52 protein-coding genes (1 of these 52 only partly in view) are annotated in these 55668 nt (G+C 66.8%); 25 read left to right on the top strand and 27 right to left on the bottom strand.

The window, feature by feature from the left end; translation table 11 throughout:
* Positions 1–146: 146 nt before the first annotated feature.
* Genes AC3A6F_RS21505 through AC3A6F_RS21520 form a run of 4 tightly spaced genes read right to left on the bottom strand, consistent with a single transcriptional unit; the run spans position 147 to position 5683 of the window.
* Entirely contained in the window at positions 147–1247 is a 1101-nt protein-coding gene (locus tag AC3A6F_RS21505) for a diguanylate cyclase (RefSeq protein ID WP_487684711.1), read from the bottom strand.
* Positions 1244–3973: a bifunctional diguanylate cyclase/phosphodiesterase gene (locus AC3A6F_RS21510; protein WP_487684714.1), complete on the bottom strand. Its 2730-nt coding sequence runs from the start codon at positions 3971–3973 to the stop codon at positions 1244–1246. Before AC3A6F_RS21510 ends, AC3A6F_RS21505 begins: the two co-directional genes overlap by 4 nt.
* 7 nt (positions 3974–3980) lie before the next feature.
* Positions 3981–4388: a phosphate ABC transporter substrate-binding protein gene (locus AC3A6F_RS21515; protein ID WP_487684717.1), complete on the bottom strand. Its 408-nt coding sequence runs from the start codon at positions 4386–4388 to the stop codon at positions 3981–3983.
* A gap of 29 nt (positions 4389–4417) precedes the next feature.
* A complete protein-coding gene (locus tag AC3A6F_RS21520; protein WP_487684720.1) occupies positions 4418–5683 on the bottom strand; it encodes a hypothetical protein in 1266 nt (421 codons plus the stop codon).
* 250 nt (positions 5684–5933) lie between these two features.
* Between AC3A6F_RS21520 and AC3A6F_RS21525 the strand changes: the two genes are divergently transcribed.
* Complete coding sequence (locus AC3A6F_RS21525) at positions 5934–6338, top strand: hypothetical protein (protein ID WP_487684723.1); 405 nt, start codon at positions 5934–5936, stop codon at positions 6336–6338.
* Here the strand turns inward: AC3A6F_RS21525 and AC3A6F_RS21530 are convergent.
* The 4 genes from AC3A6F_RS21530 to AC3A6F_RS21545 form a co-directional block, all read right to left on the bottom strand.
* A complete protein-coding gene (locus tag AC3A6F_RS21530) occupies positions 6335–6850 on the bottom strand; it encodes a YgjP-like metallopeptidase domain-containing protein (RefSeq protein WP_487684726.1) in 516 nt (171 codons plus the stop codon). The genes AC3A6F_RS21525 and AC3A6F_RS21530 overlap by 4 nt on opposite strands.
* Positions 6851–6934: 84 nt before the next feature.
* Entirely contained in the window at positions 6935–7276 is a 342-nt protein-coding gene (locus AC3A6F_RS21535; RefSeq protein ID WP_487684728.1) for a KGG domain-containing protein, read from the bottom strand.
* A gap of 144 nt (positions 7277–7420) precedes the next feature.
* A complete protein-coding gene (locus AC3A6F_RS21540) occupies positions 7421–7825 on the bottom strand; it encodes a phasin family protein (RefSeq protein ID WP_487684731.1) in 405 nt (134 codons plus the stop codon).
* 64 nt (positions 7826–7889) lie between these two features.
* Positions 7890–8921: an NADP-dependent oxidoreductase gene (locus tag AC3A6F_RS21545; RefSeq protein ID WP_487684734.1), complete on the bottom strand. Its 1032-nt coding sequence runs from the start codon at positions 8919–8921 to the stop codon at positions 7890–7892.
* Between the two features lie 115 nt (positions 8922–9036).
* Here AC3A6F_RS21545 and AC3A6F_RS21550 point away from each other — a divergent pair, with 115 nt between their 5' ends.
* Positions 9037–9579 carry a YaeQ family protein gene (locus tag AC3A6F_RS21550; protein WP_487684736.1) on the top strand — a complete coding sequence of 181 codons (543 nt, stop codon included), beginning with the start codon at positions 9037–9039 and terminating at the stop codon, positions 9577–9579.
* Between the two features lie 17 nt (positions 9580–9596).
* Here the strand turns inward: AC3A6F_RS21550 and AC3A6F_RS21555 are convergent, their stop codons facing one another.
* Positions 9597–10367 (bottom strand): head GIN domain-containing protein, encoded by a 771-nt coding sequence (locus tag AC3A6F_RS21555; RefSeq protein ID WP_487684739.1) that lies wholly within the window; start codon positions 10365–10367, stop codon positions 9597–9599.
* A gap of 181 nt (positions 10368–10548) precedes the next feature.
* On the opposite strand from AC3A6F_RS21555, the gene AC3A6F_RS21560 reads away from it, so the two are divergent.
* The 3 genes from AC3A6F_RS21560 (at position 10549) to AC3A6F_RS21570 (ending at position 12728) form a co-directional block, all read left to right on the top strand.
* The gene (locus AC3A6F_RS21560; protein ID WP_487684742.1) at positions 10549–11031 is read left to right on the top strand and encodes a DMT family transporter; all 483 of its coding nucleotides are present in this window, start codon (positions 10549–10551) and stop codon (positions 11029–11031) included.
* Between the two features lie 69 nt (positions 11032–11100).
* On the top strand, positions 11101–12222 hold the full coding sequence (locus tag AC3A6F_RS21565; RefSeq protein WP_487684745.1) for a type IV pilus twitching motility protein PilT: 1122 nt from the start codon (positions 11101–11103) through the stop codon (positions 12220–12222).
* Positions 12223–12329: 107 nt separating this feature from the next.
* On the top strand, positions 12330–12728 hold the full coding sequence (locus AC3A6F_RS21570) for a VOC family protein (protein WP_487684747.1): 399 nt from the start codon (positions 12330–12332) through the stop codon (positions 12726–12728).
* 33 nt (positions 12729–12761) lie between these two features.
* Here the strand turns inward: AC3A6F_RS21570 and budC are convergent, their stop codons facing one another.
* From budC to AC3A6F_RS21595, 5 genes are all read right to left on the bottom strand, one after another.
* Entirely contained in the window at positions 12762–13523 is a 762-nt protein-coding gene (budC, locus tag AC3A6F_RS21575) for a meso-2,3-butanediol dehydrogenase (RefSeq protein ID WP_487684749.1), read from the bottom strand.
* 159 nt (positions 13524–13682) lie between these two features.
* Positions 13683–14951: a c-type cytochrome gene (locus AC3A6F_RS21580; RefSeq protein WP_487684752.1), complete on the bottom strand. Its 1269-nt coding sequence runs from the start codon at positions 14949–14951 to the stop codon at positions 13683–13685.
* Positions 14948–15667 (bottom strand): c-type cytochrome, encoded by a 720-nt coding sequence (locus AC3A6F_RS21585; protein ID WP_487684755.1) that lies wholly within the window; start codon positions 15665–15667, stop codon positions 14948–14950. The genes AC3A6F_RS21580 and AC3A6F_RS21585 overlap by 4 nt, the downstream gene beginning before the upstream one ends.
* 123 nt (positions 15668–15790) lie before the next feature.
* On the bottom strand, positions 15791–16399 hold the full coding sequence (locus AC3A6F_RS21590) for a 3'-5' exonuclease (RefSeq protein WP_487684758.1): 609 nt from the start codon (positions 16397–16399) through the stop codon (positions 15791–15793).
* Positions 16396–16905: a ProQ/FINO family protein gene (locus tag AC3A6F_RS21595; RefSeq protein WP_487684760.1), complete on the bottom strand. Its 510-nt coding sequence runs from the start codon at positions 16903–16905 to the stop codon at positions 16396–16398. Before AC3A6F_RS21595 ends, AC3A6F_RS21590 begins: the two co-directional genes overlap by 4 nt.
* Positions 16906–17467: 562 nt before the next feature.
* On the opposite strand from AC3A6F_RS21595, the gene rpoD reads away from it, so the two are divergent.
* On the top strand, positions 17468–20206 hold the full coding sequence (gene rpoD, locus AC3A6F_RS21600) for an RNA polymerase sigma factor RpoD (protein WP_487684763.1): 2739 nt from the start codon (positions 17468–17470) through the stop codon (positions 20204–20206).
* Between the two features lie 213 nt (positions 20207–20419).
* Here rpoD and ppc read toward each other — a convergent pair whose 3' ends face one another.
* Entirely contained in the window at positions 20420–23230 is a 2811-nt protein-coding gene (ppc, locus tag AC3A6F_RS21605) for a phosphoenolpyruvate carboxylase (protein WP_487684766.1), read from the bottom strand.
* Positions 23231–23397: 167 nt separating this feature from the next.
* Here ppc and hemC point away from each other — a divergent pair, with 167 nt between their 5' ends.
* From hemC to ppa, 5 genes are all read left to right on the top strand, one after another.
* Positions 23398–24363 (top strand): hydroxymethylbilane synthase, encoded by a 966-nt coding sequence (hemC, locus tag AC3A6F_RS21610; protein ID WP_487685143.1) that lies wholly within the window; start codon positions 23398–23400, stop codon positions 24361–24363.
* The gene (locus AC3A6F_RS21615; RefSeq protein WP_487684769.1) at positions 24356–25144 is read left to right on the top strand and encodes a uroporphyrinogen-III synthase; all 789 of its coding nucleotides are present in this window, start codon (positions 24356–24358) and stop codon (positions 25142–25144) included. Before hemC ends, AC3A6F_RS21615 begins: the two co-directional genes overlap by 8 nt.
* The gene (locus AC3A6F_RS21620) at positions 25144–26388 is read left to right on the top strand and encodes a uroporphyrinogen-III C-methyltransferase (protein ID WP_487684772.1); all 1245 of its coding nucleotides are present in this window, start codon (positions 25144–25146) and stop codon (positions 26386–26388) included. Before AC3A6F_RS21615 ends, AC3A6F_RS21620 begins: the two co-directional genes overlap by 1 nt.
* A 26-nt stretch (positions 26389–26414) precedes the next feature.
* A complete protein-coding gene (locus AC3A6F_RS21625; RefSeq protein WP_320475414.1) occupies positions 26415–27611 on the top strand; it encodes a heme biosynthesis protein HemY in 1197 nt (398 codons plus the stop codon).
* Between the two features lie 116 nt (positions 27612–27727).
* Positions 27728–28267, top strand: a complete 540-nt coding sequence (gene ppa / locus AC3A6F_RS21630) for an inorganic diphosphatase (RefSeq protein ID WP_487684775.1) — start codon at positions 27728–27730, stop codon at positions 28265–28267.
* A gap of 120 nt (positions 28268–28387) precedes the next feature.
* Here the strand turns inward: ppa and AC3A6F_RS21635 are convergent, their stop codons facing one another.
* The 11 genes from AC3A6F_RS21635 to AC3A6F_RS21685 all read right to left on the bottom strand — a co-directional run bounded on the left by AC3A6F_RS21635 (position 28388) and on the right by AC3A6F_RS21685 (position 40420).
* A complete protein-coding gene (locus AC3A6F_RS21635; protein ID WP_487684777.1) occupies positions 28388–29869 on the bottom strand; it encodes a PA domain-containing protein in 1482 nt (493 codons plus the stop codon).
* A complete protein-coding gene (locus AC3A6F_RS21640; protein WP_487684780.1) occupies positions 29856–30275 on the bottom strand; it encodes a post-PEP-CTERM-1 domain-containing protein in 420 nt (139 codons plus the stop codon). Before AC3A6F_RS21640 ends, AC3A6F_RS21635 begins: the two co-directional genes overlap by 14 nt.
* A 15-nt stretch (positions 30276–30290) precedes the next feature.
* The gene (locus AC3A6F_RS21645; RefSeq protein ID WP_487684783.1) at positions 30291–30713 is read right to left on the bottom strand and encodes a choice-of-anchor J domain-containing protein; all 423 of its coding nucleotides are present in this window, start codon (positions 30711–30713) and stop codon (positions 30291–30293) included.
* A gap of 321 nt (positions 30714–31034) precedes the next feature.
* On the bottom strand, positions 31035–32174 hold the full coding sequence (locus AC3A6F_RS21650; RefSeq protein ID WP_487684785.1) for an FAD-dependent monooxygenase: 1140 nt from the start codon (positions 32172–32174) through the stop codon (positions 31035–31037).
* Positions 32175–32274: 100 nt separating this feature from the next.
* Entirely contained in the window at positions 32275–33366 is a 1092-nt protein-coding gene (locus AC3A6F_RS21655; protein WP_487684788.1) for a branched-chain amino acid ABC transporter permease, read from the bottom strand.
* A gap of 4 nt (positions 33367–33370) precedes the next feature.
* Positions 33371–34405 carry a branched-chain amino acid ABC transporter permease gene (locus AC3A6F_RS21660; RefSeq protein WP_487684791.1) on the bottom strand — a complete coding sequence of 345 codons (1035 nt, stop codon included), beginning with the start codon at positions 34403–34405 and terminating at the stop codon, positions 33371–33373.
* Between the two features lie 8 nt (positions 34406–34413).
* Positions 34414–35160 carry an ABC transporter ATP-binding protein gene (locus AC3A6F_RS21665; RefSeq protein WP_487685146.1) on the bottom strand — a complete coding sequence of 249 codons (747 nt, stop codon included), beginning with the start codon at positions 35158–35160 and terminating at the stop codon, positions 34414–34416.
* Complete coding sequence (locus AC3A6F_RS21670; protein ID WP_487684794.1) at positions 35147–35944, bottom strand: ABC transporter ATP-binding protein; 798 nt, start codon at positions 35942–35944, stop codon at positions 35147–35149. The genes AC3A6F_RS21665 and AC3A6F_RS21670 overlap by 14 nt, the downstream gene beginning before the upstream one ends.
* 1 nt (position 35945) lies before the next feature.
* Positions 35946–37145, bottom strand: coding sequence for a substrate-binding domain-containing protein (locus tag AC3A6F_RS21675; protein WP_487684796.1), 1200 nt, complete (start codon positions 37143–37145; stop codon positions 35946–35948).
* Between the two features lie 20 nt (positions 37146–37165).
* On the bottom strand, positions 37166–38038 hold the full coding sequence (locus tag AC3A6F_RS21680; RefSeq protein WP_487684798.1) for an alpha/beta fold hydrolase: 873 nt from the start codon (positions 38036–38038) through the stop codon (positions 37166–37168).
* Positions 38039–38137: 99 nt separating this feature from the next.
* A complete protein-coding gene (locus AC3A6F_RS21685) occupies positions 38138–40420 on the bottom strand; it encodes a TonB-dependent receptor (RefSeq protein WP_487684801.1) in 2283 nt (760 codons plus the stop codon).
* Between the two features lie 283 nt (positions 40421–40703).
* On the opposite strand from AC3A6F_RS21685, the gene AC3A6F_RS21690 reads away from it, so the two are divergent.
* The 12 genes from AC3A6F_RS21690 to AC3A6F_RS21745 all read left to right on the top strand — a co-directional run bounded on the left by AC3A6F_RS21690 (position 40704) and on the right by AC3A6F_RS21745 (position 52151).
* Complete coding sequence (locus AC3A6F_RS21690) at positions 40704–41630, top strand: LysR family transcriptional regulator (RefSeq protein ID WP_487684804.1); 927 nt, start codon at positions 40704–40706, stop codon at positions 41628–41630.
* A 43-nt stretch (positions 41631–41673) separates the two neighbouring features.
* Positions 41674–42588: a LysR substrate-binding domain-containing protein gene (locus AC3A6F_RS21695; protein ID WP_487684808.1), complete on the top strand. Its 915-nt coding sequence runs from the start codon at positions 41674–41676 to the stop codon at positions 42586–42588.
* Positions 42589–42834: 246 nt separating this feature from the next.
* Positions 42835–44259, top strand: coding sequence for an SLC13 family permease (locus tag AC3A6F_RS21700; RefSeq protein WP_487684811.1), 1425 nt, complete (start codon positions 42835–42837; stop codon positions 44257–44259).
* Positions 44260–44293: 34 nt separating this feature from the next.
* Positions 44294–45961, top strand: a complete 1668-nt coding sequence (gene mdcA, locus AC3A6F_RS21705; protein ID WP_487684814.1) for a malonate decarboxylase subunit alpha — start codon at positions 44294–44296, stop codon at positions 45959–45961.
* A 10-nt stretch (positions 45962–45971) separates the two neighbouring features.
* On the top strand, positions 45972–46286 hold the full coding sequence (gene mdcC / locus AC3A6F_RS21710; protein WP_005669552.1) for a malonate decarboxylase acyl carrier protein: 315 nt from the start codon (positions 45972–45974) through the stop codon (positions 46284–46286).
* Positions 46283–47182 carry a biotin-independent malonate decarboxylase subunit beta gene (locus tag AC3A6F_RS21715; RefSeq protein ID WP_487684817.1) on the top strand — a complete coding sequence of 300 codons (900 nt, stop codon included), beginning with the start codon at positions 46283–46285 and terminating at the stop codon, positions 47180–47182. Before mdcC ends, AC3A6F_RS21715 begins: the two co-directional genes overlap by 4 nt.
* 2 nt (positions 47183–47184) lie before the next feature.
* Positions 47185–47901, top strand: coding sequence for a biotin-independent malonate decarboxylase subunit gamma (locus AC3A6F_RS21720; RefSeq protein WP_487684820.1), 717 nt, complete (start codon positions 47185–47187; stop codon positions 47899–47901).
* Complete coding sequence (gene mdcG, locus AC3A6F_RS21725) at positions 47885–48565, top strand: malonate decarboxylase holo-[acyl-carrier-protein] synthase (protein WP_487684823.1); 681 nt, start codon at positions 47885–47887, stop codon at positions 48563–48565. The genes AC3A6F_RS21720 and mdcG overlap by 17 nt, the downstream gene beginning before the upstream one ends.
* Entirely contained in the window at positions 48553–49440 is an 888-nt protein-coding gene (mdcB, locus tag AC3A6F_RS21730; RefSeq protein WP_487684826.1) for a triphosphoribosyl-dephospho-CoA synthase MdcB, read from the top strand. The genes mdcG and mdcB overlap by 13 nt, the downstream gene beginning before the upstream one ends.
* A gap of 1 nt (position 49441) precedes the next feature.
* Positions 49442–50371 (top strand): ACP S-malonyltransferase, encoded by a 930-nt coding sequence (locus tag AC3A6F_RS21735; protein ID WP_487684829.1) that lies wholly within the window; start codon positions 49442–49444, stop codon positions 50369–50371.
* Between the two features lie 130 nt (positions 50372–50501).
* Positions 50502–50630 carry a hypothetical protein gene (locus AC3A6F_RS21740; RefSeq protein ID WP_320475436.1) on the top strand — a complete coding sequence of 43 codons (129 nt, stop codon included), beginning with the start codon at positions 50502–50504 and terminating at the stop codon, positions 50628–50630.
* Between the two features lie 363 nt (positions 50631–50993).
* Positions 50994–52151 (top strand): acetamidase/formamidase family protein, encoded by a 1158-nt coding sequence (locus AC3A6F_RS21745; RefSeq protein WP_487684833.1) that lies wholly within the window; start codon positions 50994–50996, stop codon positions 52149–52151.
* A gap of 46 nt (positions 52152–52197) precedes the next feature.
* On the opposite strand, the gene AC3A6F_RS21750 is transcribed toward AC3A6F_RS21745, so the two are convergent.
* Positions 52198–53352 (bottom strand): GNAT family N-acetyltransferase, encoded by a 1155-nt coding sequence (locus tag AC3A6F_RS21750; protein WP_487684836.1) that lies wholly within the window; start codon positions 53350–53352, stop codon positions 52198–52200.
* Between the two features lie 64 nt (positions 53353–53416).
* Here AC3A6F_RS21750 and AC3A6F_RS21755 point away from each other — a divergent pair, with 64 nt between their 5' ends.
* On the top strand, positions 53417–55465 hold the full coding sequence (locus AC3A6F_RS21755; protein ID WP_487684839.1) for an NAD(+) synthase: 2049 nt from the start codon (positions 53417–53419) through the stop codon (positions 55463–55465).
* A 26-nt stretch (positions 55466–55491) separates the two neighbouring features.
* Positions 55492–55668, top strand: partial view of a P-II family nitrogen regulator gene (locus AC3A6F_RS21760; protein WP_005669566.1) — the 5' portion only. It continues 162 nt past the right edge of the window; the window shows 177 of its 339 coding nt (coding positions 1–177); the start codon lies at positions 55492–55494; its stop codon lies off the right edge, out of view.

Consider the following 55668-nt stretch of genomic DNA (forward strand, 5'->3'; position numbering starts at 1 on the left):
TTTGAACTGCTTCGTGCGTTTAACCATCTACCCCTCGAAAGTGGACAATAGCTGTCCGACTTTCTTGTGGCAGTTCACTTCGCGGGAACGACGTGTCAGCTGAGCGGTGGCCTCGGGTGGACGGCGAGTTATCACCGAGACCGGTTTCAGGCCACCTCGACCCGGTCGCGTCCCGCAGCCTTGGCCCGGTACAGCGCCTTGTCGGCGCGGCTGATCGCCTCGGTGAACGGCTCGCCCGTGCGGCGTGCGGCCAGGCCGGCCGAAAAGCTGATGCGGCGCGCGGGATCGAGTCCCTCGACCCGCAGCGCGTGCACGTGGTTGGTCATGCGCTCGAGCACCTGGCGCGCGTCGTGCGGCGCGGCGTCCGGCAACAGCAGCAGGAATTCCTCGCCGCCCCAGCGCGCCAGCGTGTCGTTCGCGCGCAGCGCACCGCGCGCGGCGCTGGCGAACTCGCGCAGCACGGTGTCGCCCAGCGCGTGGCCGTGGAGATCGTTGACCTGCTTGAAGAAGTCGATGTCGAGCAGGGCCACGCAGCTGCCCGTGCCGGGCGGCTGGCGCCGCTCCTCGGCGCAGAGGAGTTCGTTCATGTGGCGGCGGTTGGCCAGGGCCGTCAGTTCGTCGATCGTGGCCAGGGTGCGGATGGTCTCGAGCGCTTTTTCCAGTTCCTGCTTCTTGCGCTTCATGCGCCGGCGCAGCTTGGTCATCTCGCTCGACAGCAGGGCGGTGGACAGCAGCGCCGCCGCCATGTAGCCGAAGTTCATCGCTTCCACCGCGGGCGGATGGCGCAGCGGGTCTCCCGCCTGCAGCCACCACATGACGCTGCCCATGCCGCCCAGCGTGACGGCCGACAGGAACATGGTCTGGCGCGGGCGCAGGGCGACGGCGCAGAAGGCGATGATCACCACGGTCATGCACAGCAGCGCGCCGCGCACCGGTCCGGCGATTGCATACCCCGCCATGCCGCAGCCGATCGCGAACAGCGACTGCAGCATCGCCAGCACCCCCGGCGCCAGGCCCAGCGCCGCGCTGAAGCGGATCAGCGAATATGAGACCAGGGTGCCGGCGGCGGCGGTCGCGCCCAGCAGCAGGGCCGGCTCGCGCGGCGTGTGGCCGGCCGCCACCTGGCAGGCCAGCAGCAGGAGGGCCGCGAGGTACAGCAGGGCGGTGGCGATCCAGTAATTGAGCATGCGCCGCAGCGTGGGCTCGGCGCCGAGCAGGACGCTGGTGGTGTCGCGCACCGGCTTCACGCGACGACTCCGTGGCTGTCGGCCAGCAGGCTTGCCAGGGCGTGGGCCTGCAGCGGGCGGCTGAACAGATAGCCCTGCATCTCGTCGCAGTCGTTGGCGCGCAGGAAGTCGCGCTGCTGCTCGGTCTCGACGCCCTCGGCGATCACGCGCAGGTTCAGTTTATGACCGAGCGAGATCACCGCCAGCGCGATCGCCTGGTCGTCGGCGCAACTGGCCAGGTCGGCGACGAAGGACTTGTCGATCTTGAGGCGGCTGATCGGGAACGATTTCAGCGCCGACAGGCTGGAGTAGCCGGTGCCGAAGTCGTCGATCGAGAGCGACACGCCCATCGCCTCCAGCTCGCGCATCTTGTCGACCGAGCGGCCCAGGTCGCGCATGATCAGGCTCTCGGTCACCTCGACCTCGAGGTCTTCGGGCGGTAGACCGCTCGCGCGCAGGGCGTCGGCGATGCGCTCGACCAGGCGCTTGTCCTCGAACTGGCGCGCCGAGACGTTGACCGACATGCTCAGCGGCGGCAGGCCGGCGGCGCGCCAGGCGACGCCCTGGGCGCAGGCGGTGCGCAGCACCCATTCGCCGATCGGGACGATCAGGCCGCTCTCTTCGGCCAGGCCGATGAAACGATCGGGCGAGACCAGGCCCTGCTCCGGATGGTGCCAGCGGATCAGCGCCTCGACGCCGAACAGGCGGCCCGAGCGCAGGTCGACCTTGGGCTGGTACAGCAGCTCGAACTGGCAAGGATCGGGATAGCCCTCCGAGCAGCTATCCACGCAGGCATCCACGCAGGTATCCAATGCGGCGCGCAAGCCTTCCAGCAGCATCAGCTTCTCGTCGATGCTGGCGTTCATCTCGCTGGCGTAGAACTGGACGTTGTCGTTGCCCAGCTCCTTGGCGCGGTACATGGCGACGTCGGCGTGCATCATGAGGGCGTTGGCGTCGAGCCCGTCGCGCGGATAGAAAGTCACGCCGATGCTGCAGCTGACCTGCACTTCCTGGCCCTCGACCAGCACCGGCTCGGTGACCGCCTGGCGTACCTGTTCCAGCAGCGGCGCAATGGCGGCAGGCTCGCCCGACAGGGCGGGCAGCAGGATCACGAATTCGTCGCCGCCGAAGCGCGCCAGCGTGTCGCCCGTGCCCAGGCAACGCGCCATGCGCGCGCCGACCACCTTCAGCAGGGCGTCGCCTGCGTTGTGGCCGAGGGCGTCGTTGACCAGCTTGAAGCCATCCAGGTCGATGAAGGCCAGGCCCACCGCGCCGCCGTCGCCGGCGGCAGTCGCGATCGCCTCGTCCAGGCGCTCGCGCAGCAGGCTGCGGTTGGGCAGGCCGGTCAGGTCGTCGTGGTGGGCCAGGTGGCGGATGCGCCCTTCGGCCAGCGTGCGCTCGGTGATGTCGCGCACGATCACCACCACGCCGTCTTCGACCGCGACCGCCTGGCGGTACAGCCAGCGTTCGCCCTGTGGCAGCGAGCGCGCCAGCCATTCGGTTTCGTGCGTGACGCCGTCCACCGCCACCGCGGCCAGGTCGGCGAAAATGCCGGCGCTGAAGGCCGCGGGCAGCATCACCGACATGCGCTGGCCGGCCAGCTGCTCCTTGCGCAGGCCGGTGAGCTGTTCGGCGCGGCTATTGGTGGTGACGATGGTGAAGTCGGCCACCCGGTCGTTCCGGACGATGCTGCGCAGGACGAAGAAGGCATCGGGGCTGGCTTCCGAGGCCGCGGCATAGGTTTCCTGGGCCTGGCGCTCGCGCCGGCGCGCCTTGGCCAGCTGCCAGGACCAGGCGCTGACCAGGATCACCACCGCCACCAGCAGCGCGCTGCCGGCGCCGGCGCCCAGCAGCCAGGCGCGCCGCTGCTGGCGAAATTGCGCCATCTGTTCGCTCTCCGACAGGCCGGCCACCGCCAGCAGCGGGAAGCCGCCCAGCGGCCGGCTGCTGGTATAGCGCGTCTCGCCATCGATGCGGCAGGCCCGCAGGCCGACCATGTCGGTGGGGCCGGGCGTGTAGGACTGGCCCCAGGAGACCTGTTCGCCGATGCGCATCGCGCGCACCACGCCATCCACCCCGACCAGGCCGAGCAGGCCCCGTTCGCCCTGGCGCGAGCGTTCGTACGAACTGGTGAAATAGGCCGGGTCGACCGCAACGATGGCCACCCCGGCGAAGCGGCCGGCGGCGTCGTCGATGCGGCGCGAGAAATGAAGATGCGGCTCGGCGGCCCGCGGGTGGACGATGGCCTGGCTCACGTAGGGCTGGTCATGCCGCATGTGGCGGTGGAACTCGAAATAACTGGCGCCGGACAGGTCGCGCGCGCCGGCAGCCGGATTGCTGGCCACCACGCGCCCGTGGCTGTCGGTGATCTCGACCTGGAACACCAGGCCGGGCGGGAGCAGCCCCTTAGCCGCCAGCGCGGGCAGCGCGCCTTGTGCGCCGTTTTGCTCGACCGCGTATTTCAGCACGCGCAGGGTCTGGTCAATATTGCTCAGGCTGCGCGCCATCTGCGCCTCGTAGGTGTCGAGCAGTTCGTGGGTGGCGTCGCGCGCCGCCGTCGCCGCGGTGCGGCGTTCCGCTTCGATCACGTGCAGGGTGCCGAACCACATGGCGCCCAGCAGGAACAGGGCAAACAGCGGCAGCGAGATATGGGTCTCAAGCGCGAGGGCGAGCCAGCGCGCGGGCATGGGGCGCGCCCGGACCGGAAACGGCGCGGCCGGCGTGGCGATGGACGCGAGCGTGTTCATCGCACCCTCACGGCAGCACCAGCACGGCGCGCACCGAGGCGTCGAGCGCGTCGCGCTCGATATAGCCGATCATCGCCGGATTCCCGGCCACCAGGCGGCGCACGCCGGCGTCGCCGGTGGCTTCGCGCGGCGGCTGGCCGCGGCCGGTGAACACCATCTTCGACCAGTGCGCCTTGAGCAGGGCCGGCGTCTTGCCGGTGAGTCCGAGGTAGAAGCTGTCGCGCTGCGGCGCGCCGAGCTGCTGGTCGACGGCGACCGCCTGGGTGCCGTCCGGGAAGCGGCTGGCATGGCCGAGGAAGATCGCGGCTACCTGGTCGGCGTTGATGGCCGCTACGGGGCTGCGGCTGGAGACCACCACCACCAGCTCGGCCGACGCGTTGGCGGCGGCCAGGCCGAGGGCGAGGGTGGCGAACATGCCCCGAGGCGAGCGAAAGAGAGCGCGCATCAGAACACGAAGTCCATGGCCACGCTGCCGACGTGCACCGCGCGGTCGGGACGCAGGCCGGGCTGGTTGTTGATCAGGGTGCCGCGCGAGCCATCGCGCGGACGCACCCGGTCGAGCTGCAGCTTGAGCGCGATATTGGTCGCCGCATCCCAGCGCAGGCCGGCGCTCCAGGTGGACTGCACCGGGATCGTCGCCAGGAAATCGTTGATGCCGGCGTTGATCTGGCCGGCCGCCGCGGCCAGCGGCGGCGGCAAGCCTTCCAGCGGTAGGCCGGGATCGCGGGTCGGGACGTCGGCGCGCACCTGGGAGTAGCCGGCGTAGGGTGTCAGTGCGCCGCGGCGCAGGCCCGCGCCGACATACATCGAGGTGCCGCCACCGAGCAGCGAATCGGTGCGGGTGCGTCCGCACTCGGCGGTCACGAACCAGGCGCCCGGATCGATGCTCATGCCGATGCTGACCATCGAGACGCGCTTGTTCCTGATCTCGTAGCGGTCGGCCAGCGTGTCGCCGGCCGGCCCGAAGCCGCGCAGCACCGTAAACAGTTCTTCGCCGATGGCGGTGTTCAGGCGTCCGCTGGCGGCCGACAGGCGCGCGCTGACGGCGCCGCGTTCGATGCTGTGCGACAGGCCGACGATGTCCTCGGCCTCGATGCGCAGCCCGTTGTGCAGGTCCTGGTTGGTGCGGCCGGCGAATACCTGGGTGGCATGCAGCACCGAACCCGTGCCCCAGCGCCAGGTGGCGTCGAGGCCGTCGCTGCTGGAGATCGGCAGGGAGCCGTAGACCTCGACCGGCGTGCGCACCCAGGGGATCGTGTAGCCGACCTTGCGCGATTCGGCGCCGAGGAAGACGGGCAGGGCGATACGGCCAGCGCGCACGGCCAGGTCGGGCGTGAGCTGGTATTTCACATTGGCCCATTCGAGCTGGGGCGCATAGCTGCCGTCCAGCCGCTGCTCGCTGATCACCTGCAGCACGCCCGACCAGGCGCCAAGATCGAGGTCGAGCTGGGCGCCGAGGCGGCTGTCGACGTCCGGACTCCAGGCCCGCGTATGGCCGGCGCCGTCGGCGCGCAGCACCGAGGCGGTGAAGTCGGCGCTGCGCGAGTCTGCATACACCGCGCCCAGCGTGCCGAAGCCGGACAGCTTCAGGACGGGCGTGGACGTGGCCGGCTCGCCCGGCGCGTCGGCGCCGCTGGCGTGGGAGGACAGGAAAGCGAGCGCGCACGTAGCGAACGCGGCCGACAGGCGCCTGGTATGTTGCTGAACCATGTGATGTGTGAGTGGCCGGAGGCGAGGGAGGCCTCGGTATGACGGCAATTCCGAGTGTGCAGACTGTAGCGGAGCCGGTGCGCGAAGTCGAGTGACAGCCGGTTAGAAATTTACTTTGACGAAACGTTCGTTGTTGTTTGGCAACGATGGCGACCGGCTGCGATCGCCATGGCCTTCAGGGAGCCGTGGTGTTTGAAAACAGGCTAGGATGACAGGATGGCATGCCGCCACGTTTTCCTGAAAGGTTGGAATGAATCGTTTAGCCTTGATCGTCCTTGCTACCCTGGCCGCCACCGTGTCGGTGGCAAGGCCCGCGCTGGCCGCGGACCCGGCGTTCTGCACCTCGATGTGCGCCTCCGAACAGCGCGAATGCCGCGCCGGCGCCCAGGCGCTGCCGCTGGAACAGCGCTTGACCGGTTCTACCGCCGAATACCGCAACCCCCTGGCGCGCACGGCCCAGAGCGCGGTGCCGGGCCAGGCGACCCGCGCGCTCGATGCCGCCGGCGACAACGGACGCCGGATGGCGCGCCTCGGCGCCTGCGACACGGCGCTGCAGCGCTGCACCCGCGCTTGCGCGGCGCAGCCGGATGGCGCGGGACGGTCGCCGCTGCACCAGCCGCCAGCGTCACCCGCGGTGTCAGCGCAGTCGAGCTAGTCGCCGCCCCACAAGCGCTCGCCGGACAGGTCGAGCCAGGTCAGGTACAGGCGTACGTCGAACTCGAGCTGGTGGTAATCCGGCTCCATCCAGCAGCACAATTTATAGAACGCCTTGTCGTGTTCCTTTTCCTTCAGGTGCGCCAGTTCGTGCACGGCGATCATGCGCAGGAAGGGCAGCGGCGCATCGCGAAACAGGCTGGCGATGCGGATCTCGTGCTTGGCCTTCAGGCGTGAACCCTGGACCCGCGAAATGGCGGTGTGCAGGCCCAGCGCGTGCTGGATGATCTGGATCTTGCTGTCGAAGGCGACCTTCGAGACAGGCGCGGCCTGGCGCAGGTAGTCGTCCTTGAGATCTTGCACATAGTCGTAGAGGGCGCGGTCGGTGCGGATGCCGTGCGGCTCGGGATAGCGGCGGCGCAAGGTGTCGCCAAGGCGGTTCTGTTCGATCAGCCCGCTCACCTGGGCTCGCAGGGTGTCCGGGTAGGCGGTCAGGTATTTCAGGGTAGGCATAAGCCCGGCAATGTACCACAGGGGCAGGCCCGCCGCGCGGGCCGCGCCGGGACCACCCCGTGGACAGCCAACAGCCAGGCAGCGCTAGCTGTCTTCGCCCTGGCGGTTGCCCTTCTGCGAGGCCGCGGCGGCTGCCGCGCGCTGCGCCGATTGCCGGCTTTCGCCGCCCTTGCGGCCGATGTCGGCCATATGGGCACGGTTGCGGCTCACGGCCTCGCCGCCTTTCTGGCCTGCGCGGCGCGCTTCTTCGGAATCGAATTCGTGCGCCGTGCCTTTCTGGTGGGCCGCCTGGCCGCCCTTGCTGGCGATTTCACGCTGCTGGTTCTGGTCCATTGCCGCGAAGCCGCGCTTGGCGGGCGGCCCGCTCTTCTGGGCGTTGCCCTGACTGCTGCTGCTCTTTCCTCCGTTCTCCTTGCTGGTCGCCATGTCGATCTCCTTGTGCCCTTGGGGCTGTCGGTTGTAGAGGCCGTACGCTATGCATGATTGAGCGATCTCGGGCTGCGCTCGTGCGTTTAGAGAAACGTGGTGAGCGTTAGTTCCGCCCCGTCGCCACACGGCGCCCAGGCCCGCTCAGGCGGGACGTTTCGCGGGCGCCGGCGCCAGCGCGGCTGCGTGGCCGAGGCCGGTCTGGGCTTCGGCCATCACGCCCATCAGGCCCTGCTGCCAGGCGCGCACGTGTTCGCCCAGCGGCTGCCAGCCGCGCATCGCGGTGGGGGCCAGCTGCAGGGGATCAGTGCAGGCGGCGAGCTGGCGGCCGGTGTCGAGCGCGGTCTCGACGACGTGGCGCGCCATCTGCAGGTTCAGGTCGGTCAGGCGCGCCAGCAGCTCATGGCTGCGCTGCGACAGCGTGGCCAGCTGGTTCGCTTGCGCGCCCAACTGGGTGGCCAATTGCGCGTTGAGCGGTGCGCCCGCCGGCGTGCCGAACTGGCCCTGCAGCGCCGGGTTGGCGGAGAATTGTTCGAAAAGGGACAGCATGGCGGCTCCATGAAGGCAGGGCGAGGCGCCCTGACCTGTACGACCATGGAGCCGGCGACAAGTTCTAGGCGTCCGCCACTTTCAGCACCAGCTTGCCGAGGTTGCGGCCTTCGAACAGCATCAGCAGCGCTTGCGGGAACTGCTCGAAGCCATCGACCACGTATTCATGGCTCTGGATCGCGCCCTCCTTGAGCCATTCGCCGAGCTGGGCCACGGCTTCGGGATAGCGCGCCGCATAGTCGAACACGATCATGCCTTCCATGCGCGCGCGGTTGACCAGCAGCGCCAGGTAGTTGGCCGGACCCTTGACCGGTTCGGTCACGTTGTACTGCGAGATCGCGCCGCAGATCACGATGCGCGCCTTCATATTGATGCGGGTGAGGACGGTGTCGAGGATCTCGCCGCCGACGTTGTCGAAATAGACGTCGACGCCCTGCGGGCAATGCTGCTTGAGCGCGGCGCCGACGTTGCCGGCCTTGTAGTCGATGCAGGCATCGAAGCCGAGGCGGTCGACGACGAAAGCGCATTTCTCGGCCCCGCCGGCGATGCCGACCACGCGGCAGCCCATCTGTTTCGCAACCTGACCCACGGTCATGCCGACCGCGCCGGCCGCGCCCGACACCACCACCGTCTCGCCGGCCCTGGCCTGGCCGACTTCGCGCAGGCCAAAATAGGCCGTCATGCCGGGCATGCCCAGCAGGTTCAACCAGGCGGTCAGGGGGCCCACTTGCGGATCGATCTTGGCCAGGTTGGCGGTCTTGTCGTCGGCCGGCCCGGACCAGTAGCGCTGCACGCCGGTGCCGCCCATCACGTGGTCGCCCACCTTGAGGCGCGCCGAACGCGAAGCCACCACCACGCCCACGCCGCCGGCGCGCATGACTTCGCCGATCGCCACCGGGCGGATATACGATTTGCCCTCGTTCATCCAGCCGCGCATGGCCGGGTCGAGCGACAGGTACAGCACCTTGACCACCACCTCGCCTTCGCCCGGTTCAGGCACGGCCTGTTCGTGGAACTGCCAGTCTTCGCGCTTGGGCAGCCCGACCGGGCGGGCGGCGAGCAGGAACTGCTGGTTCGGAGGAAAAGCATTGGTCATCGCGGTCTCCATATTCGGTAAGACGGCTAGTCTATACCGGCAGGGAACCCGGCAGTCGCCGCGCATGCGACAATAGCGGGTTTTCATCTACCAGCCCCTACAAGCGCACGCAACAATGGCTATCAAAGCGACCATCTACAAGGCCGACCTGTCGATCGCCGACATGGACCGAAACTATTATCAGGAACATGCCCTGACCATCGCCCGGCATCCGTCCGAGACCGAAGAGCGCGTGATGATCCGTGTGCTGGCCTTCGCCATGCACGCCGATCCGGCGCTCGCCTATGGCAAGGATTTGTTCGACGTCGAGGAACCGGCGCTGTGGCTGAAGGACCTGACCGGCGCCATCCAGACCTGGATCGAGGTCGGCCAGCCGGACGAGAAGCGCCTGCTGAAGGCGGCCGGCCGCGCCGAGAAGGTGGTGGTGTATAGCTATAGCGCGACCAGCAGCATCTGGTTCAAGGGCCTGGCCAACAAGATCGAGCGCGCGAAAAACGTCAGCGTGATCAATATCCCGTCCGAGATCAGCGCGCAGCTGGAAAAGATGGCGCAACGCTCGATGCAACTGCAGTGCACGATCCAGGACGGCCAGGTGTGGCTGACCGACGGCACGGACACGGTGCAGGTCGAGCGCGAAGTGCTGCGCGGCGCCCTGTAAGAGACGCCGCTACCGAATCAGTTCGGCGCGTCGCCCAGGCGGCGCGACTTGCCCGAACCGGCGACCGAGCTGCGCAGCTTCGGGTCGCCATAGTACTTGACGTCGCCCGAGCCGGCGATCGACATGCTCAATTCGTTCCTGGCCCAGACCGTCACATCGCCCGAACCGGCCACGCTGATGCTGGCGCTGTCGGCCGCGACCTTGCCCAGGTCGACATTGCCCGAACCCCCGATCGACACCGACACGTCGCGCGCCTTGCCGCCGTTGGCGCGGAAGTCGCCGCTGCCGCCGACGCTGACCGAGACTTTATCGGCGTCCAGGCTGGCGACCCGGATCTTGCCGGAGCCACCCAGGTTGATCCGCAGGCTCTGGGCACGCAGCGCCTCGGCATCGATGGTGCCCGAGCCGCCCAGCGACAGGCGCTCGATCTGGCGCGCGTTGACGACGATCTTCATGGTGCGCGCGCGCAGGTTCATATTGCGCTTGGTGGGACGGATGCGCAGCACGCCGTCGTCGACCTCGGTCTCGATCAGGCGCTGCAGATTGTCGTCGATCTCGATCGTGATGCCTTCGGTATTGCCCATGCGTAGTTCGAGCTGGGCCGGCAATTCGAGCGCGATGCCGGTGAAGCGCTCGACCTGGCGCGCCTGGCGCGTCACGCTGCCGCTGCCTTCGACTTTTTCGCCGCCAAAGGGCCAGGCCATGGCGGGCGTCGGCGCGGCGACGCAGGCAAGAGTGGCGGCCAGCAGCAGGGTGCGCACGGCGAAGGATGGCTTGAAGGCTGGCATGGGTGGACTCCGCGATTTGTTGGTATGGCAGCCATCGTAGCCAGCCGGGCGTGTCCGGGAGAGCCGTTTGCGACGAATTGCAGCCTTTCGGGGATGAAATGCACGAGCACGCGACGGGGCGCGCCCACGCGCCGGCCCGGAATGCACTAGAATCGTGCGTTTTTTGCCTGGACGTACTGAGATGAACCTGATTTTATTGGCGGCGGCATTCTGCATCGGCATCGCGATGTCGGCGCAGGCCGCGGTGAACAGCCAGCTGGCCCATTCGATCGGGGCCAATTCGATCATGGCCGCGCTGATCTCCTTCAGCTGCGGCACGGTGGCGCTGCTGGTGATGGCGCTGGCCAAGGGCGGCATGTCCGGCCTGGGGACGACCCTGGCGGCGCTGCCGTCGCAGCCGGCCTGGAAATTCCTGGGCGGTTTCATGGGCGCGGCTTTCGTACTCGGCACCGTGTTCCTGGCGCCGCGCATCGGCCTGTTGACCCTGGTGGTGCTGGTGATCGCCGGTCAGTTGCTCAGTTCGATCGCGATCGATCATTTTGGTTTGATCAATATGGTGAAGCGTGAAGTATCACCGGTACGATTGACCGGTGCGCTGGTGGTGGCCCTGGGCGTGAGCATCACGGTGTTCGGCGACCGCATTGTTGCGAGTTTGTCACGCTGACGATATTTTTACTCTGGTGCAACATTCCAGTTCTATAATGACTGGAACGCGTCTTTTCTTTGCCACCAGATGGAATACCACCAGTCCTCGCAGATCCCGACCCTCTCGTACATCGAAAACGAAGACCATCCGGTGTTCGAGACCCTGGTGCAGCAGATCCTGCACCTGCTCAATTCGAAGCTGGTGTTCTCGGACATCATCATCCACCAGAACAGCCCGCTGATGCTGCGCCAGCCGAAAGGCCTGGTGGCGGTGACCGATTCGCCGATCACGAAGGAAGAGCTGGAAGAATTCTTCGACGTGATCGAGCCGAACTGGCCGCAGCGCATCGCCTCGCGCGCCTTCGACCGATCGATCGATTTGCATACGGCGCGCATTCGCGCCAACTGCTTCCGCTTCCAGGGCGGCAAGCGCATCGGCTGCGTGATCAGGCGCTTTCCGAAGGAACCGATTGCGCTGGGTGATCTTGGCCTGTGGGATGACGAGCGCGAGTTTGCGCAGTTGACCAGCGGGCTGGTGCTGATCATTGGCGATACCTGCCAGGGCAAGTCGACCACCATTGCGTCGATCCTGGACGAGATCAATCGCCAGCGTTCAGGGCATATCATCACCATCGAAGATCCCGTTGAAACCCTGATCCCTCAGCGCAAGTGCATCATTACCCAGCGCGAGGTGGGGGAGGATGGGGACGTCGAGAGCTATTACCTGGGGGCGCTGGATGCGCTGCGCGAGCGGCCGGATGTCATCGTGATCGGCGAGATCCGCGACGCGCAGACGGCGCAGGAGGCGCTGGCGCTGGCCGAGTCGGGACCGTTGGTGCTGGCGACCCTGCATGCGCGGTCGACCGAGCTCGGGCTGCAAAAGATGCTGCGCTTGCTGGGTAATTCGGACGCACAGGCGCAGGCATTGGCGCATGCGCTGCGGGGCATCCTGTGCCAGGCCTTGCTGCCGTCGGTCGAGGGCAATCGCTACTACCTGGCGACCGAGTGCCTGACGCCGAGCCCGGCGGTCGTGCGGATGCTCGAGGCGGGGGACCTGGGTGGTATCCGCGCTCATATGAACAAGGGCATTGATGCCGGTTGCCACACGATGAATTCATCGCTTGAGGCGCTGCTGGCTTCGCATAAGGTGCGGGTCGAGGATGCGCGTAATGCCACCACGGATCGGGTTGCGTTCGCAGACATGGTTTGATCGGCCCGCCAAGAAATATTGTTCGACGGCGTGTCGATTGCGCGCGCTGTCATTCGTCGTAGGGGTGATGCACCGGTTGCCCATTCCACCTTCTAGAAGGAAACACGATGAACAAGCAGATCATCCTCAACTTGCCGGTGAAGGACCTGGACAAATCCAAGGCCTTCTTTTCCGCGCTCGGCTTCACGTTCAATGCCCGCTTCAGCGGCGAGCACTCGGCATTCATGCACATCGTCGGCGACACCATCCAGGCCATGCTGACGACCGAACCTTTTTTCAGGTCCCTGATCGACAAGCCTGTCGCGCAGGCGAAGGAAGCCAATGAGATCGTTATCTGCCTGAGCTGCGAAAGCCGGGCGGAAGTCGATGCCCTCATCGCCAAAGCCGTCGCGGCCGGCGGCCGGATCCCACACCCGCCGGAGGACCATGGCTTCATGTATAACCAGGGGTTCGAGGATATCGACGGCCACTTGTGGAACCTCGTCTGGGTGGCCTCCGAAGCTTGATTGACGTTGCGCCGCCAGCGCCGGATGCCGGGCTTACTGCGGCGGCTGTCCGTTCGACGCCATCAGTCCGGCATCCACTGGCAGGTTGACCCCGGTAATCAGGCGCGCATCGTCGCTCGCCAAAAATGCCATCGCCGCCGCCACGCCTTCCGGATCCTCCGGCGCGCCGAGCGGCATGCGTTCCCTGAACTTGGCGACCAGCTCAGGATCACTCACCATATCCTCGGTCATCCCGGTTTTCGTGAAGCTCGGATTGACGGCGTTTACGCGCACGCCATGCTTTCCCATATCCATTGCCATCGCCCGCACCATATTGCTGACGGCGCCTTTCGAGGTGTTATAGGCAAACAGATTCCAGTCGCCCCCAAGTCCGGAAACCGAGGAGGTCATGACGATCGAGCCGCGCACTTTAATCAGCTCGGGCATCGCCGCCTTGGCCATGTGATAGTAGCCGCCGACATTGACCGCCATGACGCGCTCGAAGTCTTCTTCGCTCGTCTGCGTGATGTCGCCCTCGGTGGCCATGCCGGCATTGTTGATGAGGATATGCAAGCCGCCGAAGCGCTCGACCGCTGCCTTGACGGCGGCGGTCGCGGTGCCCTTGTCGGCGGTATCGCCGACCTGCACGAGGACGCGGTCCTGGGGCAGGCTGGAAGCAGCCTTCTTCAGCTTGTCGCCATCGATATCGAGCATCACCACGCGCGCGCCTTCGTCGAGGAAGAGGCGGGCGACTGCCAGGCCGATGCCGGAAGCGGCACCGGTGACCAGTACGGTTTTTTCATTGAAACGGGTCATACTTATCCTTTCGGGCCGGCTCAGGGCGGCGCGACTGCGCGCAGGCCGCCAACGTGAGCCTGATCGGTTCACGGGAGTTTGGTCACGACGATAGCATGGCCATACCTGCACAGCCGTACGGTTCTGGCAGGCAAGGGTAGGGCACGGCGCCACCCGCTTTTAGTCTCCCGCAATCGCCCGGTACCGGTTCACCTCGACCGCAGTCACAGGCGGCGCCGCATTGCCCCAACTGGTTCGGATCCAACTGAGCACTGCCGCCACCTGGGCATCGTCCAGCTCATGGCCGAACGGCGGCATGCCGAACGGGCGGGGATTGCCCTTCGTCCCGGGCGGGAAGCCACCATTGACCGTCATGCGGATCGCATTCACGGCCGGCGTCAGGGTCACCGCGCGATTGCCGGCCAGCGGAGGATAAGCCGGCAGCTTGCCCCGTCCATCGTCGCCATGGCACTGCGCGCATCTGGCTTCATAGATGCGGCGGCCTTCGACCAACACCTGCTCGCTCGCCGGCGGCACGCGATCCGGCCGCTGCGCGGGCGTCGCCGGCAACGATTGCAGATAGCTCGCCATCGCCCCCAGGTCGTCGGTCGTCAGGTGCTGCAGGCTGCGCGCCACCACTTCGGCCATCGGCCCCGTTGCCGAGCCGCGCGGCGAGATGCCGGTGCCGAGCAGCGCCACGATGTGTTCCTTGTCCCAGTCGCCCAGGCCAGCCTCGCTGCCGGACGTCAGCGACGGCGCATACCAGCCCAGCGTGGGAATCAGGCCACCGTCGAGTCCTTCCTTGTTGGCGCCGAACTGGTTGCGTGTGCTGTGACAGGCGCTGCAATGACCGAGCCCCTCGACCAGGTAGACGCCGCGATTCCACTCGGCGCCGCGCGCTGACTGCTCCTCATGCACGCCGGGCTGGAAGTACAGCAGGCGCCAGCCGGCCAGCAGTGCCTGGCTGTTATAGGGGAAGCCGAGTTCGTGCGGCCGGTTCGGCTGGCGCTGCGGCGCCAGGCTGCGAAAGTAGGCGAACAGGGCGTCCGAATCGGCGCGCGTGACCTTGGTGTAGTTCGTGTAGGGGAAGGCCGGGTAAAGCAGGCGGCCATCTTTGGCGATGCCGTTGTGCAGGGCGTTCCAGAAGTCGTCCGCACTCCACTGGCCGATCCCGGTCTCCTTGTCGGGCGTGAGATTCGGCCCATAGAAACGCCCGAACGGCGTCTCGAGCGCGCGCCCACCGGCATACGCCACGCCGCCGCGCGCCGTGTGACAGGCGATGCAGTCCCCGGCCCGCGCCAGGTAGGCGCCGCGCGCGATATTGGCGGCAGATGGAGCGTAGGCCTGCGGCGAAGCCGACGGAATATGCTCGGCGCGCGGCCAGGCCAATGCCGCCGTGGCCAGCGCGACAACGATGAGGACAAGGAGGGCTATCCGTAACGTTTTCACCGCGCCTCCGGATCGCTGCCGCAGGCCAGCGGCAAGGGGCGCGCGATGGATTCGGCCGGGCGCGGGTCAAGCGGCATTGGCTGCGCCGCCAGCCAGCCAGAAACGGCGGCCACGTCCTCCAGCGACAGGCGCGCCGTGATGTCGGCCATGCAGTCCGGCGCATGCGCGCGCCGCACCTTGTTGCGCCAGGCGCCGAATTGCGCGTTGACGTAGTCGCGCGGCAGGCCGAGCAGGCCCGGGATGTTCGGCTGCACGCCGGTCAGGCGCGCGCCATGACAGGCGATGCAGGCAGGGATCTTGCGCGCCGCGTCGCCGTCGAGCACGAGCCGGCGCCCGCGTTCGAGCGCCGCGACTGACAAGCCAGAAGCCTGGGGCGGCAACACGGTCGGCGGCAGGGCCGCGAAGTGCTGGGCGATCTCGCGCAGGTAAGCGTCGGGCAAGTGGTCGACCAGGTAGGTCATCAGCGGATACTGGCGCCTGCCGTCACGGAAGTTCAGCAGCTGGTGATACAGGTAACCTGCCGGCTTGCCCTGCAAACGCGGATAGAAACTGTCGTTGACCGGATTGCCGCCCGCATCGACCCGCGCATGGCAGGTGGCGCAAGCGAGCAGGCGCTGGTCGAGCGTGTCGGGAACGGTTTGCGGCGCCGCCGTGGCTGCACAGGCCAGCGCGCCGAACAGGGAGGCGAAGAAGAGGCGAAGGCTTCGTGAACTCATGTGCTCCCACCGGCATCGAAGATGGTGGGAATGATAACGCGAATAGTTGAGGTTTCGCTCTTTCTTTGGGGGCAGGGCAGGTGCCGGTGGACGCGTGGACGGCGAGCCGTCCACCCTACTGGCTTATAGAGACGGCGGATTCGCCTTCCAATGGCGGTAGATCTTCAAGGCCGCATGCGCATCGTCGGCCGCATACTGCAGCTGTTTGTCCGACAGCCGGGGCAGGGCCCAGTTGGTGGTGGTGATGCGCTTGGACTTTTGCAGGCGCTGGCCGAAAAAGCGCTCGACGGCGCTCTTCGCGCCAAGCGGATTGCGTTCTCCGCGCCGGCGCAAGGCCGTCGACAGGTCGAGCACATTGCGCAGCTCGATGCCGAACTTGGATTTCAGGCGCCGCACGTCGTCGCCCAGGCCAAAGCCGACCTTCAGCACGCGCTCGTCCTCGAGCACGGGTTTCAGGACGGTGATGGCCAGCGCATTGCCGGCCGGGGTCGCGGTCTGGAACAGCCAAGCCGTTTCCAGGGTCGCCAGCTGCACCAGGTGCGGCCCGGTCGAGACTTCTCCCTTGGCGAAGGTCGGCTTGGATTCGGTATCGAAGCCGATCGCGTCGCTACCCAGCAAGTCGGCCAGCGCCTCGCGCGCGTCCTGCTCGCTGCGCACCAGGCGCACATTGGCCAGGTCGATGCCGACGTAGGCCGGCAAATCGTCCTCGATGATCTCGGGCTCTGCGCTCAATTCTTGGCGAATTTGGAGGCCAGCGCCTGCAGTTTTTCCTGGCGCTTGCGGTTGTTTTCTTCTTCTTGCGCGGCGTCGCGCTCGGCCTTCTTGCGCTCTGCTTCTTTCTTGAAGCGCTGTTGCAGCTGCTCCTTGGCGTGCAGGCGGTGCGCCTCGGGCACTTCGGCGCCGGCGGTGCCGTCCAGGTCATGGCGCACTTTCGCCTTTTCCATCGCGCGCAGGTAGCGCATCGAACCGGTGTGGATGCCGAGTGCGGCGCGCATGACCTTCTTGTCCAGGCCGGGCATGCGGGCCAGCAGCTGCTTGTCGATACCGATCGACAGCGGCAGGCAGTCGCGGAAGGCTGGATACTCCTGCTGGAGCTGCTTGAGCAGTGCGCGCGCCGACAGGCCTTGCGCCGGCGCGGCGCTTGGCGCCGGTGCGGCCGGTGCTGCTGCTTGCGGCTGCTGCGCCTCCGGCGCGGTGGCGTTGGTGTCGACGGACTCTGCAGGGGTATTGGTATTCATTGACTTCATGGTAAGAACAAGATTGCGAAGGATAGCACGGCGCTCGGGCGCGCATTGTACTAGTTCCAATTATAAATGTTGGGAAACTTACAGCGGGGAGAAGCGTCGGCGCATGAAATCGTGTATCATCCGCCTCTTGCCTTGAGACCGGCTTGCGCCGGCGCAGACCTTCCCGGAAGCTTGTCGGGAGGGCATGTCAGGGCGGCGCTATGTGAATTGTGTATATCCCTTATCGGATCTATCAATTATCACCAAAACTTGCATTGGGGCATAATAGCCCCTTCCCCTATTCTTCTAGAAAAATAGATGCAAGCCCGTGTTAGCGGGCTTTTTTTCGTTCCGACATGCACAGCACGATTTTGAACATCGACCATCGCCTATCTGTCCGCAGCCCAGAATCGAGTTGGCGCGCGCAAAAACCGGTAAGTCGTGCTTGAAACCTAGCATGTCCGCCCCTAGGTAGGGCCACTTCCGTTCCCCCTTTCCCAGGACCCGTACGCGGGTCCCGCTGGATTATTGACTTCGCAGGCGCGCAACAGGCCTCGACTGGAGAGTTTTAAGTATGAAAAACACCGCCAAGACATTGACACTGACAGCGAAAAAAGCGCCGGCCAAGGCTTCGGCGCCGCTGGCAGTGCCGAAAACCGCGACCTCCTACTTCCTCGAAACGGAAGCGGCGGCCAAGGTGACGGTGGTCAAGACCCGTTCGCGCCTAGCCACGCTCAAGGCCCAGGCCGACGCCATCCTGGCCGCCGGCGGCCCGGTGGCGGCCGAGCCGGTCGCTGCGCCAGTCGTGGAGGAGGCGCCTGTTGCTGTTGCTGCGCCGGTCGTGGCCCCGATCGCCGCCGCGGTCGAAGAAGTCGTGGCCGAAGCCGCCGCCCCGGTGGTCGACGAATCTGCTCCTGACTCTGTCGCTGCCGACGTGGACGCCGGCATCGACCTGGCCGCCGAATACCAGCAGGCGCAGGGCAAGCCGGCCGTGGCGCCGGTCATCGTGCGCAAGCGCGGCAAGCTGGCCGCCCTGAAGACGGCCGAGCCGGAAGCCGCGGTCGCCGCCCCTGCTCCGACCGCGGCGCCGGTGGCCGAGGCCGCCGCCGAGGAAGCGCCGAAAGTCGTGCGCACCCGCGCCGTGCGCCGCGTCGACGCCAGCGCCAGCGTTCCCGTGAGCGCCGTCGGCGCCGTCAGCAAGACCACCGACGCCGCCGCGCTGGCCGCGATCGACACTTCGGGCTACCTGCTGCCGCAGGTGAAGGTTCCGGGCCGCCGCGGCCGCAAGCCAAGCGAATTCGTGCCGGAGAACGACGAAGTCGCGGCGTTGAACGCCGTCGAACGCGCCGAATTGAAGGCCGCCTCGAAAGCGCGCGAGCGCAAGGCCAAGGGCATCGGCATGCTGAGCGAAGCCGGCTTCTCGGAAACCGAACTCGAAAAACGCCGCCAGCAGCTGAAGAACCTGATCAATATGGGCAAGGAGCGCGGCTACCTGACCCATGCCGAGATCAACGACCACCTGCCTGAAAACATCATCGATCCGGAAGCGATCGAAGGCATCATCGCGACCTTCAACGACATGGGCATCGCCGTCTACGAGCGCGCCCCTGAAGCCGAGATGATGCTGCTGTCGGACCAGGCCGTGACCCCGACCAGCGAAGATGAAGTCGAAGCCGCCGCCGCCACCGCCTTGTCGACCGCCGACTCCGACTTTGGCCGCACCACCGACCCGGTCCGCATGTATATGCGGGAAATGGGCGCGGTGTCGCTGCTGACCCGCGAAGGCGAGATCGAGATCGCCAAGCGCATCGAGCAGGGCCTGAAGGACATGGTGCAGGCCATCTCGGCGTGCCCGATCACGATTTCGGAAATCATCGCGCTGTCGCACAAGATCGCCAGCGACGAGATGAAGATCGACGATGTGGTGGACGGCTTCGTCGACCTGAACGACACCCCGGCGCCCGCCGCTTCGGTGGCCCACGCGGCTGCCGCGGCCGAAGAGGACGACGAGGAAGAGGAAGAAGTCGAGGAAGAAGAAGAGGAAGGCGAGGGCGGTAACGCCGGCGGCGCCGCGGCCGGCTATTCGGCCGAGCAACTGGCCCAGCTGCGCAAGAGCGCGCTGGAGAAGTTCACCCTGATCGAGCAGCAGTTCGACCTGATGGGCCACGCATTCAAGAACGAAGGCTACGGTTCGCCGGCCTACGAAGAAGCGCAGGCCGTCATCTCGTACGAGCTGCTGGGCATCCGCTTCACCGCCAAGGTCGTGGAAAAGCTGTGCGACACCCTGCGCCGCCAGATGGACGAGGTGCGTTCGATCGAGCGCGCAGTGCTGGACATCTGCGTGAACCGCTGCGGCATGCCGCGCGCCCACTTCATCAAGGTCTTCCCGGGCAACGAGACCGACCTGCAATGGGGCGACCGCGAAGTCGACTGCGCCTATCCGTACAGCGCGGTGCTGAGCCGGAATCTGCCGGCAATCAAAGAGCTGCAGCAGCGCATGATCGACCTGCAGGCGCGCGTGGCGCTGCCGCTGGCCGACCTGCGCAAGATCAACAAGCAGATGGCGGCCGGCGAGAAGCGCGCACGCCAGGCCAAGCGCGAAATGACGGTGGCCAACCTGCGTCTGGTGATCTCGATCGCAAAGAAATACATCAACCGCGGCCTGCAGTTCCTGGACCTGATCCAGGAAGGCAATATCGGCCTGCTGAAGGCGGTCGACAAGTTCGAATACCGTCGCGGTTATAAATTCTCGACCTATGCGACCTGGTGGATCCGCCAGGCGATCACGCGCTCGATCGCCGACATGGCGCGCACCATCCGCGTGCCGGTGCACATGATCGAGACGATCAACAAGATGAACCGCATCTCGCGCCAGATCATGCAGGAAACCGGCAGCGAGCCAGATCTGCCGACCCTGGCCGCCAAGATGGAGATGCCGGAGAATAAGGTTCGCGAGATCATGAAGATCGCGAAGGAACCGATTTCGATGGAAACCCCGATGGGCGAGGACGGCGATTCGCAGCTGGGCGACTTCATCGAAGACAACGCGACCCTGGCCCCGCTGGACGCCGCGCTGCACGCCTCGATGCGCAACGTGATCAAGGAAGTGCTGGACTCGCTGACCCCGCGCGAAGCCAAGGTGCTGCGCATGCGCTACGGCGTCGAGATGTCGAACGACCACACGCTGGAAGAAGTGGGCAAGCAGTTCGACGTGACCCGCGAGCGTATCCGCCAGATCGAAGCCAAGGCGATGAGCAAGCTGCGCCAGCCTTCGCGTTCGGACAAGCTCAAGACTTTCCTGCACAACCACTAATTCATTGGTGGTGTGGATGTAAAAAAGCCGCCCGGTTTGCGCCGGGCGGCTTTTTTTTGCGCTGAAGATGTGCTGCGAACTTGGGTTCCCGCCTGCGCGGTAACGACGTGCATAAGCTATTTGCCAACAGTCGCTAACTCGGGCCACGAGCCTGGGCACGTCGTCCCCGCGCAGGCGGGGACCCAAGCTTGCACGAACAGCGTTACCCCCGAATCACCCCGTATTCCGCAACCCCGCCGCCACCCCATTGATCGACAAATGAATCCCCCGATGCACGCGCGGATCGGCATTGTCGGCCAGCTTGCGGCGCCGATGGATCAGCTCCACCTGCAAGTGGTTCAGCGGGTCGAGATAGGCGAAGCGGTTCTGGATCGAACGGGCCAATAGCGGGTTGCCGGCCAGCCGTTCGCTGGCGCCGGTGATCGCCTCCAGGGTGCGGATCGTCTCGCCATGCTCGGCCGAGATGCGGCGGAAGATGCGTTCGCGCAGGCCCGCGTCGCTCACTAGGCCGGCGTAGCGCGAGGCGATCGCCAGGTCGGTCTTGGCCAGCACCATGTCCATATTCGACAGCAGGGTGGCGAAGAACGGCCAGTCGCGGTACATCGCGCGCAGCTCTTCCAGTTTCGCTTCGCGCTCGCCCCCGACGCTGGCGTCTTCGAGCCAGCTGGTCACGCTCGACGCGAAGCCGAACCAGCCCGGCAGCAGCAGGCGGCACTGGCCCCACGAGAAGCCCCAGGGAATCGCGCGCAAGTCTTCGATGCGGCGGGTCGACTTGCGCGAGGCGGGACGCGAACCGAGGTTCAGTTCCGCGATTTCGGCGATCGGCGTGCCTTCGAAGAAGTAGTCGGTGAAGCCCGGCGTTTCGTACACGAGGTTGCGGTAGGCCTTGTAGGCGCGGTTGGACAGCTCGGCCATCACGGACTCGAATCGCTGCAGGCGTTCGGCATCGACGCCGTCGACGTCATGCGGCATCAGGCTCGCTTCCAGTGTCGCCGCCACCAGCAGCTCCAGGTTGCGGCGGCCGATCTCGGGATTCGAGAACTTCGAGGCGATGATCTCGCCCTGTTCGGTGAGGCGGATCTGGCCGTTGACGGTGCCGGGCGGCTGGGCGCGGATCGCGTCGTAGCTCGGGCCGCCGCCGCGGCCGACGGTGCCGCCGCGGCCGTGGAACAGGCGCAGCTTGACCTGGCGTTGCGCGAACACCTCGACCAGTTTCAACTCGGCCTGGTACAGCTCCCAGTTCGAGGTCAGGAAGCCGCCGTCCTTGTTCGAGTCGGAGTAGCCGAGCATGACTTCCTGCAGTTGGCCCTGTTTCTCGATGATGCCGGCCACCAGCGGAATCGCCATCCATTCGTCCATGATGCCGGCCGCGCGCTGCAGGTCAGGGATGGTCTCGAACAACGGGATCACCATCGCGTCGCTCATCCCGCTGCTCACCCGCATCAGGCCCGTCTCTTTCTGCAGCAGCAGCACTTCGAGCAGGTCGGACACGGTCTCGGTGTGCGAGATGATGTAGTTGCGGATCGCGCGCGGGCCGTAGCGCAGGCGGATCTCGCGCGCGCAGCGCAAAATCGCCAGCTCCGAATTGGTCTCGTCGCCATAGCTTTCGTACGGCGAGAACAGGGGCCGCGATTGGGCCAGCTCGCGCAGGATCAGCGCGCGCTTGTCTTCTTCTTTCATCCCCGCATAGTCGGCTTCGACGCCGGCGCGCGCGAACAGCTCGGCCAGCACGCGCTCGTGGATGTCCGAGCTCTGGCGCATGTCGAGAGAGGCGAGGTGGAAGCCGAAGATGCGGGCGGCGCGCAGCAGGCCGGCCAGGCGCGGCTGGATCAGCATGGCGCCGTGGTTCTGGCGCAGCGAGTCGGCCAGCACCTCGAGGTCGGCTGCGAACAGTTCCGGGTCGAGATAGGGCGCGGCATGGCCGACTTCCTTGCGCAGGATGTGGCCCACGCCCAGCTCGCGCGCGGTGGCGGCCAGGCGCGCGTAGATGCCGATCAGCGCGCGGCGGTAGGGTTCGTCGCTGCGGTGCGGCGAGGCGTCGGGCGAGGCGTCGGCCAGCTGCTCCAGCGCGGGCGAGACCTTGACCAGCAGGGTGGAGGCCGACAGCTCGGCGCCCAGCGCGTGCACCTCGTCGAGGTAGAAGTCGAGGATGGTGGTCGACTGCCGCGTCAGCGCGTGCCGCATGGTGTCGGCGTTGACGTTCGGATTGCCGTCGCGGTCGCCGCCGATCCAGCTGCCCATCTGCAGGAACGAGGCGTGAGCGGCAGCCGAGCCATCGCCGCCATACTGTTCGGCGACTTCCAGTTCGATGTCGTCGTACAGCGCCGGGACTTCGCGCAGGAAGGTGATGCGGTAGTAGGACAGCGCGTTCTCGATCTCGTCAGCCACGGTCAGCTTGGAATAGCGCAGCATGCGCGTCTGCCACAGGGTGGCGATGCGGGCGTGCAGGAGCTGCTCGTTGCGGCGGCGTTCCTTCGGCGTCTGCGGAGCGTCGCGCTCGGCCAGCAGGCGCGCGATGTCGTGCTCGGCGTCGAGGATGCTCTTGCGCTGGACTTCGGTCGGGTGGGCGGTGAGCACCGGCGAGATCAGGGCGTTGCGGAAGAATTCATCGACCGTCTCGCGCCCGATGCCGGCATCAAACAGCTTGCCCAGCGCGTAGCCGATGCTGCCCGAGCGCGGCGAGGACCCCTTGAGCAGGTGCGCGCGGCGGCGGCGGTTGTGGTGCTGGTCTTCGGCGATATTGGCCAGGTGCGAGAAGTACGAGAAGGCGCGCACCACGGAAATCGTCTGGTCGCGGGTGAGCTTGTGCAGCAAGGTGGCCAGCTCTTCGCCGGCGTCCGGATCGTCGTCGCGGCGGAAACGCACCGCGGTCTGGCGGATGGTTTCGACGATGTCGAACACCGCGTCGCCTTCCTGGTCGCGCAGCACGTCGCCCAGCAGGCGGCCGAGCAGGCGAATGTCTTCCTTGAGCGGGGCGTCCTTGTCGGCGCCGGTTTGTACTACGGGTGCAGCAGGATTGTCCATATCGACCACAAGTAATAGATTGTGCGATGGCGGTTGGCCACGATCTGCAAGATGCCCCATGATAAAATTTATGATCTTATGCAGGGAACGGCTACTGACATCGTCCGGGTCGGCCCAATGACAGTGAAAGAACTCGAGTGTTAAACGCTATACAGCAGGTAGTTACCGTGGCGCCCCAGGCGCCAGCCAGACTGATTATCGCATCCCGCGAGAGCCGCCTCGCCATGTGGCAGGCAGAGCACGTGCGGGACCGGCTCGCCGCATTATATCCAGAATGTAGCGTCGAAATTCTCGGAATGACAACACGCGGCGACCAGATCCTCGACCGTACGCTGTCCAAGGTCGGCGGCAAGGGCCTGTTCGTCAAGGAGCTCGAGGTCGCGATGGCCGAAGGCCGCGCCGACCTGGCCGTGCACTCGCTCAAGGACATGCCGATGGAGCTGCCGGAGGGCTTCGAGTTGAGTGCCGTGCTGGAAAGGGAAGACCCGCGCGACGCCTTCGTCTCGAACGACTTTTCCAGCCTCGATGAGCTGCCGCCAGGGGCGGTGGTGGGCACCAGCAGCCTGCGCCGCCAGTCGCTGATCGCGGCGCGCTACCCGCACCTGGTGATCTTGCCGTTGCGCGGCAACCTCGATACCCGGTTGGCGAAGCTCGATCGCGGCGAGTACGCGGCCATCATCCTGGCCGCCGCCGGCCTCAATCGCCTGGGGCTCGAGCAGCGCATCCGCGCGCTGCTCGAGCCCGAACTCTCCCTGCCGGCGGCCGGCCAGGGCGCGATGGCGATCGAGATCCTGAGCGGGCAGCGCAGCGACGGCGTCGACCTGCGCGCCGTGCTGGCGCCGCTCAACCATGTCGTCACCGCCCAGGCGGTGCTGGCCGAACGCAAGGTGTCGCGCATCTTTGGCGGCAGCTGCCAGATCCCGCTGGCGGCCTATGCCACCGTGCAGGACGGCCAGATGCGCCTGCGCGCCATGGTCGCGACCCCGGATGGCAAGCGCAGCGCGCACGCCGAAGTGCTCGGCTCGGCCGAGCAGCCGGAATACCTGGGCGAACAGGTGTCCGAGCTGCTGGCGCAGCAGGACGCCAACGCGATCCTGGCCGCCTGCCGCGTCGATGCGGCCGAGGATGCCTGAGCTGGAGCCAAAGCCGAGCGATCGCGTGGTCGTGGTCACCCGGCCGCGCGCCCAGGCCGACGGCCTGGCAGAGGCGCTGCGCGCGATCGGCCGCGCGGTCGAGGTCTTGCCGCTGCTTCAGATCGCCCCGGTCGACGATTCGGCGCCCCTGCGTGCGGCGCTGGCCGTCGTGCATGACTACGCGCTGGCGGTCTTCGTGTCGCCGAATGCGGTCGATGCGGCGTTTGCCCACCTCGATGCCTGGCCGACGGCGGTGCCGCTGGCGGTCGTGGGCGAGGGCAGCCGCGCCGCGCTGGCGCGCCATGGCGTTGCCGAACCCGGTTATACGATCCACAGTCCGCTCGACCCCGCCCACAGCGATTCGGAACACCTGCTCCAGAATCTGGACGTTGTCGCTTTGGCCGGCCGGCGCGTGCTGATCGTGCGCGGCGACGGTGGGCGCGAGCTGCTGGCCGACGCCCTGCGCGCGGCTGGCGCCACGGTCGAGGCGGTGGCGGCCTACCGCCGCAGCACCCCTGTATTGACGTCCGGGCTGGCCGCACGATTGCGCGCCTTGCTGGCGCAGCCAAACGACTGGATAATCACGAGCTCGGAAGCCCTGCGTGGCTTGGCCGGCCTGCTGGAGGCGCTGGGACCCGAGTTCCAGGCACGGTTCCAGCAGCAGCGCCTGGTCGTGCCCCACGCGCGGATTGCCGAGACGGCGCATGCCCTGGGCCTGCGCCACGTGACCCTGACGGGATCCGGAGATGCACGCCTACTAGCAGCGTTACAATCACAATAATGAACGAATTGCCGAACAATCCAGATCAGCCGCAGGCCAATGTGCCCGCACCGAGTCTCCACAAGCCCGATGGCGTCCAGGGCGGCGCGCCGTCGGGCGCGGCCGGCGGCGCAACCGGCACGCCCCCGCCGGGTGGCGTGCCGCCAGTCGGCGGCGTCCCCGTCCTGCCGCGCATGGGCGAGCCGGGCGGCCCCGGCCTGTTCGACCGCCTGGCGCGCCCGCTGCCGCTGGCCGTGATCGCCCTGGCGGTGCTGCTGGCGCTGCAGACCTATTCGTCGCACAACCGCATCAATGCGCTGCGCCAGGACATGGCGCGCAGCCTCCAGAAGGGCAATGCGGTCAATGCCGAGACGGCGGCGCTGGCGCGCGATGTGGCGGACCAGTCGAAGGAGCTGCAGATCAAGGTCGGCGTGCTCGAAAGCCGCCAGAGCGAGGCCCAGAGCCAGCAGGTGGCGCTCGAGCAGCTTTATAAAGACCTGTCGCAGAACCGCGACGAGTGGGCGCTGACCGAGATCGAGCAGGTGCTGTCGACCGCCAGCCAGCAGCTGCAGCTGGCCGGCAACGTGCAGGGCGCCCTGATCGCGCTGCAGAACGCCGACCGTGCGGTGTCGCGCTCCGACACGCCACAATTTCTCACCATCCGGCGCGCGATCGCCGGCGACATCGAGAAGCTCAAGGCCTTGCCGGCAGTGGACCTGGCCGGCGTCGCCGTGCGCCTGGACCACGTGATCGGCCAGGTCGATTCGCTGCCGATGCTGTCCAATGAAAAACCGCTGCTGCCGGTGGCGCCGCTGCGTACCGGCCGCAAGGGCGAGGCTGCGGGCGCGCCGGCGCCGGCCGCCGGCCCGGCGCAGCCGCTGGGCGTGGGCCAGCGCATGCTCGACACCTGGAGCCTCTGGAGCCAGGAGATGTGGGACGACGTGCGCCAGCTGATCCGGGTGCGCAGCGTCGAGTCGCCCGAGGCGCTGATGCTGTCGCCGAGCGAATCGTTCTTCGTGCGCGAGAATCTCAAACTGCGCCTGCTGAACGCGCGCCTGGCGCTGTTGTCGCGCAACGAGGCGACCTTCCGCGACGACCTGGCCACGGCTCAGGCCATGCTGCTCAAATATTTCGACACGCGTGCGCGCGTGACGCAGTCGGCCCAGGCCGGGCTGCGCCAGGTCCAGGCCAATAACCTGACGATCGAGATGCCGACGCTGGCCGACAGCCTGAACTCCGTGCGCAACTACAAAGCGAAACAATAAGCCATGCACAAAGCGAAGCGATAATAATGCGTTTACTTCTCTGGTTAGTCGCGCTGATGGCCGCCGCCATCGGCATCGCCGTGACGGCGCGCTTCAATCCGGGCAATGTGGTGCTGTTCTATCCGCCGCACCGGATCGACATGTCCCTCAACCTGTTCGTGGTGCTGCTGGTAGTGTCCTTCCTGGCGCTGTACGGCCTGGTGCGCGCCGCCAACGCCACCCTCAAGATGCCTCAGCGCGTGGCCGCCTATCGCCAGCGCCGCGCCGAACGCGAAGGCAACAAGGGCATGCGCGACGCGCTCAAGGCCTTGTTCGAAGGCCGCTTCGGCCACGCCGAGAAGGCCGCGATGCGCGCCGCCGAGCTGCCCGAGAACGCGGGCCTGGCCGCTTTGGTCGGCGCACGCGCCGCGCACCGCATGCGCGAGCCGGCGCGACGCGACGCCTGGCTGGCCGGGATCGCCCACGACAATACCCTCAAGACCGCGCGCCTGATGACGGTCACCGAATTGCTGGTCGACGACCACCAGCCCGAGGCCGCGCTCGAAGCGGTGGCCGAACTCAATGCCAGCGGCCAGCGCCACATCCACGCGCTGCAGTGGGCGATGAAGGCCAACCAGCAGGCGCGCAACTGGCCCGAGGTGCTGCGCCTGGTGCGCATCCTGGATAAGCGCCGCGCGCTGCATCCGGCCCTGTCGAGCCGCCTGCGCGAGCTGTCCTACGAGGCGCTGCTGGGCGGCGAGGGACACGACGCCGAATCGCTGCGCCGTACCTGGGCCACGGTGCCGCCGCAAGACCGCACCGTGCCCTATATCGCGGCGCGCGCGGCCAGCGCCTTCAATGTGCGCGGCCTGCACGACGAGGCGCGTGCGATCGCCGAAGAGTCGCTCAAGGCCGGCTGGGACGAGCGCGTGGTGCGCGCCTACCGCGACGCCGCCAGCCCATTCGGCTCGCCTTCGCTCCTGGCCCAGATCGAGGCCTGCGAGACCTGGCGCCGCGAGCGCCCGATGGACGCCAATCTGGCCCTGACCCTCGGTTCGCTGTGCCTGAAACAGAAATTGTGGGGCAAGGCCCAGCGCTACCTCGAGCAGGCGCTGTCGGAGGCCAGCGAGCCGTCGATGGTGCGCGAGGCCCACCTCAAGCTGGCCCAGATGCACGAGGCGCTGGGGCAGGAGCAGGAGGCGGCGAGCCATTACCGGCAGTGCGCATTGGCCAGCATTCTTTGAACCGTGCGCGCACGCCAGGCTTGCCACACCATTGCCGGATGTTGCGCCGCACAGGCCATGCCTGTTTCGCTATAATGACGGCCTATTATTGACTCTCCAGCAACCAAGGACCATCCATGAGCCTGAATAACGTCCCAGCCGGCAAAGACGTGCCGAACGACTTCAACGTCATCATCGAAATCCCGATGAACGCCGATCCGGTCAAGTACGAGGTCGACAAGGACAGCGGCGCGATCTTCGTCGACCGTTTCATGGGTACGGCCATGCACTATCCGTGCAACTACGGCTACGTGCCGCAGACCATCGCCGACGACGGCGATCCATGCGACGTGCTGGTCATCACCCCGTTCCCGCTGCCGCCGGGCGTGGTGGTGCGTTGCCGCGCGCTGGGCGTGCTGAAGATGACCGACGACGGCGGCGGCGACGCCAAGGTGATCGCGGTGCCGGTCGAAAAAGTGCTGCCGATGTACAAGAAAATCCAGTCGCTGGAAGATCTGGAAGAGCTGCGCCTGAAGCAGATCCAGCATTTCTTCGAGCACTACAAGGATCTGGAACCGGGCAAATGGGTCAAGATCGAAGGCTGGGCCGGCATCGATGAGGCCAAGGCCGAGCTGGTGCGCGGCGTGGAAGCGTACAAGAAGGGCGCCCAGGCGTAATCGCCCAGGCCTGTTCTTTCGCCGAATGAGCCGGCGCCCGCGAGGGCGCCGGCTCTTTTTTTGCCGGTGGCGACCGCGACGCGTGGCGCGTGGCGCCGCCGCTGCCGCCTTGTCAGCCGCTTACCAGCCGAGATCCCACAGCAGCGGCAGCGTCAGGTCGCGCGGCGGCATGAGCACGTAGCGCAGGTCGCTGTTGATCGACGGTTCCATCAGCAGGTTGCGCGTGGCCTCGGTGGTGAAGTGCGAAACCGAGGAGCCGGGTGCGTTGACGCCCGGCGTGTACATGAGCATGCGCCGGCGGGCGTCGGTGCCGGCCAGCCGCACCGGATCGGACTGCAGCCGCGCCACCACGCCGGAACGGTTGGACGAGCGGTTCTGCAGGGCCAGCTTGAGCGCCCATCCGTCGGCGCGCGTGATGCGGGCCGAGGGAATCGCGATGCTCGCATCGAGCCCCGGCATGCCCGCCACTTCGCCCGCCGCGCTGTCGGCCACGATCATGCCAAGCGCGCCGGCGGCCTGCACATTGCGCGCCTTGACTACGTAGTCGCAGCTGCCGCGGTCGACCAGGGCGATATTGCCGCGTACCGCCAGCGCATTGACGGCGCTCAGGCGAGAGCATGCAAGGCCATTGCCGTTCAGCTGGTCGACCACCGGCATCAGCTGCGCGCTGACCGGCGCATTGCGGATCGGCGGGCCGAAGCTGGCGTCGCCCACCGCGTATTCTCCCGCGGCGGCGCCGGCATTCTCGCCGCCGATCGTCAGCACTGAGGCCGGGCTCAGCACGGACGGCGTGGAGCGGGTGACATGCCAGCCATTCCACGACAGGCCACGCCAGGTGGTGGCGCTGGCGACCCGTTCGGTCTCCGACATGATGACCCACAAGCGCTCCCTGCGGTTGTCGACCAGGTTGAAATCCCAGATCGAGGGCCGGCCGAGTAAAAAGGCGCCGGTCTCGTCGTCGGTAAAGGTCTGGAAGCCGAGGCCGTGGGCGATTTCGTGCAGCAGGGTGGCCACCAGGTCGATCTGGCTGCCGGCCTTGCGGTCGAGCCCCAGGTAGAAGGTGAGGCCGGGAACGCAGTCCGGGAACAGGCCAAGCCGCGAATTGAAGCGCGCGATGATGTGCGGGTCGCCCGGTGCGGCGAAATCGACACCGGCCAGTTTGCCGGCCAGGGCGGTCGGATACCAGGTGCCGTTGATCTGCGCGCCCGGGAAATTGGCGACCACCTGGTAGGCGCCGGCCGCGCCGAGCACGGCGCCGGTGGCGTTGCAGTCGAGCGGCAGGAAGGCGGCGCCGATGCGGATCGGCACGTTGCTGACCAGGTGCGAGGCCCAGATGTCGGCGGCAAGGCGGAAGGCGTGCAGGCGCTGCTCGCCCAGGGTGGTGCCGGGATTGCCGCCGACCGGGGTGGCCGGGGTTGGATCGTTGAAGCCGACGCCGGGGGCATTCTCGTTGATGATGTGGATAGTGGCCGCGCGCGCGTCGCCGATGGCTACAAGGCTTGCCAGGGCCAGCAGGGCGATGGCGGCGATGCGGGCCAGATGGCCAAGACGGCCAGGACGGGCGCCGGCAGCGAAGCCGGCATGGCGTTCAATGATGGTCATGGCGGGATGCTCCCTGCGCGGCCGGCGCGGATTGGTCGAGGATGCGGGCGGCGGTGTGGGCGCCGTCGACGCAGTGGTGGTCGAGCTTGCCATCGGCGCCGCGCTTGACGACGGCGTACACGAGGCCGCGCTCGCCCAGCACCGCGCTGCTTTCGCCGCGTGCGCCGGTCACCGCCTGCGGCTGTGCCGGCGCCTCGCGGGTGGTGGTGGCCGGAGAGGCGCGCAGGGCGCGCAGTTCTGTCGCGGTCGGCGCGCGCAGTTCGCCGGTCTCGGCGTCGCGCACGACGGTCAGGCCCTGGGCGGCCGGCGCCTGGGGAGCGGCGCTGGCGATGCCGCACAGCGCCATGAGCGCGGTGGCAAGGGTGGGAGCGAGGGTGGGAGCAAAGGAGGAAAGTGTGGTTCGCATGGAATTCTCCGGGTTTCAATAGCGCTCGCGGCGCTGCATCAGGCCAATCACGCCCAGGCTGCTGGTCAGTACCAGCACGCCGGCCGGCTCGGGCACGGCGGTGGCCACGCGCACGGTGTCAAGGCCGATGTCGCCGAGGGTGGCGGCGTCGCCCAGGTAGCGGAAGGCGAAGCGTCCTTCTTCTTGGACCGTCAGGTCGGTGCTCCATTGCCGCCATTCGGCGGGAAAGGCGTCGTCGCCGATGGTGGTGAACAAGGTGTCGACGCCGGATGCGTCGGCGCCGGGCGGGAAGCCGTGATTGAGGCGATCCCGACCGGACAGTCCGGCCGGGTTGTCTAAGCCCTCATTGAGTACCTCGACCTCGGCTCCAGCGGCCGGGGACGAAGATGCGGCGGCGGTGACCGCCGCTGTCGCAATCAGGAATGTGAGTCTTTTCATGGTGTATGTGCATGGGCCAGAAGGATGGAATTCCTCGCGCTGGCTGACGACGAGGCCATTTGCCTATTCATGATAAAAATGGCAACCTCGGCGTTATTGATATGCATTCAGGGTGGCGAGCAGGACGTGTCGTGTCCCTCAAACACAGCAACGGAACTTGACGAATGCGCTTGCATTCGCGCAAGTCTATGCTGCGAGGCAATCGCGACAGGGAAAGCGGGACGGGGCAGGAAGGCTGTCCGGCACCGCGGGCGCCGGGTAGGGAAGAGGAAGTCAGGATCGCGCGGGGCGAGAACCCGGCGGCGCTAGGACGCGCCCGGCCTACAGCGGGGCGAGCAGCGGCGCATAGCTGCGCCGGTACAGCTTGTCGCCGAAGAGACCGAAGATGGCGGCGCGCGCCAGCGCGGGCAGGGCGCGCATCTTGTCCCTGGCCGCGCACTGGCGCTGTACCCAGCGGATCCGGTGCTGGCGCCGGCGCGTGTACGACGCCAGCGCAATATCGAGGTCTTGACCCGTAGCGAGATCCTGGCCCGCGGCGAGGACATCGGCCAGCACCGCAGCATCCTCGATGGCCAGGGCCGCTCCCTGCGCCATATTGGGCGAGGCGGCGTGGGCGGCATCGCCGATGAAGACGACCCTTCCCTGCACCCAGTCGTCCATCACGACCTGGCCAAGGCGGCCGAAATGGACCGCCGCCTCATCCTGGTGTCCGCGCTCGAGCAGCAGCGATACGGGCGCGGCGAATTTCTGGAACAGTTCCGGCAGGCAGGCGTGGCGGTAGGGCTCGGGATCCGCACCCGGCGGCAAGGTCAGGTCGGCGTACACATAGACCTCGCTGCCGCTCACGGGAATTGCGAGCAGCGTGCTGCCATTGCCCAGCAAGGCGGTCCAGCCCGCGACGCCGGCGATGTTCTGGGTAATGAAACGCCAGCACACCTGGCGGCCGTATTGCGGATTGACGTCGGGGCGGACGATCCGGCGCACGCCCGAATGGATGCCGTCGGCGCCCACCACCAAGTCATAGGTGGCCGAGCGGCCGTCGGTGAAGGCGACCTCGCAGCGTCCGCTGGACTGGTCGATGGCCTCGACCGACACGTCGTGGCGCACCCTGGATTCGCCGAAGGCGGCGCCCAGGATGGCGTGCAGCCGCGCATGCGGCAGCGACAGGCAGGGGCCGCAGCGGGACCAGACGTCGCCGGTGCGGGTCTCGGTCAGTTCCCAGCCGCGGTGGTCCAGGATCTTCTGGCTGCGCACGGCCACGGCGTTGGCGCGTACCCGGTCGAGCAGGCCCAGGCTGGCGATGGCGCGCGTGGCATTGCCAGGCAGGTAGAGCCCGGTGCCGGACGGCGCTGGCGTGGCATGGCGCTCCACGACGTCGGCCGCGATGCCGCGCTGTTCAAGGGCTAGGCCCAGCGAAAGGCCGGCGATGCCGCCGCCCACGATCAAGATTTTCCGTTGCATGATGTCTGCCGCCCGTTCATTCGTTCAGCATGAAGATACGCGGCGCGCCGCATTTCGGATGCGGCGCGCCGGAAAGGACGGGAGACGGGAACGGGGGGTATCAGGAAGCGGGCACGCGCCGCCGCGCCAGCCAGGCCCGCACGCGCAGCTTGCCGACGATCCCGATCGGGAAGAAGTAGATCGACAGGATGAACAGCACGCCCAGCCACAGCAGCCAGCGGTCCGGATGCAGGGCCGCCGCCAGCAGCGGCACGCCTTCGAGCGCGGTCGAACCGTGCGCCATCAGTTCCTTCAGGTAGTTCTGGGCCAGGATGAACAGGGCGGCGCCGATCACCGCGCCATACATGGTGCCCATGCCGCCGATGACGACGATCAGGAGGATGTCGGTCATCACTTCGAAGCCGAGCGAGGTCTTGGGCCCCACGTAGCGCAGCCACAGCGCCATCAGGGCGCCGGCCAGCGCCGCCACCAGCGCGGCCAGGCAGTTGGCCCAGATCCGATAAACCATGGTGCGGTAGCCGAGCGCCTCGGCGCGGAACTCGTTCTCGCGGATCGCCTGCAGCACGCGGCCGAACGGCGAGTTCACCAGCCGCAGCAGGAACAGGAACAGCAGCAGGCAGCCGGCGAACACCAGGTAATAGGTGATCACCTTGCCGTCGACGTAGCGGCCGAACACCTCGTTCTCGAACAGCAGGTAGCTGGGCGACAGCACCTCCGGCACGCTGAAGGTCACGCCATCCTCGCCGCCGGTGAGGTCGGACAGCTGCGAGGCCAGCACGGCGAAGGACGATGCAACGGCCAGCGTGATCATGGCGTAGAAGATGGCGCGTACGCGCAGCGCGAACAGGCCGACCACCAGGGCCAGGGACAGCGCCAGCAGCAGCGCCAGCACCAGGCCGGTGACCATGACGCCCCAGGTCGGTTCGTCGACGCGGGCCAGGGCCAGGCCGATGCCATAGGCGCCGATGCCATAGAACATGGTGTGGGCAAACGAGACGATGCCGGTATAACCCAGCAGCAGGTCGTAGGACGCCACCAGCACGATGTAGACGCAGATCGTGGCCGCCGTGTTGAGCGGACGGGCGCCGGAAAACAGGAAAGGCGCCAGCGCCAGTCCCAGCACGATCACGAGCAGCAGCGCGGTGAGGATGCGGCTGCGCGGCAGGTCGCCGGAGAGAAGTCGGTGCAACATAAGTTCAGTTCCTCGACGTCGAATACAGGCCGGCCGGGCGCCACAGCAGGACCGAGATCATCAGGATGATGCTCGACACCAGGGCGATCTTCGGCGCCAGGAAGCCGGCGAAGTTGGCCACCAGCGCCATGAGCAGGGCGCCGATGAAGCAGCCGCCCACCGAACCCAGGCCGCCGATGATGATGACGATGAAGATCATCACCATGATCTCGCTGCCCATCGCGGCGGTGAGCGTTTCCTTGTACAGGCCCCACATCACGCCGCCCAGGCCGGCGAGGCTTGATCCGGCCGCGAACACGGCCACGAACAGGCGCCGGATGCGGTAGCCGAGCGCCTCGACCATCTCGCCGTTCTCGACCCCGGCGCGCACCAGCAGGCCGACCTTGGTCCGATTGAGCACCAGGAACATGGCGACGAACACCACCAGCCCGACCACCACCGCCACCAGGCGATACTTCTCCACCGCCGCGTCGCCCATCAGGATGGCGCCGCGCAGCGCGGTCGGCAGCGGCAGGGCGATCGTCTCGGCGCCCCAGATCACGTGGATCAGCTGTTCGGCCACGATCATGCCGCCCATCGTGATCAGGATCTGCTTGAGGTGCTGGCCATAGACCGGCTTGACGATGATGCGCTCGAAGGCCCAGCCCAAGAGGCCCGTGACGACCATCGCCAGCGTGACGGCCAGCGCCAGCACGCCAAGGTTGATCAGGAGCGAGTCCATCTCGAGCCAGCCGCGCATGGGCAGCAGGACCAGCGTGGCGGAAAACGCCCCGACGGCGACGAAGGCGCCGTGGCCGAAGTTCAGCACGCTCATCAGGCCGAACACGAGGGTCAGGCCGCTGGCCATGATGAAGATCATCATGCCCATCGCCAGGCCGGCGACGGTGAGCGTGAGCCAGGTGGGGAAGCTGCCGACCAGCGGCAGCATGGCCAGCATCAGGGCCGGCACCAGCAGCAGCGGCGCGATATCGCGCTTCGCCGCCGGCAGGGGCGCGTCGGTAGCTGCCTCGGTCTTGGAAACAGGAAGGATTGCACTCATGTCGGGTCCTATTGGTGGGAGTCGAGCGACAGCCCGAGCAGGCGTTGCTGCAGCGCGGCGTCTTCGGCCAGCGCCGCCATCTTGCCGGCATGGGCCACGCGGCCGTCATCCATCACGGCCACGCTGTCGCCCAGCGAGCGCACGAAATTGAAATTCTGCTCGACCAGCAGGATCGTGGTCTGCTGCTGCTTGAGTTCGCGAAAGGCGGCAATCAGGCTTTGCACGATGCTTGGCGCCAGGCCCTTGGTCGGTTCGTCGACCAGCAAGAGCTTCCTCGGTTCGGCGATCGCGCGCGCGATCGCCACCATCTGCTTCTGGCCGCCCGACAGGTTCCCGGCCGGCTGGTTCCAGAACTTGCGCAGGGCCGGGAAGAAGCCGCAGATCCAGTCCACGCGGGCCGCGTCCAGCGGGCCGTTGCGGGCGGCCAGCACCATGTTTTCGCGCACCGTCAGTTCCGAGAACACGGCCATGTTCTCGGGCACGTAGGCGATGCCGGCGCGGGCGATGTCGGGCGTGGCCATCGTCGTGATGTCGCGGCCGTCGAAGTGGATGCTGCCGGCGCTGGCACGCCAACAGCCCATGATCGTGCGCAGGGTGGTGGTCTTGCCGGCGCCGTTGCGGCCAAGGAGCACGGCAAGCTCGCCGCGCCGCACCGCCAGGTCGACGCCCTGCAGGATGTGGTATTGGCCGATGTGGGTGTGCACGCCGGCCAGCCGCAGCAGCGGCGCCTCGTGCGTCGGATCAGGCGTGAGCATGTTCGGGTTCGGGTGTTCCAAGATAGGCTTCCTGTACGATCTTCGATTGCATCACTTCGCGCGGATCGCCGTCCGCCACCAGCGTGCCGTTGTGCAGCACGACGATGCGGTCGGCCAGCTGGCGCACCACGTCCATCTTGTGCTCGACCAGCAGCACGGTCTTGTCGCGTTCCTGCTTCACCTGGCGGATCAGGTCGAGCACCACGGGCACCTCGTCCACGCTCATGCCGGCCGTGGGTTCGTCGAACATCATCACGGACGGCTCGAGCGCCAGCAGGATCGCTACTTCGAGCTTGCGCTGGTCGCCGTGCGACAGCGCGCCCACGAACATGTCGCGCCGGGCCATGAGGGCAACGCGCTCCAGGTAGTGCTCGGCGCGCGCGATCAGCTCCTTGTGGCTCGACCAGATCGAGAAGAAGTTCAGGCCCATGCCGGCGCGGCTCTGCACCGCCAGGCGCACGTTCTCGACCACGGTCAGGTGCGGGAACAGGTTCGTCAGCTGGAAGGCGCGGCCGATGCCGAGGCGCGTGCGGCGCGCGGCGCCATCGCGGGTGATGTCGCGGCCGTGCAGCGCGACCTTGCCGCTCGTTGCCGCCAGCTGGCCCGAGACCAGGTTGAAATAGGTGGTCTTGCCGGCGCCGTTGGGGCCGACGATCACGGTCAGGGTGCCGGGGTAGAAGTCCGCCGTCACCGCGTTGACCGCGACGTGGCCGCCGAAGCGGATGGTCAGGTCGCGGGTCGACAGCGCCGGCTGGCGCGGGTCAAGAGTAGGGGGCGCCGTCATGTCAGCGCTTGTTCTTCACCGGCAGCGGCATCTCGCTGGCCGGGATCTCACGCACCAGCTCCAGCAAGTCCCATTCGTGCTTCTGGTCCTTCTTGATGCGGAAGTGGTACATCGGCTGGATCGCCTGGTGGTCTTCCTTGCGGAAGGTCATCAATCCCTTCGGGGTCTCGAAGCTCATGCCCTCCATCGCCGCGACCATCTTGTCGCCATTGCCGTCCGGGACCTTGGAGAGCGCCGCCACCACCGCGCCCGCCGCCGCCATGCCGCCGGCGGTGAACATGTCGGGCGGGGCCTTGAAGCGCCTGGTGTGCTCCTTGACGAACCAGTCGTTCATTTTATTTTTCGGGAAATCGTAGTAGTAATAGATAGTGCCTTGGGTGCCGGCGAAGTTCTTCCAGGTCTTCATCACCGGAAGGATGTTGCCGCCCGGGGAAAGCACGATGCCATGGCGTTCCGGCCGGAGGTCGGCGATCTTGTTCATCGGATTGGGGCCGGCCCAGACGATCTGCAGGATGCGCGGCTGCGGCTTGTCCTTCAGTGCGTCGAACAGACGCTGCGACGATGCGGTGAAGTCGGTCGTCGCCAGCGGCGCGTACTCTTCATGCACCACCTTGGCTCCGCTGCCGGTAGCCGCCAGCGCCTCCTTGCCGGCCTTGATCGCATCGCGCCCGAAGGCGTAGTCCTGGGTCAGGAAACCGATGCTGCCGCCCTTCAGGGTGCTGGCGGCGGCTAATGCATCCTGCATCGAGCTGCGCGCGGTGCGGAAGATGTACTTGTTCCACTTGTCGCCGGTGATGGCGTCGGCCACCGCCGGTTCGATGATCAGGACCTTCTTGTATTCCTTGGCCACCGGCAGCATCGCCAGCGCCGAGCCGGATGACGTGGTGCCCACGGCGACGTCGACCCGGTCGTCGCCATAGGCCTCGGCCAGCAGGGTGCGACCCAGGTCTGGCTTGCTTTGATCGTCCTTGACGATGACCTTGATCTTGCGGCCGTTGATGGCCATGGTGCCATTGGTCAGGTATTCGAGGCCGAGCATGAAGCCGGCCTCGGTCTCGCGCGCATACGATTCCATGATGCCGGTCTTGCCGGCGATCAGGGCGACCTTGAAGTCCTTGCCCTGGGCCAGCGCACCGGGAGTAGCGCCGGCGGCGAAGGCGAAGGTAAGGGACAGGGCCAGAGGTTTGATCAGGTGTTGCATCGTGTGTCTCCTTGTAATTATTAAGGGATCCGCGCCAGGAAAGCGCCGATCGCCTCGAAGGCTTCCGGTTCGGTGAGCATCGGCGCATGGCCAACGTTCGGCACTTCGGTATAGGCCAGGCTGGGGGCCGCCTTGCGCATCCAGGCCGCCTGTTCGGCTTCGACCAGGTCGGACAGCGCGCCCCGGATCATCAGGGTGGGGCGATGCCGCGTCAGGCGCCGGAAGGCCATGCGCAAGGCCAGCGAGGTTGGAGGAAGTCTACCGTTTTGCAGGCTGTGGGCAATACCGGGATCGTAGCGGGCGCACAACAGACCATCATCGCGTTGTTCGAAGGCGCGTTGGGCCCACTTGTTCCATTCCGTATCCGGATTGGCGGGGAAGGCGCAGGCATTGATGTCGCGAACATAGCAGGTCGCCTCGTCCCAGTTGGCGAACGTGGCCGGCTTGCCGACGTAGCCGGCGATCCGCTCCAGCCCGCGCGGGGACAGCACCGGGCCGATGTCGTTCAGCACCGCGCCGGCCACCAGGTCGAGACGCTGGGCGGCCAGGGTCATTGTGATCAGGCCGCCCATCGAGGTGCCGATGAAGACGGCGCGCGCGATGCCCAGCGCATGCATCAGGGCCACCACGTCGGCGGCGTACACCATCGGCGTGTAGTTGGCCGGGTTCGGGTCGCGCGCCGAGTGGCCGCGGCCGCGCACATCGATCGCCAGCACGCGGCGCCCCAGGCCCGCTACCTGCGGGGCCAGTTCGTCGAAGTCGAGCGAGTTGCGGGTGAGGCCGTGGATGCAGATCACGGGCAGGCGGGCCGGGCCGCCGGCGCCGTGGTAGTCGCGTGCGTAGAGGGCGAGGCCGTCGCTGCTGGTGTAGGTGATGGGGGAGCTGGTTGGCACGCGGCGGTTCCTGTTCAGTGTTCGATCTGCTTGATGCTTCAACTTCGGTGGGAAACTTGGGTCCCCGCCTTCGCGGGGACGACGTTCAGGTGCCAGCTCTTAGAAGCGCAGCTCCAGGGTGGCGGAGACCGTGCGCGGGTTGCCGTAGAAGGCGGTAAGCGTGCCTTCGTTGCCCAGGGTCGGGAACAGGTAGCCGGCGGTCTTGTAGTGCTCGTCGCCCAGGTTCTTGCCGTGCAGGCCGGCGCGCACCTTGCCATCTAGACGGGTCCAGACGATCGACGCGTCCCAGATCTTGTACGACTCCTGGTCGAGGATCGACGGCGTCTCGAACTGGGCGGTGGCGCCCTTGTACGAATAGCTGCCGATCAGCGAGATGCGGCCGTTGTGGCCCATCAGCGGCAGCGGAATATCGTAGTTGGCGCGCAGGTTGGCCGAGTTCTTCGGCGTGTTCTGGAAGATGCGCTGGTCGGCCACGTTCACGCCCGCCACGATGTATTCCTTGTACTTGGCGTCGATGTAGCTGTACATGCCGGCGATCATGAAGTTGGGCGTGATGTTGGCGATCGCTTCCAGCTCGGCGCCCTTGATCTCGGCCTTGCCGGCATTGGTGGTAACGCCGGCGAAGCTGTCGTCGCGGCCGTCGCCGTTGGTGTCGACCGCGATCGAGCCGGGAATCTGCACGTCCTGGTAGTCGCTGTAGAACAGGGCGGCGTTGGTGGTGATGCGCCCGCCGTTGAAGGCCGACTTGAGGCCCAGTTCATAGGTCTCGATGGTCTCGGGCGCATAGCCGGCGCGGGCGACGTCGAGCGGGATGCGGGTGCCGACGACGTTCAGGCGCGGATCGAAGCCGCCGCCCTTGAAGCCTTCGGAATACGAGGCGTAGATGTTATGGGCGGGGTTCATCTTCCAGTTGATGGCCACGCGCGGCGTGAATTTCTTGTCTTCGCGCTCCAGCAGGCCGTTACGCAGGTCGGTGTCGGTGCGGAACAGGATCGCGGCCGGGTTACCCATGTCGGGCGTGCCGGCCAGGCCGAAGTAGATCTGGCGCAGCACGTCAGCTTCGCGCTTGTCCACCGTGTAGCGCCCGCCCAGCGACAGGCTCACGGTATCCGTGAGGTTGTAGCTGCCATCGAAGTAGGCGGCCCAGGCCTTGGTGTCGATGTCGCCCATGGTGTAGGTGGACGTCGGCACGGCGCCGGCCAGGATGGTGTCGAACTTGTTGAAGGCGTTGGCGTCCATATAGTAGACGCCGGCCACGCCCTGCAGGCGCGGGCCGTTGTAGCTGACCTGGAACTCCTGGCTGAACTGGCGGTTGGTGTACAGCGCCGGCACTTCCATGTCGACCACCGGCAGGGCGTCGAAGTCGATCGGCGCATACGATTTGTCGCGGCGAGCGGCGGTGATCGATTTCACGCTCCACTCGCTATTGAGCACGTATTCGATGGTGGCCGAGCCGCCGTAGGCGCGTACTTCCTGGTCGTGGCCGAGGGCCTTGGTCAGGTTGCCCTGCGTGTCGAACACGTCCGGCAGGATCGGCGCCCCGCTGGTGCGGCCGACGATCAGGCGATGGCCGTTCTTGGGATTGGAGTCGTCTTGCGTGAAGTCGCCGGCCAGGCGGATGAACAGGTCCTGGTTGGGCGTAAACTCGGCCGACACGCGGCCGGCGGTGACGTCCTTGTCATAGTTGCCCTTGCCGGTGAACAGGTTGTCGCCGAAGCCGTCGCGCTTGAAGCGGGCGAATGTGGCGCCTACGCGGGCGGTGTCGGTGAGCGGCGTGCTGGCGGTGATCACGGCTTCTTTCTGGCCGTATTCGCCGACGGTGGCGCGCACCCGCACGTCGCGCTGCGGCCCGAGTTTGCGGGTCACGTACTTGACGGCGCCGCCGATGGTGTTGCGGCCGTACAGCGTGCCCTGCGGGCCGCGCAGCACCTCGATGCGTTCGACGTCGTAGATGTCGGCCACCGCGGCCTGCGGGCGGGCCAGGTAGATGTCGTCGATATAGATGCCGACGCCGGATTCGAAGCCGGCCAGCGGGTCGGCCTGGCCGACGCCGCGGATGAAGGCGGTCAGCGTGCTATTGGTGGCGCGCGAAGCCTTGAGGGTGGTGTTCGGCAGCGCCAGGGCCAGGGCGGTCACGTCGGGCACGGCCTGCTTGGACAGCTGGTCGGCGCTGAACGCGGTGACCGAGACCGGGACGTCCTGCAGGGTCTCTTCGCGCCGGCGCGCGGTGACGACCACCTTCGAGACGTTTTCCTCGGCAGAAGCCACCGGCGCGGCTCCGGCATCCTGGGCCTGGGCCATCCCGACCGATCCGCCGGACAGCACCAGCAGGGCGGCGGCGGACTGGTTCAGCAGCTTCATCTTCTTCCTGGTCAGACGCATTCTAGTCTCCTCATTTTTGGTATGGCATGCAATCGAGCATGCGTGCGATCGAGCGCATGCCAAGCAGTGTGCCAAGGTCGGGTTTGGTTGAATAGTCAACAATCGCCCACCCCGTTGTGCACGAATGCACAGCCTGCTTGCTGGCCTTCGTTGTGAGCTTTCCTAGGGACAGATGCCGCATCGCACCATTTCTGTGGCACTGCAGACATCGTCGGTAAATTGCTTGCAGAGGGAATGTGCACGAGTGCACAATGTGTCATCTTGATATCTGACAAGCGATCTCATGAATGCGCTCCCGGAGTGGACGGACTTACGATTTTTTCTCGAGCTGGCCCGCGCCGGCACCCTGTCGGGCGCCTCGCGCCGCCTCGACGTCGAGCACACGACCGTCGCGCGCCGCATCGACCGGCTCGAGACCCAGCTCGGCGCGACCCTGTTCGACCGCTCGCGCGAAGGCTATGAGCTGACCGAGGTCGGCCTGGCCCTGCTGCCGCACGCCGAGGCGATGGAAGGGGCGGCGCTTGCGGCGGCCGAGCAGATCGGCGGAGCCGAAGTGGCGGCCCACGGCGTGGTGCGGCTCGGGGTGCCCGAAGTCTTCGGGGTGAAGGTCGTGGCGCCGCTGCTGGTCGGCTTGCTGGACCAGCACCCGGACCTGCAGATCGACTTGCTGGCGCTGCCGCGCTTTGCCAACCTGGCCAACCGCGAGGCCGATCTGGGCGTGATGCTCGATCCGCCCACCACCGGCCGCTACGTGGTCACGCGCCTGGCCTCGTTCCGCTTCTATTTGTACGCGTCGCCCGCCTACCTGGCGCGGCATCCGACGATCCGCACCCAGGCCGACCTGGCGCGCCACGACTTCGTCGACTACGTGCAGGACCGCCTGGCCAGCCGCGAGCTGTCGTACCTGAACGAGCTGGGTTTCACGCCGCGCCGGCGCATGTGCTGCTCGGGCATGACGGCGCAGATCGAGGCGGCGTCGCTGGGTATGGGCCTCATGATGGCGCCGCCCTATGCGGTGCCGGACGACGGCCGGCTGGTGCCAGTGCTGCCGGGCTTTTCGGCCGAGCGCTCGTTCTGGCTGGCGGCGCCGACCGACCTGTATCGCCTGCGCCGCGTGAAGGTGGTGTGGGACGTGCTGCGCGAGTATGCCGACAGCTCTCCCGGCCTGTTCGTCCAGGATGGTATGCAGCCCGCATTGGCGCCGGATTGAAGAGCGCGGTATCCTCGCACGGTTCAACTTTGTAAAGGCCACCATGCGCAGCCAGATCAGCGACGACATCACCTTCCGCAAACTCGAGATCCTGCTGGCCTATATGGAGGGCGGCAACCTGAACGCCGCCGCCCGCATGCTCGACATCAGCGCGGTGAGCGTGCACCGCGCGCTGCATTCGCTCGAGGAAGGCATGAGCTGCCAGCTGTTCAGCCTCCAGGGCCGCAACCTGATCCCGAACGAGGCGGCCCAGGTGCTGGCCGAAGTGAGCCGCGAAGTGGTCAAGCTGATGGCCGACGGGATCGCCGCCACGCGCTCGGCGGCCGGCTATTCGGCCGACCACCTCAGGATCGGCTCGTTGTATTCATTGACGACCGGTGCGATCCCCGAGGTCATCATCGGCATCAAGCTGCGCAAGCAGGAAATCGAGACCGAGCTGGTGCTGGGTTCGAACGCCGAGCTGCTGCATAAACTGAAGCAGAACGCAATCGACGCGGCGCTGATGGGGATGCCCGATCCCGACCCCGAGATCGAATCGATCCCGCTGTTCGAGGATGAGGTATTCTTCGCCGCGCCGGCCGGCTCGCCCTACGCGGCTCTGCCCGAAGTCGACCTGCGCGCCTGCGCGGCCGAGAAATTCGTATGCCTGAAGGATGGCTTCGTGACCCTCACGGGCTTCCAGGAAGCCTTCCGCATCGCCGGCTACGCGCCGACCATCGTCACCCGCGTGGGCGATATCTTCTCGCTGATGAACCTGGTGGCGGCCGGCATCGGCTACACCTTGCTGCCGGGCCGGGTGCGCAACGCCTTCGGCGACAAGGTGCAGCTGATCCCCCTGAAAGCCGACTACCACATGCAGCAGACCATCGGCCTGAGCTTCTTGCGGGTGCGCGAACGCGACCCCAATCTGCTGGCGCTGGCGGCCGTATGCCGCATGCTCAAGCACAGGACCGCCTGATACCGCAGCGCAGCATCCAGGCCGCCTTCCAGGTCGACAGTTTCGCTGACAGTAAACGTTGCCGACCGAGCCTAATTGATCTCCACTCCAAACGCGGTTAATTTGGCGTCACGAACAGCATAAAAAAGAGCATGGTCCGGCCCGCCGCAGATTCCGAGGGTGGCGCACGGCACGGAGCATGTATTGGAGACGTACCACCCGCGGTCACCCGGTTGGAGCCGGCCCGCACCTCGAAGGAGCCTTGCCGTGTCCTCTCATGTCATTGCAATCTGCGTGCTGGCGCTGATGTTCATCGTCGCCACCGCCATGCCCATCAATATGGGTGTCATCGCCTTCGTCGGCGCCTTCCTCGTCGGCACACTGGTCGCCGGCATGGAAACCAAGACCATCATGTCCGGCTACCCGGCCGAACTGTTCCTGACCCTGGTCGGCATCACCTTCCTGTTCGCCCAGGCCCAGAACAACGGCACCATCGACTGGCTGGTGCGGCTCGCGGTGCGCGCCGTCGGCGGTCGCATCGCAGCCATCCCGTGGGTGATGTTCTTCATCACCGCCTTGCTCACTTCGGTGGGCGCGGTCAGCCCGGCGGCGGTGGCGATCATCGCCCCGATCGCGCTCGGCTTCGCGGCCAAGTACAAGATCAATCCCCTCATGATGGGCCTCTTGGTGATCCACGGCGCCCAGGGCGGCGGCTTCTCGCCGATCAGCATCTACGGGGGCATCACCAACAAGGTCGTGATGGAAGCGGGGCTGCCGATTTCGCCGCTGACCACTGCCTTCACCAGCCTGGGCGTCAACCTGGCGGTGTCGGTGCTGCTGTTCTTCGTGTTTGGCGGCGCCAAGCTGATGCGCCAGCAAGTGCCGAAGGCCGAGCGCTCGGGCAAGGGGCTCCCGGTCTCGCGCTTCGGTCCGCCGGTGGCGGTGGCGGCCCAGGGCCCGCAGATCTACGGCGACGCCGAGAATGAATCGGCCAGCGAAGAACGCCTGACCAAGGAACGTTCGAGCGCCGCCGTCGGCGCGGTGGGCGCCACCGGCTCGGGCAGCGCTGCCGGCCACGCCGCGGTCGACCTGAACGAAGGCCCGACCTTCCACCAGATGTTCACCGTGGTCGGCCTGGTCGCATTGGCCGTGCTGACCCTGCTGTACAAGCTCGACATCGGTTTTGTGGCCATCACCATCGGCCTGTTGATCTCGATCCTGTCGCCGCAGGTGCAGAAACGCGCCATCGGCCAGGTGTCGTGGCCAGAGATCATGCTGATCGTCGGCGTGTCGACCTATGTCGGCGTGATGCAGAAGATGGGCACCATCACCTGGGTCGGCGACAGCGCCGCCAGCCTGGCTTCGCCGCTGACCGTGGCCTTGCTGCTGCTGTTCGTCGGCGCCGTTGTCTCGGCCTTCGCTTCCTCGACCGCGGTGCTCGGCTCCCTGATCCCGCTGGCCGTGCCGTTCCTGGCCTCGGGCACCGGCGTCGACCCGATCGGCTTCATCGCCGCCATGGCGGTCGCCTCGACCATCGTCGACGTCAGCCCGTTCTCGACCAACGGTGCGCTCGTGCTGGCCAGCGCGCAGGGCATCGACCGCGACGTCTTCTTGCGGCAGCTGATGATCTATGGCGGCATCGTCACCCTGGTGGCGCCGGTCGTGCTGTGGGTGCTGTTCGTGGTGTTCTAAGGACAGACAAACTTTTGCAACAACGGGAAATCTCATGACTCACAGTGAAGGCCGCTGGACTACCCAGCAACGCAACCGCGGCGATCGCCTGGCACGGGTCCAGGCGGCGCTCGGCGGGGCGCTGGACGGCAAGATCGTCCAGGCCGCGCACATCGTCGACCTGCTCAATGCCGTGCTGGAGCCGGGCGACCGGGTCTGCCTGGAGGGGAACAACCAGAAGCAGGCCGATTTCCTGGGCAAGGCGCTCACGAAAGTCGACACCAGCCGCGTGCATGACCTGCACATGCTGCTGTCGGTGCTGTCGCTGCCCGAGCACCTGGACGTGTTCGACAAGGGGATCGCCTCAAAGCTGGACTTCTCGTTCTCCGGCCCGCAGGCCGGCCGCCTGGCCAAGCTGGCGCAGGCCGGCAAGCTCAATATCGGCGCCATCCACACTTACCTGGAGCTGTTCGCGCGCTACTTCATCGACCTGACGCCGCGCGTGGCGCTGGTGGCGGCCGAGATGGCCGACCGCGAGGGCAATCTGTACACCGGCCCGAACACCGAGGACACGCCGGCCATCGCCGAGGCGACCGCCTTCAAGAGCGGCATCGTGATCGCCCAGGTCAACCAGATCGTCGACAAGCTGCCGCGCGTGGACATCCCGGGCGACTGGGTCGGCTACGTGGTCCAGTCGCCCACCCCGTACTACATCGAGCCGCTGTTTACGCGTGATCCGGCCCAGATCTCCGAGATCCAGGTCTTGATGGCGATGATGGCGATCAAGGGCATCTATGCCGAGTACGAAATCGAGCGCCTGAACCACGGCATCGGCTTCGACACCGCCGCCATCGAACTGTTATTGCCGACCTATGCGGCCAGCCTCGGGCTGAAAGGGAAGATCGCGCGCCACTGGGCCCTGAACCCGCACCCGGCGCTGATCCCCGCGATCGAGGCCGGCTTCGTGGAATCGGTGCATTCCTTCGGATCCGAACTGGGCATGGAAAAATACATCAGCGCGCGGCCGGACGTGTTCTTCGTCGGGCCGGACGGTTCGATGCGCAGCAATCGCGCGTTCTCGCAGGCGGCCGGCCACTATGCCTGCGATATGTTCATCGGCTCGACCCTGCAGATCGACTTGCAGGGCAATTCGTCGACCGCGACCCTGGGCCGGATCGCCGGTTTCGGCGGCGCACCGAATATGGGCGCCGATGCGCGCGGCCGGCGTCACCCGAGCAAGGCTTGGCTCAAGGCCGGCGAACAGGCGCGGCAGGGGCGCAACGTGATCCCGCGCGGGCAGAAGCTGGTGGTGCAGATGGTCGAGACCTTCCGCGAGCACATGGCCCCGGCCTTCGTCGAAAAGCTCGACGCCTGGCAGCTCGCCGAGCAGGCCAATATGGCGATCCCGCCGGTGATGATCTATGGCGACGACGTCACCCACATCCTGACCGAAGAGGGCATCGCCAACCTGCTGCTGTGCCGCACCGAAGAAGAACGCGAGCAGGCGATCCGCGGCGTGGCCGGCTACACGCCGGTGGGCATGGCGCGCGACAAGCGCATGGTCGAGAACCTGCGCGACCGCGGCATCGTCCAGCGCCCCGAAGACCTTGGCATCGACAAACGGATGGCGACCCGCGACCTGCTGGCCGCCAAGAACATGAAGGGCCTGGTGCGCGCATCCGGCGGCCTGTACGATCCGCCGAAGCGCTTCAGGAACTGGTGAGGAAACAACCATGGAAACGTTGAAATACCGTTTCGAGCAGGGCAGGCGTTCGCTGGCCGGCATGCCGCAGCTGGTGGGCGTGGTCGGCTCGGGCAATCTCGAAGTATTGATCGAGCCGTCACCCTTGCAGGGTGCGTGCGAGATCGAGGTGCGCACCGCGGCCGTCGGCTTCGGCGCCACCTGGCAGGCCGTGATGGCCGATTTTCACGATCGCTGGAGTCTCGCCGACGCGCGCATCAGCATCAACGATATGGGCGCCACACCGGCCGTGGTCAGCCTGCGGCTGGACCAGGCGGTGGAGTCCCTGACTGGAGGGGCAGTATGAGCAGCTACCAGGAATTGACGGCGCGCCAGCGCATTCCGGCGCTGTTCGACGCCGGCAGCTTCGAGGAATTCCTGCCGCCGAGCGAACGGGTGGCGAGCCCGCACCTGGCCCAGCTCGACGCGCCGGTGTCGTTCGACGACGGCGTCGTCGTCGGCCGCGGCAAGCTCAATGGCAAGCTGGTGTTCGGCGCCGCGCAAGAGGGCGGTTTCATGGGCGGCGCGGTGGGCGAGGTCCACGGCGCCAAGCTGGTGGGCATGCTGCGCCGCGCGATCGACGAGAACGCGCACGCGGTGCTGTTGCTGCTGGAATCGGGCGGGGTGCGCCTGCACGAGGCCAATGCCGGCCTGATCGCGGTGTCGGAAGTGATGCGCGCCATGCTCGACGTGCGTGCGGCCGGCATCCCGGTGGTGGCGGTGGTGGGCGGCGCCAATGGCTGCTTCGGCGGCATGGGCATCGCGGCGCGCTGCGCCAACACCGTCATCATGTCCGAGGAGGGACGGCTTGCGATGTCCGGCCCCGAGGTGATCGAGACCGCGAATGGGGTCGAGGAATTCGATTCGCGCGACCGCGCGCTGGTGTGGCGCACTACGGGCGGCAAGCACCGCTACCTGCTGGGCGATTGCCAGGTGCTGGTGGCGGACGAGTCGGACGCCTTCCGCACGGCCGCTATCGCGGCGATCGCCGAGCTGCGGGGCGGAGAAGTGCGCCTGACGCTCGAGGGCTTGCTGGCCGAGCAGGCCATGCTGGCGCGGCGCCTGGACGACAGCGCGGGTCTGGCCGAACCGATGGACGTGTGGCAGAAACTGGGCGTGCCGGAGCCGGCCAGGGTGCCGATGCTGGAGGCCGACGCCTTCCTCGACATGGCGGCGCAATACCGCGCCACAACGGGAGATTGACGATGGATTGGCAGCTACTTACGACCCAGCTTTTCCCCGGCGGTCACGACATCGTCGAACGCGACAATTTTTTATCGGGCACGGCGCAGGTCGACGGCAAGCCGGTCGCCGTGATCGGCACCACCGGCCACACGCCGATCGGTATCGAGATCGCGCTGGCCCAGGCGCAGGCGATCCTCAGGACGGTGCAGGAGCATCCGGGACGGCCGATCCTGATCCTGGTCGACACGCAAGGCCAGCGCCTGCGCCACCGCGACGAGATGTTGGGCATCAACAGCTATATGGCCCATCTGGGCAAGTGCGTCGACCTGGCGCGCCGCCAGGGCCATACCGTGATCGGCCTGGTGTACGACCAGGCGCTGTCGGGCGGCTTCATCACCAGCGGCCTGATTGCGAGCGCCTGCTATGCGCTGCCGCAGTCGACCATCCGCGTGATGGGCCTGCCGGCGATGGCGCGCATCACCAAGGTGCCCGAGGAACGCCTGACCGAGCTGGCCAGGGACAATCCGGTATTCGCGCCGGGCCCCGAAAACTATCTGCGCATGGGCGGCCTGCACGGCATCTGGGAAGACGATCTCGCCGGGCAGCTGGTGCGCGCGCTGGGCGATGCCACGGATGAAGACCGGCGCATGGCGCTGGGCCTTGAGCGGGGCGGGCGTCTGCTGGCGCAGCCGGTCGCCGAAGCGGTGCGGAGCGGCGGCCATGTTCGCGCGGCATGACCTGGTGTGGCTGACGCGCCGCGGCTGGCAGCGCGTGCGCGCCGGCGCGCCCGAGGCGGCGCTGGCCGCGCTCGACCGTTGGCGCGACGGCGGCTGGCCGGCCGTGGTGCGGCGCGCCGAAGCCGAGATGGCGGCGAACGAGGTTGCGATCGGTTTTCCACTGCCGCCGCGGCCCGAGGACGGCGGTAAGCTGAAGTTCGGCTGCCGGGTCGAGCTGTCCGATATCGGCCGCCGCACGCGCGCCTTGCCGCTGGTCGCGGCCCTGGACGCGGTGCCGGAGCAGTGGCGCGAGAGCCTGGCCCTGCTCGAAAGCCAGGCCGCCGAAGCCGGCGTCGGCCTGGCGACGTATGGCTCGGTGGCGCTGGCGGCGCTGACCGGCCAGTACTACCTGACGCCGCATTCCGACATCGACGTGCTGCTGCAGCCCACCAGCCGGCGCCAGTTGATGAAGGGGCTGGACCTGCTGGCCTGGCACGCGGGCATCCTGCCGCTCGATGGCGAAGTGGTGTTTCCCGACGGGCGCGCGGTGGCGTGGAAGGAGTTGCGCGCGGCCTTTGCCGGCGCGCCGGGCACGCGCGTGCTGACCAAGGGACTGCACCGGATCGCGCTGGTGCTGCCCGAAGAACTGATCGCGACGCTGGAGGAAGAGACGTGCCCGAACTGATTTCCCTGCACACGACGGCGGCGTCACGCCTGCCGGCCGCCATCGCCGAGCGTGCGTTCTGCCAACGCATTGCGCGCCTGGCCGTGCGCAGCCTGTACGCTGAACTGGTCTTGTATCCGAAGCCGGGCCTGGTCTCGCTGGTCGACAACGGCAGTCATGCCGACATGACTGCCACGACCTTCTTGCGCAGCATGTTCGCACTGCGCCGCTTTTTTCTGGAGATTACCCACGCCGGCATGCGCGACGCGCCGTTCCACGTGCTCAAGCGGCTCGGCATCGATGCCGAAGCGCGCATGCTGCGCGCCACCGCCGGCATCAACACCCACCGTGGCGCGATCTTCTGCCTCGGCATGCTGTGCGCCGCGATCGGGCGCTGCCACGCCAGTGGCGCGGCGCTGACGGCAGGCAGGGTGCACGCCATGCTCCTCGATGGCTGGGGGCGCGAACTCGGCGCGCACAGTGTCGCTCCCGAGATGCAATCGAACGGGGCCCGGGCGCGGTCGGCCTACGCGGCGAGCGGCGCACGCGAAGAGGGCGCGCGCGGCTTTCCGTCGGTCTTTCATATCGGCCTGCCGGCCCTGCGCCGCACTCTTGCCGCTGGCCGCGGCATACGGGAGGCGCGCATCGATGCGCTGTTCGCCCTGATGGCCCACATCAGCGACACCAATGTCTATCATCGGGGCGGCCCTGACGGCGCCGCGACGGTGCGGCGCCAGGCGCGCGCCTTCGTTGCACGCGGCGGCACCGCGAGCCCGGACTGGGAAGCGCGGGCGCGGGCCTGTCACCGCGACTTTGTCGCCGCACGCCTGTCGCCGGGCGGCGCGGCCGACTTGCTGGGCGCGGCCTGCCTGCTGCAGGCCGTGACGGTCGATTAGCATGGCGGGACGGCTCGCCATCTTGTGCCCCGGGCAGGGCGCCCAGCATGCCGGCATGTTCGACCTGGCGCGCATGGACCTTGGCGCCAGCGGGCTGCTGGACGAATGGTTCAGCGACCCGCAACTGGCGCCGATGCTGCGCGCTTCAGTGGAGGGCGAAGAGCGTTTTGCGAACCGCATCGCGCAGCCGTCCATCGTCGCGGCGACCCTGGCGATGTGGACCGCCTTGCGCGCCCGGCTGCCAGAACCGGCGCTGGTCGCAGGCTACAGCATCGGCGAATTGTCGGCCTATGGCGTCGCCGGCGCCCTCGATCCGGACGATGCGGTGAGGCTGGCCATCGAACGCGCGCGGCTGATGGATGCGTGCCTGGAAGGCGGGCCGGCGCAGGCGATGGTCGCGCTGTCCGGCATGCCCGATGGGAGCGTGGGGGCGCTGCTGGCGCGCTTCGGCTACTACGCCGCCATCGTTACCGGCGACGACGCGCTGGTGGCCGGCGGTCCTGCCGCCCAGGGCGAGGCGCTGGCGCAAGCGGCGCTGGCGGCCGGCGGACGCGCGACGCTGCTGCCGGTCGCCGTGGCCTCGCACACGCCGCTGCTGCAGGCCGCCGTGGCGCCGTTCGCGGCGCTACTGGAACGCCAGCGCTGGTCGGCGCCGGCCTTCCCGGTCCTGTCCGGCATCTCGGCCGAGCCGGTCATCGATGCGAAGAAGGCGATGCGCGAGCTGCCGCGCCAGATCGCCGAGCCGATCCGTTGGCGCGAATGCATGGACGCGTGTGTCGAAGCCGGCGTCACGGTCGCGCTCGAACTGGGGCCGGGCGCTGCCCTGGCGCGCATGTTGCAAGCGCGCCACCCTGGAATCGCCTGCCGCTCCGTGTCCGAATTCCGTTCCCTTGAAGGGATCCATAGCTGGCTAGGGAGGCAGCTCGATTAACATTCACGAAGCTGATGTCTGATATTGTTACTCGGAATTGGAAGTTCGTCCGGGTCGCCTATATAACGGTTGCATAGCAGTCGTTATCGTAGGCGCCGCCATTGTTGGCGGTGCAATCAAGGAGTCGAAAGTGAAGAAGATCGTCATTGCCCTGGTCGCTGCCGCCGGCAGCCGCGCCAAGAGCATCATCCGCAAGCAGGCCGAGGCCGGCAAGCCGTTCCAGGAGAATTTCCGCAGCAATGCGGGCGGCTGGAACTAAGCATGTCTGCCGCCAAATCGTCGGCGGCAATGAATAAAAAGCTGGATCCGTCTCGCGGACCAGCTTTTTTTTTTCGTCGGTATCGCCTGTCGCAACTCAGGCATATTTGTATAGATGAATATGCATCGTATTGGAATACTTTCGCCGTCAGACGACACAGGTAGCGCACTGCCATAGTGCGTTTTACGCGAAAAAGCGCCGAAACGGTTTGGCACGGTTGTTGCTGTTTAGCAGTCTCCTGCTAAACAGTTCTACATCGGAGCCATCATGAAGTTTCGCACCATCCCTCTGCTGACCGCACTCGCCATTGCAGGCATGGCCCCGCTTGCCGCATCCGCCTAAGCGGCCGATGCCGGCTTCCCCTTGCAACCGCTGGCCGACAAGCCCGGCCGCATCGTCCTGCCCGGCACGCAGCATGAGGTCTATTACGTGCCGTCGACCGTGGACACGATCCAGTGGGGCTACCTGCCGAACGCGGCCACCAAGCCGGTGCTGTCGATTCCATCGGGCGCCACCATCGTGTTCGACACGCTGTCGCACGAAGGCATGGTGGAAGACCAGGGGCGCAATCCGGTCAAGTACTTTGGCAGCAAGGGCATCCCGGCGAATATGGTGCTCAAGGACGCGATCGCCATCACCGGCTCGAACATGGCCCACGATTTCGCCAAGGACGGCCCGCACATCGTGACCGGTCCGGTCGAGATCCAGGGCGCGGAACCAGGCGACGTGCTGAAAGTCGAGTTGCTGTCGGCCGTGCCGCGCGTGCCGTATGGCGTCGTGTCGAACCGCCACGGCAAGGGCGCGCTGCCGGGCGAATTCCCCGAAACGCCAAAACCGCTGGCGCACGCCTCGGCGGCCAACCCGGAGGCCTATCACAACGTATCGGTGTTCACGCCGATCCGCCGCGGCAAGGACGGCAAATGGGAAGGTGTGATGAAGACGAAGGACGGCACCGAGGTGATCTTCCCGACCGCGCCGTTCATGGGCACGATGGGCGTGGCGGCGGCCACCACCGCCAAGGTTCATTCGGTCCCGCCTGGTCTCTATGGCGGCAATATGGACATCAACGACCTGGGCGTGGGCACCACCGTGTACTTCCCGGTGCTGGTCAAGGGCGCCAATTTCTATATGGGCGACCCGCACATGGCGCAGGGCGACGGCGAGGTCGCGCTGACCGCGCTCGAGCATTCGATGCGCCCGACCTTCCGCATCACCTTGCTCAAGAAGGGCGACAAGGCCATCCCATCGAGTTCCGGCAGCCTTGGCCGCCCGATGGGAGAGACCCCGGACCATTGGGTGACGATCGGCCTGAATCCCGACCTCGATGAAGCGATGAAGGATGCGGTGCGCGAATCGATCCGCTTCCTGACCGAGGTGCTGGGCATGGACCGCGCCACCGCCTATGCCTACCTGAGCGCAGCCTCCGATTTCCAGGTGAGCCAGGTCGTCGACGGCACCAAGGGCGTGCACGGGATGATCCGCAAGGCCGATTTCGAACAGGTCACCAGCAAGAAGAAGTAAGCGGCATCCGATCCGGGATGGCGACTGAACGCCGTCCCGGAGACCTTCAGCTGCGCCCCCGGAACGGGTTGCGCTCGTTCAGCTCGTCCATGTAATCGTCGATCCCGCCCGCCTCGCGCTCCAGGAAGCGCTCGACCGCGTCCGCGAACGACGGGTGCGCCAGCCAGTGCGCCGACCAGGTCCGGGTCGGCAAGAAGCCACGCGCCATCTTGTGCTCGCCCTGGGCGCCGCCTTCGAAGGTGGCGATGCCCTGCTCGATGCAGAATTCCAGCGGCTGATAGTAGGCCGCCTCGAAGTGCAGACAGGGCACGTGCTCGAGCGCGCCCCAGTAGCGGCCGTACAGCGTGTGTTCATCGTGGATCACCAGCGAGGCCGCGATCGGCCGGCCTTCCTGTTCCGCGATCACCAGCAGGATATTCTCCGGCATCGTTTCTCCGATGCGCAGGAAAAAATCGAGGTTGAGGTAGGGCGTCGAGTGGTGTTCGCGGTAGGTGTTGCGATAGCAGCGGTTGAACAGCACCCAATCCTCGCGCGTGGCGTCCACGCCGCGCACCCTGCGCATGGTCACGCCGGCTTCCTTCACCTTGCGCCGCTCGGCGCGGATGTTCTTGCGCTTCTTCTGCTCGAGCGTGGCCAGGAATTCGTCGAAGCTGCGGTAGCCCCCGTTGAGCCAGTGGAACTGCACCCCGCTGCGCAGCAGGAAGCCGGCCTCGCGCAGCTGCTGCGCCTCGTCCTCGGGCGGGAACAGCACATGGGTCGAGGAGACCTCGGTCGCCCGCTGGGTGGCGCACAGTACATCGACCAGGGCGGCGCGCGCCTGGGCATCGCGCGCCATCAGGCGCGCCCCTGCCACCGGCGTGAACGGGATCGCGCTCAGGAGCTTCGGGTAATAGTCGAGCCCATGGCGTTGATAAGCGTCGGCCCAGGCCCAGTCGAACACGTATTCCCCATACGAATGGCCCTTGACGTACAGGGGCAGGGCGGCGGCCAGCACGTTCTGTTCGTCATACAGCAGCAGGAATTGCGGCTGCCAGCCCGTCTCGGGCGAGGCGCTGCCCGAGGCGTGCAGCGCGTGCAGGAAGGCGTAGCAGAGAAACGGCGTCGGCGCCGCCTGGGCCTGGACCAGTGCGTCCCAGGAGGCCTGGCCGACTTCGGACAGATCGGAAACGATATGCGTGCGATAATTCAAAATTGCTTCCATTGACGAGGTGAGTGACGACAGGCAGCGATGCGGCCTCGACCTGTCTCACTGCGAAGATCATTTTATGAACAGCCCATTCTTCAATCTCTATTCGCACCATTTCGCCCGCGTCGCGGTGGCCATCCCGCGCGTGCGGATCGCCGACCCGGCGTATAACGCCCTGCAGACCATCCTGCTCGCGCGCCAGGCTGCCGGACAGGGCGCCGCCCTGGTCGCATTCCCCGAACTGGGCCTGTCCGCCTACACCTGCGACGACCTGTTCCACCAGCGCGCGCTGCTCGACGCCACGCTCGAGGGCCTGGCGGCCATCGTCGATGAGTCAAAAACGCTGCCGCTGGCTATGGTGATCGGCATGCCGCTGCGGGTCAACCACATGCTGTTCAATTGCGGCGTGGTGATCGCGAACGGCAAAGTGCTGGGCGTGGTGCCAAAGAGTTTCTTGCCTAATTATGGCGAGTTTTACGAATCCCGGCAGTTCACCCCCGCGGATTGCGCGGCGGTGGACCAGATCGACCTGTTCGGCGCGCTCGTTCCCTTCGGCGCGAACCTGCTGTTCGAGGTCGCCAACCTGCCGCTGCTGCGCTTCCACGTCGAGATCTGCGAGGACGTCTGGGTGCCGGTGCCGCCATCCTCGTTCGCCGCGCTGGCCGGCGCCACGGTGCTGGTCAACCTGTCGGCCTCGAACGTCGTGGTGGGCAAGAGCGGCTACCGCCACCAGCTGGTCGGCCAGCAGTCGGCGCGCTGCATGGCGGCCTATCTGTACACCTCGGCCGGCCGCGGCGAATCGACCACCGATATGGCCTGGGACGGCCAGTCGCTGATCTACGAGAAGGGCGAGCTGCTGGCCGAGTCCGAGCGCTTCGCCGACGATTCGCACATCATTTGTGCCGACGTCGACCTGGACCGCTTGTCGACCGAGCGCATGAAGGCGACCACCTTCGCCCAGTCGGTGCGGCGCCATGCCGATGAGGTGTCGAACTTCCGCGTGATCGGCTTCGAGCTGGATTTGCCTTTCGCGCGCACCCTGCCGCTCGAGCGGAAGATCGAGCGATTCCCCTACGTGCCTGCCGACCGCGCGCGGCGCGACGAGCGTTGCACTGAGGTCTACAACATCCAGGTGCAGGCCCTGATCCAGCGCCTGTCGTCGAGCGGCATCGAGAAAGTGGTGATCGGCGTGTCGGGCGGCCTCGACTCGACCCATGCGCTGCTGGTGTGTGCGAAAGTCATGGACCGTCTCGGCCTGCCGCGCACCAACATCCTGGCCTATACGATGCCGGGCTTCGCCACCAGCGGCCGCACGCTCAGGCAGGCGCGTGACCTGATGGCGGCGGTCGGCTGCAGCGCGCAAGAGATCGACATCCGCCCGAGCTGCATCCAGATGCTGAAGGACCTCGGCCACCCCTATGTCGAGGGCAAGGCCGAATACGACATCACCTTCGAGAACGTGCAGGCGGGCGAGCGCACCAATCACCTGTTCCGCCTGGCGAACTTCCACAACGGGATCGTGATCGGCACCGGCGACCTGTCCGAGCTGGCGCTGGGCTGGTGCACCTACGGCGTGGGCGACCATATGTCGCACTACAATGTGAACGCCAGCGTGCCCAAGACCCTGATCTCCTACCTGGTGCGCTGGGTGGCCGAGACCGGGGCCGTGGTCGGCGGCGACGCCCAGGTGCTGCTCGACATCCTCGACACCGAGATCAGCCCCGAGCTGGTGCCAGGCGGCGAAAACGACGACAAGCCTGCGCAAAGCACACAGGACCGGATCGGCCCCTACGAGCTGCAGGATTTCAACTTGTTCTACACGCTGCGCTACGGCTACAAGCCGAGCAAGACGGCTTTCCTCGCATACTCGGCCTGGCAGGATCGCGAACTTGGCCGCTGGCCCGAGGAGCTGGGCACGCGCAACCAGTATGACATGAAAGCCATCAAGCGCAACCTGTCGATCTTCCTGTTCCGCTTCTTCAAGACCAGCCAGTTCAAGCGCTCCTGCGTGCCCAACGGACCGAAGGTCGGCAATGGCGGCTCGCTGTCCCCGCGCGGCGACTGGCGCGCGCCGTCCGACTCCGAGGCCACCGTGTGGCTGGACGACCTGGCGAACATCCCCGATTAACTTTGGTACATGAAAGGACCAACACCATGAAACAGATTACCTGCGTGATCAAGCCGTTCAAGCTCGACGAAGTGCGCGAAGCGCTGGCCGAGGTGAACGTGACCGGCCTGACCGTGACCGAAGTGAAGGGCTTCGGCCGCCAGAAGGGCCACACCGAGCTGTATCGCGGCGCGGAATACGTGGTCGACTTCCTGCCGAAGGTG

It is taken from the genome of Massilia sp. Soil_C_3 (assembly GCF_057657035.1).

What these genes read in the sequence shown, in the direction of transcription:
- AC3A6F_RS21510 (WP_487684714.1), bottom strand. Translation starts at nt 3,973, where the DNA reads ATGAACACGCTCGCGTCCATCGCCACGCCGGCCGCGCCGTTTCCGGTC.
- AC3A6F_RS21515 (WP_487684717.1), bottom strand. Translation starts at nt 4,388, where the DNA reads ATGTTCGCCACCCTCGCCCTCGGCCTGGCCGCCGCCAACGCGTCGGCC.
- AC3A6F_RS21520 (WP_487684720.1), bottom strand. Translation starts at nt 5,683, where the DNA reads ATGGTTCAGCAACATACCAGGCGCCTGTCGGCCGCGTTCGCTACGTGC.
- AC3A6F_RS21525 (WP_487684723.1), top strand. Translation starts at nt 5,934, where the DNA reads ATGAATCGTTTAGCCTTGATCGTCCTTGCTACCCTGGCCGCCACCGTG.
- AC3A6F_RS21530 (WP_487684726.1), bottom strand. Translation starts at nt 6,850, where the DNA reads ATGCCTACCCTGAAATACCTGACCGCCTACCCGGACACCCTGCGAGCC.
- AC3A6F_RS21535 (WP_487684728.1), bottom strand. Translation starts at nt 7,276, where the DNA reads ATGGCGACCAGCAAGGAGAACGGAGGAAAGAGCAGCAGCAGTCAGGGC.
- AC3A6F_RS21540 (WP_487684731.1), bottom strand. Translation starts at nt 7,825, where the DNA reads ATGCTGTCCCTTTTCGAACAATTCTCCGCCAACCCGGCGCTGCAGGGC.
- AC3A6F_RS21545 (WP_487684734.1), bottom strand. Translation starts at nt 8,921, where the DNA reads ATGACCAATGCTTTTCCTCCGAACCAGCAGTTCCTGCTCGCCGCCCGC.
- AC3A6F_RS21550 (WP_487684736.1), top strand. Translation starts at nt 9,037, where the DNA reads ATGGCTATCAAAGCGACCATCTACAAGGCCGACCTGTCGATCGCCGAC.
- AC3A6F_RS21555 (WP_487684739.1), bottom strand. Translation starts at nt 10,367, where the DNA reads ATGCCAGCCTTCAAGCCATCCTTCGCCGTGCGCACCCTGCTGCTGGCC.
- AC3A6F_RS21560 (WP_487684742.1), top strand. Translation starts at nt 10,549, where the DNA reads ATGAACCTGATTTTATTGGCGGCGGCATTCTGCATCGGCATCGCGATG.
- AC3A6F_RS21565 (WP_487684745.1), top strand. Translation starts at nt 11,101, where the DNA reads ATGGAATACCACCAGTCCTCGCAGATCCCGACCCTCTCGTACATCGAA.
- AC3A6F_RS21570 (WP_487684747.1), top strand. Translation starts at nt 12,330, where the DNA reads ATGAACAAGCAGATCATCCTCAACTTGCCGGTGAAGGACCTGGACAAA.
- budC (WP_487684749.1), bottom strand. Translation starts at nt 13,523, where the DNA reads ATGACCCGTTTCAATGAAAAAACCGTACTGGTCACCGGTGCCGCTTCC.
- AC3A6F_RS21585 (WP_487684755.1), bottom strand. Translation starts at nt 15,667, where the DNA reads ATGAGTTCACGAAGCCTTCGCCTCTTCTTCGCCTCCCTGTTCGGCGCG.
- AC3A6F_RS21595 (WP_487684760.1), bottom strand. Translation starts at nt 16,905, where the DNA reads ATGAATACCAATACCCCTGCAGAGTCCGTCGACACCAACGCCACCGCG.
- rpoD (WP_487684763.1), top strand. Translation starts at nt 17,468, where the DNA reads ATGAAAAACACCGCCAAGACATTGACACTGACAGCGAAAAAAGCGCCG.
- ppc (WP_487684766.1), bottom strand. Translation starts at nt 23,230, where the DNA reads ATGGACAATCCTGCTGCACCCGTAGTACAAACCGGCGCCGACAAGGAC.
- AC3A6F_RS21615 (WP_487684769.1), top strand. Translation starts at nt 24,356, where the DNA reads ATGCCTGAGCTGGAGCCAAAGCCGAGCGATCGCGTGGTCGTGGTCACC.
- AC3A6F_RS21620 (WP_487684772.1), top strand. Translation starts at nt 25,144, where the DNA reads ATGAACGAATTGCCGAACAATCCAGATCAGCCGCAGGCCAATGTGCCC.
- AC3A6F_RS21625 (WP_320475414.1), top strand. Translation starts at nt 26,415, where the DNA reads ATGCGTTTACTTCTCTGGTTAGTCGCGCTGATGGCCGCCGCCATCGGC.
- ppa (WP_487684775.1), top strand. Translation starts at nt 27,728, where the DNA reads ATGAGCCTGAATAACGTCCCAGCCGGCAAAGACGTGCCGAACGACTTC.
- AC3A6F_RS21635 (WP_487684777.1), bottom strand. Translation starts at nt 29,869, where the DNA reads ATGACCATCATTGAACGCCATGCCGGCTTCGCTGCCGGCGCCCGTCCT.
- AC3A6F_RS21640 (WP_487684780.1), bottom strand. Translation starts at nt 30,275, where the DNA reads ATGCGAACCACACTTTCCTCCTTTGCTCCCACCCTCGCTCCCACCCTT.
- AC3A6F_RS21645 (WP_487684783.1), bottom strand. Translation starts at nt 30,713, where the DNA reads ATGAAAAGACTCACATTCCTGATTGCGACAGCGGCGGTCACCGCCGCC.
- AC3A6F_RS21650 (WP_487684785.1), bottom strand. Translation starts at nt 32,174, where the DNA reads ATGCAACGGAAAATCTTGATCGTGGGCGGCGGCATCGCCGGCCTTTCG.
- AC3A6F_RS21655 (WP_487684788.1), bottom strand. Translation starts at nt 33,366, where the DNA reads ATGTTGCACCGACTTCTCTCCGGCGACCTGCCGCGCAGCCGCATCCTC.
- AC3A6F_RS21660 (WP_487684791.1), bottom strand. Translation starts at nt 34,405, where the DNA reads ATGAGTGCAATCCTTCCTGTTTCCAAGACCGAGGCAGCTACCGACGCG.
- AC3A6F_RS21665 (WP_487685146.1), bottom strand. Translation starts at nt 35,160, where the DNA reads ATGCTCACGCCTGATCCGACGCACGAGGCGCCGCTGCTGCGGCTGGCC.
- AC3A6F_RS21670 (WP_487684794.1), bottom strand. Translation starts at nt 35,944, where the DNA reads ATGACGGCGCCCCCTACTCTTGACCCGCGCCAGCCGGCGCTGTCGACC.
- AC3A6F_RS21675 (WP_487684796.1), bottom strand. Translation starts at nt 37,145, where the DNA reads ATGCAACACCTGATCAAACCTCTGGCCCTGTCCCTTACCTTCGCCTTC.
- AC3A6F_RS21685 (WP_487684801.1), bottom strand. Translation starts at nt 40,420, where the DNA reads ATGCGTCTGACCAGGAAGAAGATGAAGCTGCTGAACCAGTCCGCCGCC.
- AC3A6F_RS21690 (WP_487684804.1), top strand. Translation starts at nt 40,704, where the DNA reads ATGAATGCGCTCCCGGAGTGGACGGACTTACGATTTTTTCTCGAGCTG.
- AC3A6F_RS21695 (WP_487684808.1), top strand. Translation starts at nt 41,674, where the DNA reads ATGCGCAGCCAGATCAGCGACGACATCACCTTCCGCAAACTCGAGATC.
- mdcA (WP_487684814.1), top strand. Translation starts at nt 44,294, where the DNA reads ATGACTCACAGTGAAGGCCGCTGGACTACCCAGCAACGCAACCGCGGC.
- mdcC (WP_005669552.1), top strand. Translation starts at nt 45,972, where the DNA reads ATGGAAACGTTGAAATACCGTTTCGAGCAGGGCAGGCGTTCGCTGGCC.
- AC3A6F_RS21715 (WP_487684817.1), top strand. Translation starts at nt 46,283, where the DNA reads ATGAGCAGCTACCAGGAATTGACGGCGCGCCAGCGCATTCCGGCGCTG.
- AC3A6F_RS21720 (WP_487684820.1), top strand. Translation starts at nt 47,185, where the DNA reads ATGGATTGGCAGCTACTTACGACCCAGCTTTTCCCCGGCGGTCACGAC.
- mdcG (WP_487684823.1), top strand. Translation starts at nt 47,885, where the DNA reads ATGTTCGCGCGGCATGACCTGGTGTGGCTGACGCGCCGCGGCTGGCAG.
- AC3A6F_RS21735 (WP_487684829.1), top strand. Translation starts at nt 49,442, where the DNA reads ATGGCGGGACGGCTCGCCATCTTGTGCCCCGGGCAGGGCGCCCAGCAT.
- AC3A6F_RS21750 (WP_487684836.1), bottom strand. Translation starts at nt 53,352, where the DNA reads ATGGAAGCAATTTTGAATTATCGCACGCATATCGTTTCCGATCTGTCC.
- AC3A6F_RS21755 (WP_487684839.1), top strand. Translation starts at nt 53,417, where the DNA reads ATGAACAGCCCATTCTTCAATCTCTATTCGCACCATTTCGCCCGCGTC.